The 55,942-nt window shown below is 72.8% G+C and carries 52 protein-coding genes (1 of these 52 cut by a window edge); 20 read left to right on the top strand and 32 right to left on the bottom strand.

The window, feature by feature from the left end:
- The 4 genes in view from KMS84_RS14295 to KMS84_RS14280 are tightly spaced (at most 27 nt apart) and all read right to left on the bottom strand, a layout consistent with a single transcriptional unit that may run on beyond the window.
- Positions 1 to 200 carry the start of a type I glutamate--ammonia ligase gene (locus tag KMS84_RS14295; protein WP_256916585.1) on the bottom strand. 1,294 nt of this gene lie to the left of the window's left edge, so only the first 200 of its 1,494 coding nucleotides appear in the window; the start codon lies at positions 198 to 200; the stop codon falls past the left edge of the window.
- A 27-nt stretch (positions 201 to 227) separates the two neighbouring features.
- Positions 228 to 1,616 (bottom strand): amidase, encoded by a 1,389-nt coding sequence (locus KMS84_RS14290; RefSeq protein WP_256916584.1) that lies wholly within the window; start codon positions 1,614 to 1,616, stop codon positions 228 to 230.
- A gap of 10 nt (positions 1,617 to 1,626) precedes the next feature.
- Complete coding sequence (locus KMS84_RS14285) at positions 1,627 to 3,591, bottom strand: hypothetical protein (RefSeq protein WP_256916583.1); 1,965 nt, start codon at positions 3,589 to 3,591, stop codon at positions 1,627 to 1,629.
- A complete protein-coding gene (locus KMS84_RS14280) occupies positions 3,588 to 3,917 on the bottom strand; it encodes a 4Fe-4S dicluster domain-containing protein (RefSeq protein ID WP_256916582.1) in 330 nt (109 codons plus the stop codon). Before KMS84_RS14280 ends, KMS84_RS14285 begins: the two co-directional genes overlap by 4 nt.
- Before the next feature lie 336 nt (positions 3,918 to 4,253).
- Here KMS84_RS14280 and KMS84_RS14275 point away from each other — a divergent pair, with 336 nt between their 5' ends.
- Positions 4,254 to 5,336, top strand: coding sequence for a methyltransferase (locus KMS84_RS14275; protein ID WP_256916581.1), 1,083 nt, complete (start codon positions 4,254 to 4,256; stop codon positions 5,334 to 5,336).
- Between the two features lie 82 nt (positions 5,337 to 5,418).
- Here KMS84_RS14275 and KMS84_RS14270 read toward each other — a convergent pair whose 3' ends face one another.
- The 8 genes from KMS84_RS14270 to KMS84_RS14235 form a co-directional block, all read right to left on the bottom strand.
- Positions 5,419 to 6,939 carry an FAD-dependent monooxygenase gene (locus KMS84_RS14270; RefSeq protein ID WP_498066950.1) on the bottom strand — a complete coding sequence of 507 codons (1,521 nt, stop codon included), beginning with the start codon at positions 6,937 to 6,939 and terminating at the stop codon, positions 5,419 to 5,421.
- 109 nt (positions 6,940 to 7,048) lie between these two features.
- On the bottom strand, positions 7,049 to 8,554 hold the full coding sequence (locus KMS84_RS14265; protein ID WP_256916579.1) for an FAD-dependent monooxygenase: 1,506 nt from the start codon (positions 8,552 to 8,554) through the stop codon (positions 7,049 to 7,051).
- A gap of 1 nt (position 8,555) precedes the next feature.
- Complete coding sequence (locus tag KMS84_RS14260) at positions 8,556 to 9,497, bottom strand: aromatase/cyclase (RefSeq protein ID WP_256916578.1); 942 nt, start codon at positions 9,495 to 9,497, stop codon at positions 8,556 to 8,558.
- Positions 9,498 to 9,567: 70 nt separating this feature from the next.
- Complete coding sequence (gene fabG / locus KMS84_RS14255; RefSeq protein ID WP_256916577.1) at positions 9,568 to 10,353, bottom strand: 3-oxoacyl-ACP reductase FabG; 786 nt, start codon at positions 10,351 to 10,353, stop codon at positions 9,568 to 9,570.
- Positions 10,354 to 10,366: 13 nt separating this feature from the next.
- On the bottom strand, positions 10,367 to 10,639 hold the full coding sequence (locus tag KMS84_RS14250; protein WP_256916576.1) for a phosphopantetheine-binding protein: 273 nt from the start codon (positions 10,637 to 10,639) through the stop codon (positions 10,367 to 10,369).
- A 115-nt stretch (positions 10,640 to 10,754) separates the two neighbouring features.
- On the bottom strand, positions 10,755 to 11,084 hold the full coding sequence (locus KMS84_RS14245; protein WP_256916575.1) for a TcmI family type II polyketide cyclase: 330 nt from the start codon (positions 11,082 to 11,084) through the stop codon (positions 10,755 to 10,757).
- A gap of 119 nt (positions 11,085 to 11,203) precedes the next feature.
- Entirely contained in the window at positions 11,204 to 11,899 is a 696-nt protein-coding gene (locus KMS84_RS14240) for an antibiotic biosynthesis monooxygenase family protein (protein WP_256916574.1), read from the bottom strand.
- Positions 11,900 to 11,949: 50 nt separating this feature from the next.
- Positions 11,950 to 13,437 (bottom strand): FAD-dependent monooxygenase, encoded by a 1,488-nt coding sequence (locus KMS84_RS14235; RefSeq protein WP_285893506.1) that lies wholly within the window; start codon positions 13,435 to 13,437, stop codon positions 11,950 to 11,952.
- Between the two features lie 165 nt (positions 13,438 to 13,602).
- Between KMS84_RS14235 and KMS84_RS14230 the strand changes: the two genes are divergently transcribed.
- Positions 13,603 to 14,058 (top strand): nuclear transport factor 2 family protein, encoded by a 456-nt coding sequence (locus KMS84_RS14230; RefSeq protein ID WP_256916572.1) that lies wholly within the window; start codon positions 13,603 to 13,605, stop codon positions 14,056 to 14,058.
- Positions 14,059 to 14,231: 173 nt separating this feature from the next.
- Here KMS84_RS14230 and KMS84_RS14225 read toward each other — a convergent pair whose 3' ends face one another.
- The 3 genes from KMS84_RS14225 to KMS84_RS14215 all read right to left on the bottom strand — a co-directional run bounded on the left by KMS84_RS14225 (position 14,232) and on the right by KMS84_RS14215 (position 18,303).
- Positions 14,232 to 15,197, bottom strand: coding sequence for a 4'-phosphopantetheinyl transferase family protein (locus tag KMS84_RS14225; RefSeq protein WP_256916571.1), 966 nt, complete (start codon positions 15,195 to 15,197; stop codon positions 14,232 to 14,234).
- Between the two features lie 101 nt (positions 15,198 to 15,298).
- Complete coding sequence (locus tag KMS84_RS14220; protein ID WP_256916570.1) at positions 15,299 to 17,113, bottom strand: acyl-CoA dehydrogenase family protein; 1,815 nt, start codon at positions 17,111 to 17,113, stop codon at positions 15,299 to 15,301.
- Between the two features lie 218 nt (positions 17,114 to 17,331).
- Positions 17,332 to 18,303: an aromatase/cyclase gene (locus KMS84_RS14215; RefSeq protein WP_256916569.1), complete on the bottom strand. Its 972-nt coding sequence runs from the start codon at positions 18,301 to 18,303 to the stop codon at positions 17,332 to 17,334.
- Between the two features lie 734 nt (positions 18,304 to 19,037).
- On the opposite strand from KMS84_RS14215, the gene KMS84_RS14210 reads away from it, so the two are divergent.
- Entirely contained in the window at positions 19,038 to 19,271 is a 234-nt protein-coding gene (locus KMS84_RS14210; protein ID WP_256916568.1) for a DUF6059 family protein, read from the top strand.
- A gap of 68 nt (positions 19,272 to 19,339) precedes the next feature.
- Here KMS84_RS14210 and KMS84_RS14205 read toward each other — a convergent pair whose 3' ends face one another.
- On the bottom strand, positions 19,340 to 20,161 hold the full coding sequence (locus tag KMS84_RS14205; protein WP_256916567.1) for an AfsR/SARP family transcriptional regulator: 822 nt from the start codon (positions 20,159 to 20,161) through the stop codon (positions 19,340 to 19,342).
- Positions 20,162 to 20,477: 316 nt separating this feature from the next.
- On the opposite strand from KMS84_RS14205, the gene KMS84_RS14200 reads away from it, so the two are divergent.
- The gene (locus KMS84_RS14200) at positions 20,478 to 20,750 is read left to right on the top strand and encodes a phosphopantetheine attachment domain protein (RefSeq protein ID WP_256916566.1); all 273 of its coding nucleotides are present in this window, start codon (positions 20,478 to 20,480) and stop codon (positions 20,748 to 20,750) included.
- Positions 20,751 to 20,934: 184 nt separating this feature from the next.
- Entirely contained in the window at positions 20,935 to 22,173 is a 1,239-nt protein-coding gene (locus tag KMS84_RS14195; protein WP_256916565.1) for an AfsR/SARP family transcriptional regulator, read from the top strand.
- Between the two features lie 21 nt (positions 22,174 to 22,194).
- Here the strand turns inward: KMS84_RS14195 and KMS84_RS14190 are convergent, their stop codons facing one another.
- Positions 22,195 to 23,022 (bottom strand): AfsR/SARP family transcriptional regulator, encoded by an 828-nt coding sequence (locus KMS84_RS14190; RefSeq protein ID WP_256916564.1) that lies wholly within the window; start codon positions 23,020 to 23,022, stop codon positions 22,195 to 22,197.
- Between the two features lie 265 nt (positions 23,023 to 23,287).
- Between KMS84_RS14190 and KMS84_RS14185 the strand changes: the two genes are divergently transcribed.
- The 4 genes from KMS84_RS14185 to KMS84_RS14170 all read left to right on the top strand — a co-directional run bounded on the left by KMS84_RS14185 (position 23,288) and on the right by KMS84_RS14170 (position 26,146).
- Entirely contained in the window at positions 23,288 to 23,629 is a 342-nt protein-coding gene (locus KMS84_RS14185) for a PadR family transcriptional regulator (protein ID WP_256916563.1), read from the top strand.
- On the top strand, positions 23,626 to 24,582 hold the full coding sequence (locus KMS84_RS14180; RefSeq protein ID WP_256916562.1) for a hypothetical protein: 957 nt from the start codon (positions 23,626 to 23,628) through the stop codon (positions 24,580 to 24,582). Before KMS84_RS14185 ends, KMS84_RS14180 begins: the two co-directional genes overlap by 4 nt.
- Positions 24,583 to 24,815: 233 nt before the next feature.
- On the top strand, positions 24,816 to 25,631 hold the full coding sequence (locus KMS84_RS14175) for a phosphatase PAP2 family protein (protein WP_438818933.1): 816 nt from the start codon (positions 24,816 to 24,818) through the stop codon (positions 25,629 to 25,631).
- A gap of 119 nt (positions 25,632 to 25,750) precedes the next feature.
- On the top strand, positions 25,751 to 26,146 hold the full coding sequence (locus KMS84_RS14170; protein ID WP_256916560.1) for a hypothetical protein: 396 nt from the start codon (positions 25,751 to 25,753) through the stop codon (positions 26,144 to 26,146).
- Positions 26,147 to 26,210: 64 nt separating this feature from the next.
- On the opposite strand, the gene KMS84_RS14165 is transcribed toward KMS84_RS14170, so the two are convergent.
- The gene (locus KMS84_RS14165) at positions 26,211 to 26,813 is read right to left on the bottom strand and encodes a TetR/AcrR family transcriptional regulator (protein ID WP_256916559.1); all 603 of its coding nucleotides are present in this window, start codon (positions 26,811 to 26,813) and stop codon (positions 26,211 to 26,213) included.
- An 84-nt stretch (positions 26,814 to 26,897) separates the two neighbouring features.
- Between KMS84_RS14165 and KMS84_RS14160 the strand changes: the two genes are divergently transcribed.
- Positions 26,898 to 27,743: an NAD(P)H-binding protein gene (locus tag KMS84_RS14160; RefSeq protein WP_256916558.1), complete on the top strand. Its 846-nt coding sequence runs from the start codon at positions 26,898 to 26,900 to the stop codon at positions 27,741 to 27,743.
- A gap of 127 nt (positions 27,744 to 27,870) precedes the next feature.
- Here KMS84_RS14160 and KMS84_RS14155 read toward each other — a convergent pair whose 3' ends face one another.
- Positions 27,871 to 28,755, bottom strand: coding sequence for a sigma-70 family RNA polymerase sigma factor (locus KMS84_RS14155; RefSeq protein WP_256916557.1), 885 nt, complete (start codon positions 28,753 to 28,755; stop codon positions 27,871 to 27,873).
- A gap of 70 nt (positions 28,756 to 28,825) precedes the next feature.
- On the opposite strand from KMS84_RS14155, the gene KMS84_RS14150 reads away from it, so the two are divergent.
- Both KMS84_RS14150 and KMS84_RS14145 read left to right on the top strand, forming a co-directional pair.
- Positions 28,826 to 29,302, top strand: coding sequence for a carboxymuconolactone decarboxylase family protein (locus tag KMS84_RS14150; RefSeq protein ID WP_256916556.1), 477 nt, complete (start codon positions 28,826 to 28,828; stop codon positions 29,300 to 29,302).
- 484 nt (positions 29,303 to 29,786) lie between these two features.
- A complete protein-coding gene (locus KMS84_RS14145) occupies positions 29,787 to 30,323 on the top strand; it encodes a DUF6193 family natural product biosynthesis protein (protein ID WP_256916555.1) in 537 nt (178 codons plus the stop codon).
- 142 nt (positions 30,324 to 30,465) lie between these two features.
- Here KMS84_RS14145 and KMS84_RS14140 read toward each other — a convergent pair whose 3' ends face one another.
- Both KMS84_RS14140 and KMS84_RS14135 read right to left on the bottom strand, forming a co-directional pair.
- Complete coding sequence (locus tag KMS84_RS14140; protein WP_256916554.1) at positions 30,466 to 33,150, bottom strand: FAD/NAD(P)-binding protein; 2,685 nt, start codon at positions 33,148 to 33,150, stop codon at positions 30,466 to 30,468.
- On the bottom strand, positions 33,150 to 33,296 hold the full coding sequence (locus KMS84_RS14135; protein WP_256916553.1) for a hypothetical protein: 147 nt from the start codon (positions 33,294 to 33,296) through the stop codon (positions 33,150 to 33,152). The genes KMS84_RS14140 and KMS84_RS14135 overlap by 1 nt, the downstream gene beginning before the upstream one ends.
- Positions 33,297 to 33,492: 196 nt before the next feature.
- Between KMS84_RS14135 and KMS84_RS14130 the strand changes: the two genes are divergently transcribed.
- Positions 33,493 to 34,260, top strand: coding sequence for an SDR family NAD(P)-dependent oxidoreductase (locus KMS84_RS14130; RefSeq protein WP_256916552.1), 768 nt, complete (start codon positions 33,493 to 33,495; stop codon positions 34,258 to 34,260).
- Between the two features lie 37 nt (positions 34,261 to 34,297).
- Positions 34,298 to 34,669, top strand: coding sequence for a MerR family transcriptional regulator (locus KMS84_RS14125; RefSeq protein ID WP_256916551.1), 372 nt, complete (start codon positions 34,298 to 34,300; stop codon positions 34,667 to 34,669).
- Positions 34,670 to 34,844: 175 nt separating this feature from the next.
- Here the strand turns inward: KMS84_RS14125 and KMS84_RS14120 are convergent, their stop codons facing one another.
- The 6 genes from KMS84_RS14120 to KMS84_RS14095 form a co-directional block, all read right to left on the bottom strand.
- Positions 34,845 to 35,204, bottom strand: a complete 360-nt coding sequence (locus KMS84_RS14120; RefSeq protein WP_256916550.1) for a hypothetical protein — start codon at positions 35,202 to 35,204, stop codon at positions 34,845 to 34,847.
- A gap of 233 nt (positions 35,205 to 35,437) precedes the next feature.
- Entirely contained in the window at positions 35,438 to 36,811 is a 1,374-nt protein-coding gene (locus tag KMS84_RS14115; RefSeq protein ID WP_256916600.1) for a Fic family protein, read from the bottom strand.
- A gap of 218 nt (positions 36,812 to 37,029) precedes the next feature.
- Positions 37,030 to 37,587, bottom strand: coding sequence for a telomere-protecting terminal protein Tpg (gene tpg / locus KMS84_RS14110; RefSeq protein ID WP_256916549.1), 558 nt, complete (start codon positions 37,585 to 37,587; stop codon positions 37,030 to 37,032).
- 3 nt (positions 37,588 to 37,590) lie between these two features.
- Positions 37,591 to 39,795, bottom strand: coding sequence for a telomere-associated protein Tap (gene tap, locus KMS84_RS14105; protein ID WP_256916548.1), 2,205 nt, complete (start codon positions 39,793 to 39,795; stop codon positions 37,591 to 37,593).
- Between the two features lie 65 nt (positions 39,796 to 39,860).
- Positions 39,861 to 42,251, bottom strand: a complete 2,391-nt coding sequence (locus KMS84_RS14100; protein WP_256916547.1) for a DEAD/DEAH box helicase — start codon at positions 42,249 to 42,251, stop codon at positions 39,861 to 39,863.
- A gap of 168 nt (positions 42,252 to 42,419) precedes the next feature.
- On the bottom strand, positions 42,420 to 43,208 hold the full coding sequence (locus KMS84_RS14095) for an alpha/beta fold hydrolase (protein ID WP_256916546.1): 789 nt from the start codon (positions 43,206 to 43,208) through the stop codon (positions 42,420 to 42,422).
- Positions 43,209 to 43,584: 376 nt separating this feature from the next.
- On the opposite strand from KMS84_RS14095, the gene KMS84_RS14090 reads away from it, so the two are divergent.
- Positions 43,585 to 44,223 (top strand): flavin reductase family protein, encoded by a 639-nt coding sequence (locus KMS84_RS14090; protein ID WP_256916545.1) that lies wholly within the window; start codon positions 43,585 to 43,587, stop codon positions 44,221 to 44,223.
- A gap of 193 nt (positions 44,224 to 44,416) precedes the next feature.
- Here the strand turns inward: KMS84_RS14090 and KMS84_RS14085 are convergent, their stop codons facing one another.
- The gene (locus KMS84_RS14085) at positions 44,417 to 45,415 is read right to left on the bottom strand and encodes an NADP-dependent oxidoreductase (RefSeq protein WP_256916544.1); all 999 of its coding nucleotides are present in this window, start codon (positions 45,413 to 45,415) and stop codon (positions 44,417 to 44,419) included.
- Positions 45,416 to 45,536: 121 nt separating this feature from the next.
- Between KMS84_RS14085 and KMS84_RS14080 the strand changes: the two genes are divergently transcribed.
- Complete coding sequence (locus KMS84_RS14080; protein WP_256916543.1) at positions 45,537 to 46,421, top strand: LysR family transcriptional regulator; 885 nt, start codon at positions 45,537 to 45,539, stop codon at positions 46,419 to 46,421.
- A 109-nt stretch (positions 46,422 to 46,530) separates the two neighbouring features.
- Here the strand turns inward: KMS84_RS14080 and KMS84_RS14075 are convergent, their stop codons facing one another.
- Positions 46,531 to 47,991: an MFS transporter gene (locus KMS84_RS14075; RefSeq protein ID WP_256916542.1), complete on the bottom strand. Its 1,461-nt coding sequence runs from the start codon at positions 47,989 to 47,991 to the stop codon at positions 46,531 to 46,533.
- Between the two features lie 174 nt (positions 47,992 to 48,165).
- Here KMS84_RS14075 and KMS84_RS14070 point away from each other — a divergent pair, with 174 nt between their 5' ends.
- Complete coding sequence (locus KMS84_RS14070) at positions 48,166 to 48,816, top strand: TetR/AcrR family transcriptional regulator (protein WP_256916599.1); 651 nt, start codon at positions 48,166 to 48,168, stop codon at positions 48,814 to 48,816.
- A gap of 369 nt (positions 48,817 to 49,185) precedes the next feature.
- Here KMS84_RS14070 and KMS84_RS14065 read toward each other — a convergent pair whose 3' ends face one another.
- Positions 49,186 to 49,620, bottom strand: a complete 435-nt coding sequence (locus tag KMS84_RS14065) for a hypothetical protein (protein WP_256916541.1) — start codon at positions 49,618 to 49,620, stop codon at positions 49,186 to 49,188.
- Between the two features lie 382 nt (positions 49,621 to 50,002).
- On the opposite strand from KMS84_RS14065, the gene KMS84_RS14060 reads away from it, so the two are divergent.
- On the top strand, positions 50,003 to 50,455 hold the full coding sequence (locus KMS84_RS14060) for a hypothetical protein (protein WP_256916540.1): 453 nt from the start codon (positions 50,003 to 50,005) through the stop codon (positions 50,453 to 50,455).
- 133 nt (positions 50,456 to 50,588) lie between these two features.
- On the opposite strand, the gene KMS84_RS14055 is transcribed toward KMS84_RS14060, so the two are convergent.
- Positions 50,589 to 52,901, bottom strand: coding sequence for an FdhF/YdeP family oxidoreductase (locus KMS84_RS14055; protein WP_256916539.1), 2,313 nt, complete (start codon positions 52,899 to 52,901; stop codon positions 50,589 to 50,591).
- Between the two features lie 36 nt (positions 52,902 to 52,937).
- Complete coding sequence (locus KMS84_RS14050) at positions 52,938 to 53,534, bottom strand: SRPBCC family protein (protein WP_438818934.1); 597 nt, start codon at positions 53,532 to 53,534, stop codon at positions 52,938 to 52,940.
- Positions 53,535 to 53,917: 383 nt separating this feature from the next.
- Between KMS84_RS14050 and KMS84_RS14045 the strand changes: the two genes are divergently transcribed.
- Both KMS84_RS14045 and KMS84_RS14040 read left to right on the top strand, forming a co-directional pair.
- Positions 53,918 to 54,511, top strand: a complete 594-nt coding sequence (locus KMS84_RS14045) for a TetR/AcrR family transcriptional regulator (protein WP_256916537.1) — start codon at positions 53,918 to 53,920, stop codon at positions 54,509 to 54,511.
- Positions 54,508 to 55,344, top strand: a complete 837-nt coding sequence (locus KMS84_RS14040; RefSeq protein WP_256916536.1) for an alpha/beta fold hydrolase — start codon at positions 54,508 to 54,510, stop codon at positions 55,342 to 55,344. Before KMS84_RS14045 ends, KMS84_RS14040 begins: the two co-directional genes overlap by 4 nt.
- Positions 55,345 to 55,942: the final 598 nt, after the last annotated feature.

Raw genomic sequence — 55,942 nt, 5'->3', positions numbered from 1 at the left:
CCGGCGGTGAGGGTCTTGGAGCGGGCCAGCCCGTGCGGGTCGCCGAAGACGAGGCGGACGAAGTCGAACTCGGCGAGGCCCGCCTCGATCCGTTCGGCGGCGGCGGTGCGGGCCTCGTCCCACAGCCCGTGATCGGCCACGAACGAGGGCCGCCCGACGCAGCCCTCCGCGGCGGGCGAGGACCATGACCTGACGTACATGGGGACGTCCTTTCCACAGGGCGTGAGTCAGCGGGCGACCGCGGGTTCCAGGGTCCGCGCGGCGGGCGGCGCGAGCATGCCGAGCTCCGCCTCCAGGCGTCCGGCGAGCGAGAGCACCAGGTCGTCCCCGCCGACGGGGCCGACCAGTTGCAGGCCCACCGGCAGCCCGGAGGCGGTGAGCCCGGCGGGCAGCGACAGGGCGGGCTGGCCGGTCATGTTGAAGGGGTACGAGGCGGGCGCCCAGGCCAGCCACCGCAGATCCCGCGGGTCGTCCGCCCAGGACGGCCCGATGGCGTCGGCGGCGAACGGCTCGACGGGCACGGTGGCCATGGCGAGGACGTCGTAGCGGTCCATGACGGTGCGCAGGGTGGCGCGCAGGTTCTGGCGGACCTCCTCGGCGCGGATCACGTCGGCCCCGCCCAGGGTGCGCCCGTAGCGGATCACCTCCAGGCGGCCGGGGTCGGCCCACCCGTCGTCCTCGGGCCGGGCCCCGGCCGCCTCGGAGGCGGCGATGAGGTCGACGAGCGCGGGGTACAGGCGGTCGCAGCGCACCTCGACGTCCTCGACCAGGTGGCCCTGGCCCACCAGGGCCAGGCGTGCCTGCCCGGCGACCCGGCGGACCTCGTCGGCGGTGCCGTCGTACTCGATCCAACCGATCCTGAGCATCCGGTCGGCGCGCGGCGCGTCGAGGGAGCCGAGACCGGAGTCGGGGTCGGCCGGGTGCGGGCCGGACATGATCCGCCCGAGCAGCGCGGCGTCGGCGACGGTGCGGGCGAGGGGGCCCTGGTGGGCGAGCCGGTCGGCGCTGTTGGGCACGTACGGGATGCGGCCCAGGGTCGGCTTGTAGCCGACGACGCCGCAGAACGCCGCCGGGATCCGGATCGATCCGGCGCCGTCGGTGCCGAGCGAGGCGTCGCACAGTCCGGCGGCCACCGCGGCGGCGGCGCCCCCGCTGGAGCCGCCCGCGGTCAGGCGCGGGTCGTAGGGGTTGCGGGTGGGCGGGGCGACGCGGCTGACGGTCGAGGCGCTCCAGCCGTACTCGGAGGTGGCGGTCTTGCCGACGACGACGGCTCCGGCGGCGCGCAGCCGCGCCACGGCGGGAGCGTCCTCGCGGGGCCGGGTGTTGGGCAGCAGCGAGCCCCGCACGGTCGGCAGGTCGCCGGTCTGGAGCAGGTCCTTCACGGAGACGGTGACGCCGAGCAGCGGCAGGGTCCGCCACGCGTCGGCGCCGAGTTCGCGGATCCGCGCGTCGGCGCGCTCCGCCGCCCGCAGCGCCTCCTCGCCCGCGACGGCGACGTACGCGTCGAGGGTGTCCCGCTCGCGGGCGGCGGCGAGGACGGCGCTCGTGTGCTCGACGGCGGACAGCTCGCCCCGCCGCAGGAGTTCCCTGGTGTGGCTGACGCCGCGGGCGGTCATCGCTTCCCCCTCAGGACGCTCGGCGGACCTGGCCGGCCAGGGCGTCCGAACGCGCGGGCCCCCGGCCCGTGACGCTCGCCCAGTGCCAGGCGGAGTCGAACGCGGTGACCTCCAGTTCGGACCCCGCGGCGACCAGTTCGGCGGCGAGCGAGGTGGCGCGGGCGACGAAGGCGGACACCTGGTGCGCGGCGAGCACGTCCTGCTCGCCGAAGGGGTCGCCGGCGCAGCGCAGCAGCCTGAGGTCCATGAAGCCGTCGAAGCGGCGTCCGTCGACCTCGACGGCCTGCGGGGAACGGACGGAGAACCGCACGTTGTTGTTGACGTGCCCGTGGTGGTGCTGGTCGGAGAAGAACGCGACGTCGGGGATGACGGGCGGCACGAAGTGGTCGCGGGCGGTCACCTCGGGGGCCTTCGGCAGGTTGCCGGCGACGAAGTGCCAGGAGTTGTACTGCATGCGCGAGGACATCGCCCAGGCGGCGTCGGCGAGCGCGGCCTCGGAGCCGCCGAAGTGCGCGGCGGCCCGCGGGCTCGGCACCACGCAGCAGAAGAAGTGGGTGATGTCCCAGTCGCAGATCTCCGCCCAGTTCTCGCCGCGCAGCGCGCGGACCAGGCCGGGCAGCGAGCGCATCCCGCGGCTCATCGCGAAGTCGGCGTCGAAGGCCGTGACGGTGGCGGCGACGCTCTCGTACACCAGGGACTCCAGGCCGGTGCCGAACGCGCCGTGCGGCCGGGCGAGCCAGCCGGGTGCCGCGGCCAGGTCCCGGCCGAGGTCGGCGAGTGTGCCGCCGGTCAGCGGCAGCCGCGCGCGCAGGTGCTCGGCGACGGCCGACTGGCGGGCCTCGGCGGCGGGGCCGGGCGGGCCGGCGACCCGCTCCACCTTGTGCATCAGCGCCCCGTGGATCTCGCGGTACAGCTGGGCGCTGCGGCCCACCGAGCGGCGGCGCTCGCGCAGCGCGAGGGCGAGCCGGTCGAGGTCCGCGACGCGGTGGGAGGCGGGGGCGGGCACCGGCTCGGCGCCGGGCACGGCGTTGTAGGCGCGGCGCACCCGTTCCAGCGTGTGGGCGACGTGATCGACGGTCAGCTGGGTGCCGTTGGCCTCCTCGACCCGGCCGAAGCCGGCCGAGCGGATGAGCAGCGTGAGGCAGACGACGAGCTGGACGTCGTGGTCGGACCACAGGTCGAGCGGCAGGCCGTGCAGGGCGGTGAGGGCGCAGTCGGGGTGGCCGGGCCACAGGGTCTTGCCGGTCAGCGTGTTGCGGCCGCGGAAGTTCGTGTACTGCGTGTCCTCCTGGTAGAGGACGAACGGGGCGGTGCGCAGGGCCGCCTCGCGGGCCTGGGCGACCAGTGCGTCGCGGCCCTCGGGGCCCTGTTCGGCGAGCCAGGCGCGGCAGTCGGCGGCGCGGGCGGCGCGCCGTTCGCGGGCGCGGGCGAGCTCCCGCCGGTAGAGGGCGAGGACCGGCTCGCTCCACGGCACGCGGCGGACGCCGCCGACCAGGTCGCGGGGGTCGAGGGGGCGGGCGTCGGGGGTGCGCACGACGATGCGGCCGCTGGTGCTGAGGCCGATCTCGCCCCGGAACGCGGGCGGTTCGCCGGGTTCGCCGCCGTCGGCGCCGGATCCGTCGCCACTGCTGTCCCTGTCACCGTGGCTGTCGCCGTCGTCGTCGCGCCAGTTCAGTCCGCACAGCGCGGTGAGGGCGGCCTGCTCGGCGCTGTTCAGGGCCCGCAGCTGGACGTCGCCGGGAACGTGCCCGTCGAGGGTGAGGAGCACCTCGAGCGCCGACCGCAGGTCCGCCGCCCCGGCCGCGCTCCGCCACACGCGCCGCAGCAGTCCGGGAAAGCCGGCGTCCGCCTCGGCGACGCGGTCCGGGGTGAGCGTGCTGCCGGCGGGCAGGCCGAGCCGGCTGGGACGGCGGCTGATCCGCTTCCTCGCCTGCACCGCGCGGCGGGACTCGGGGCGCCCTGCGGGATCCTTCATGCGGCACTCTCGGCGGTGAGTTCGACGTGGTTCCACATCGCGTCGTCGGTGGGGCTCCAGTCCTCGTCGACGTAGATGCAGTCGACCGGGCACTCCAGGACGCAGGAGGGACAGCCCGAGCACAGCTCGGGGACGATCACCACGTCCAGGCCGCGGTCGAAGATCGCGCCGAACTCCGCGGGACAACCGCGCAGACAGCTGTCGCAGGTGATGCACTCGGACGGTTCGATGCGCCGCGGCGGCTTCTTCCAGTTGTCGGCGCGCGAGCGCCGGGCGATGCGCTCGGCGCGCTCCGACAGCGCCGCAGACGAGGCAAGCTTCTTCACGGGAGTGGCCCCCTCCGGGACTCTTCTCGGCCACGGCCGAGACGGACGGTGCCCATCGTCATCGCGCCCTCTCGACTGCCCCCGGAGCGCGGGTGGGGACCGGCTGGAGCTGGCGCGCCCGGCGGTCCGCCGCCCGGAGCCGCCCCCGGCCCCGCACCGTGCGCGCGAGCCGCGCCCGCACCGGCGCGGCTCCAGCCGTCCGCGAGCGCGGCCCGTCCGCCCCACCGGACCCTCGGAATCCGGGGCGTGCCCGGCGGTCGCCGGCCGCGGGCGCGCCGACCTGCCCGCCGCGGGCGGACCACCGGGCCGCTCGCCGCCCACCACACGGAGGAACCCATGCCGCTGCCGCCCGCCCGTGTCGTCCGCGCCGTCGAAGCCGTGCGCACCGGTCTGCAGAGGCTGGTGCGCAAGCTGGCCCCCGCACCGTTCTCGCTGCTCGAAATGGTCCAGGGCGCCATGCTCAGCCAGGCCATCTACGCCGCCGCAGAGCTGCGCGTGGCGGAGGCGCTGCGCGACGGCCCGCTGCCCGTCGCGCGGCTCGCCGGGCGGGTCGGCGCCCACCCGGAGACCCTGCACCGGCTGCTGCGGCTGCTCGCCTCGAACGGGATCTTCGCCGAGCGCAAGGACGGCAGCTTCGCGCTGACGCCGATGGCGCGGGCGCTCCTCGAGGACGCCCCGATGTCGATGCGCGGCATCGCGGTGCTGATGGGCCACCCGGTCCACTGGGAGGACTGGTCGCACTTCGTCGACGCGGTGCGCTCCGGGGAGCCGAGCCTGCCCAAGCTGCGCGGGATGACGGCCTTCGAGTTCCTGGAGGCCAAGCCGGAGTACGGCGAGGTGTTCTTCAAGGGCATGGGCGCCATGTCCACCACCGAGACCGAGCCGGTCCTGGCCGCCTACGACTTCTCCCGGTTCGGCACGGTCGTGGACTTCTGCGCCGGGCGCGGCGAGCTGCTCGCGGGCATCCTCGCGAAGTCGCCGGGCGTGCGCGGGATCCTCGCCGACCCGCGGGTGGCCGACAACGGCGCGGCCGAGTACCTGGCCGAGCAGGGGGTCGCCGACCGCTGCGAGGTGGTCGCCGCCGACCTGTTCGGGCCGGTGCCCGAGGGCGGGGACGCCTACGTCCTCAAGCACATCGTCCACGACTGGCCCGAGGAGAAGGCGCTGGAGATCCTGCGCAACGTCCGCGCCGCGATGCGGCCGGGCGGGCGGCTGCTGCTGATGGAGATGGTCGTGCCGGAGAAGGCGAACGCCGCGCACGCCGCGAAGCTGGTCGACCTGTGGCTGATGCTGCTGGTGGGCGGCAAGGAGCGCACGGCCTCGCAGTACCGGGGGCTGCTGGCGGACGCGGGGTTCCGGCTGGAGCGGGTGGTGGAGACCGCGGGGGCGATCTCGGTCGTCGAGGCGAGCGTGCGGTAGCGGCCCGCACGGCGAAGAGGGGCGCCGCCCGGTGATCCGGGCGGCGCCCCTCTTCGTGTGCGTCCGTCGGCCGCCGGCCCGCTCAGCGCTCGGCGGGTGTGCCGAACCAGCGGGCGAGGGCCGCGTCGAGGCCGTCGGCGCCGCCGGCCGCGGTCCAGGCGACGTGGCCGTCGGGGCGGACCAGCACCGCCCCGGCGCCCGCGAGGACCGCGCCGCCGTCCGACGCGGAGGCGGTGGCCGTGACGACGTCGACGCGGTCCGCCCAGGCCGCCGCGGCCTCGCGCACCCGGGCGTCGTCGGCGAGGTCGAGGAGCAGGCCGCGGCCGGCGTGCAGCAGCCGGAAGGTGTCGGTCGTACCGCCGGGCCCGGTCAGCGCGATCCTGGCCAGGCGGCGGCCGAGCAGCGGGTGGGCCCCGTCCCCGTCCCCGTTCCCGTCGCCGTCTGCGCCGATGTCGTAGCGGATGTCGAGGTGGGAGACGACGCCCGCCAGGTGGCGGCGGACCACGTCGTGGCCGGTGAGTTCGGTGAGGATGCTGCGCAGCGGTTCGGCCTGGTCGCCGCCGAGGAAGACCATGCCCTGCGCGCGGGTGTTCATCAGCAGGCGGCGGCCCACCGGGTGGCGCTCGGCGTGGTAGGTGTCGAGGAGGGCGTCGCCGGCACGGCCGGTGACGACGGCGGCGAGCTTCCAGCCGAGGTTGGCGGCGTCCTGCACGCCGGTGCTCAGCCCCTGGCCGCCGGCGGGCAGGTGGATGTGGGCGGCGTCGCCGGCGAGCAGGACCCGGCCGCGCCGGTACTCGGCGGCCTGGCGGGTGGCGTCGCTGAAGAAGCTGACCCACTCGGCGCCGCCGCCGCTGATGTCCTCGCCGGTGATGTGCTCCCACGCCTTGGCGACCTCCTCGAAGGTGACCGTGTCGTCGGCGCTGCGGGCGGCGGCGCCGTGCGGGCACACGATGATGCGGTGCACGCCCTCCTTGAGGGGGGCGGCCATCACCATGCCGTTGGGCAGGGTCTCGCCGAGGTAGCGGGGCTTGAGGTCGACGCCGGTGATGTCGGCGAGGAACATGGCGCGGGTCGCCTCGGTGCCGGGGAAGCCGATCCCGGCGAGCTTGCGCACCGTGCTCTTGCCGCCGTCGCAGCCGACCAGGTAGCGGGCGCGCATGCGCCGCACGCCGTCCGGGGTGCCGACGGTGACCTCGGCGTGGTCGCCGTCCAGGAAGCCGTCGGCGAGGGCGAGGACCTCGTGGCCGTGGTGGACGACGGCGCCGAGGTCGGCGGCCCACCCGGCGAGGACCGCCTCGGTCTGGCTCTGCGGGATGCCCCGGGCGCCGAAGTGGGCGCCCTCCAGGGAGGTGAAGTCGAACTGGACGCCGCCGAAGTGGCCGACCGAGCTGACCTCCAGGGTCTCGCCCTGTCCGAAGCGGGGGAGGATGCCGCGCTGGTCGAACACCTCCATGGCGCGGGCGGTGAAGCCGAGACCGCGGGACTGGCCGGTGGGCTCGGCCAGCTTGTCCAGCACGATCACCTCGGCCCCGCCCAGGCGCAGTTCGCCCGCGAGCATCAGTCCGGTCGGCCCCGCGCCTACGACGATGACGTCGGCGTCCATCGTGGTGTCTGGCATGTCGTCGAATCCCTCTCACTCATCTGTGGTCCGTGCTCGGTGCGGGCGGGCGGCGACGTCGCCCGGGCGGGCGCGCGGGCCGGGGAGCGGCGTGTCAGGGGGACCCGAACCACCGTGCGACGGCCTCGGCGAGCCCGTCCCCGTCGGGTCCGCCCGCCCAGGCGACGTAGCCGTCGGGCCGCACCAGGACGGCGGACGTGCCGTCGAGCGGCGAGCCGGCCGCCGCCCGGGCGGCGACCGTGTCGACGCGGTCGGCGGGGACAGCGTCGACGCGCGGCGGCGGCCCGTCCAGTCCCAGGAGCAGCCCGCGCCCGGAGCGCAGCAGGTCGGCCGCGGTGCAGACGATGTCGCCGGTGCGCAGCCCGACGTGCGGCAGCCGGGCTCCGCGCAGCGGATGGTCGGGGCCGCCGACGTCGTAGCGGACGTCGAGACCGCTGATCATCGCGGCGAGGCGGGCGCGGACCTCTTCGCGCGCGACGAGTTCGGCGAGGACCGTGCGCAGCGGCTCGACCTCGGGGCCGCCCAGGAGCAGCAGGGCCTGGGCGCGGATGTTGGTGAGGACGGCCGCGCCCACCGCGGCGCGTTCGGCGTCGTAGGTGTCCAGGAGGGCGGCGGGGGCGGTGCCGTCGACGGTGGCGGCGAGCTTCCAGCCGAGGTTGTGGGCGTCCTGGAGGCCGAGGTTGAGGGCCTGGCCGCCGATGGGCATCTGCCGGTGGGCGGCGTCCCCGGCGAACAGCACGCGGCCGTGCCGGTAGCGGCTCAGGAGCCGGTTCTCGTCGTCGAAGTGGTTGACCCACAGCGGTGTGCCGCCGGTGATGTCCTCGCCGGTCACCCGCTTCCAGGCGGCGGCGACCTCGTCGTAGTGCGGGGCGCCGGCGCGTTCGCGGGCCGCGGCGCCGAACTCGTGGACCATCACCCGGGTGACGCCCGCGGGGTTGCGGGCGGCGACGGCGAGTCCGCCGGGGAGGCGCTCGAAGCGCCGGTTGGGGATGTCGATGCCCTCGACGTCGGCGCGCAGCAGTTCGCGGGCGGCCGGGACGCCGGGGAAGTCGGCCCCGGTCAGGGCGCGCACGGTGGAGTCCTGGCCGTCGCAGGCGACGAGGAAGTCGGCGCGCAGCGTGACGGGCGTGCCGTGGCGGTCGGCGGCGGCCGCCTCGACGTGCGTGCCGCGGTCGTGCACGGCGTGCAGGGTGTGCCCGCAGCGCAGGTCGGCGCCCAGACCGAGGGCCCACTCCTCCAGGACGGCCTCGGTCCTGGTCTGCGGGACCTTCCACTGGCCGGGGTAGGGGCCGGGCAGCGTCAGGTCCAGGGGGATGCCGCCGAAGTGGCCGCGCGGCTCGCACGGCGGGTCGCCGAGGTCGGCGAGCAGGCCGCGGGTGTCGAGCAGTTCCATGGTGCGGGCGTGCAGCGTGGAGGCGCGCGACTCCGTGGTGGGGCCGTGGCGGCGCTCGACGAGCGTCGCCCGGATGCCGCGCAGGGCCAGTTCGCCGGCGAGGAGCAGGCCGACGGGGCCCGCGCCGACGACGATCACCTGGGTGTCGACCGTCCGGGCGGACCCGGTGGGCGGCGCCGGGTCGTCCCGGCGCGGGGCGGCGGCCATGTCAGCTCTTCCGCTCCGCGTACTCCTTGGCGTGGCCGAGGGTGGCGAGGCTGTTGGTGCTCAGCGCGCTCTGCACGTAGGCGCGGGCGTCGGCGACGGTGGCCTCGGGGCCGAGGATCTTCGCGATGTTGTCGGTGTTGAGGGTGACGGTGTGCTGGGAGCTGGCCGTCGCGCCGTCGCCGCTCTCCTCGAAGATCCACAGGCCGGTGTGCAGGGTCATCAGCGCCGGCAGGGTCACCTGCTTGTAGGCGATGCGGTGGTGGCCGAGGACGACCCGGTAGGACTTGGTGGTGTGCGTCGAGCCGTCCTTGGCGCGGGTGTCCATCTCCAGTTCCTGGAGCCCGGGGGTGTCCTCGGAGAAGCGGACGCGGGCCACGTGGGGGAGCCGCTCGGTCCACCGTGCGGCCTCGTTGACGAAGGCGAAGGCGTCCTTGGCGGAGCCCTCGATCCGCACGGTGTCGGTGAAGGAGAAGGTCAGTTCCTGCGTCTCGGCGGCGTGCGCCCGCTCGACGTTCTCCTTCAGCGCGGCGAGTTCGCTGGTGCTGTTGCGGTCGACGGCCCGCTCGATCCACAGCAGGTCGTGCGGGTCGTCGTCGACGGCCCGGTAGTCGTGCAGCAGCCGCACGCGGGAGGCGCCCTGGTCCAGCGGCTCGACGATCCAGGTCCCGCCCATGGCGGCGACCGGCGGCGCCGGCACCTCCTGGCGGAAGCCGATGCGCAGGGCCTCGGGGTCGAGGACCCGGCGCGAGGTCCACGTCTTGGGCTCGCCGTTGGCGGTGGCCCAGATGCGGATGCGCTCCTCGTTCGCGCCGCTCTCCTCCCGGTCGACGTAGATCGTGGGCGGGAAGATCCGCGGCCAGTTGGTCACCTCCGCGAGGAGGCGGTAGACGGCGGTGGCGGGCGCGTTGATGGTGATCTCGTGCTCGACCTCACGAGTCGTCATGACGGCTTCTCCTCGGTGGTACCGGCGTGCGCGGGGCGGGGAGCAGAAGGCTCCGCCGGGGTGGGCGGGTCTAGAAGTTGCCGAGACCGCCGCAGACGTTGAGGGCCTGGGACGTGATGGACGCGGCGGTGTCGGAGGCCAGGTAGCCGACCAGGCCGGCGACCTCCTGGGGGGTGGAGTAGCGGCCGAGCGGGATCTTGGCCTGGAACTTCGTGAGGATCTCGTCCTCGCTGGTGTCGTAGGCCGCCGCGTAGCCCTGGCGCACCCGCTGCGCCATCGGCGTCTCGACGTAGCCGGGGCACACGGCGTTGACGGTGATGCCGGTCGGGGCCAGCTCGTTGCCGAGGGCCTTGGTGAAGCCGACGACGCCGTGCTTGGAGGCCGAGTAGGGGGCGCCCAGGACGACGCCCTGCTTGCCCGCGGTGGAGGCGATGTTGATGATCCGGCCGCGGTCCTTGCCGCGCATGCCGCCGGTGGTCAGCACCTCCCGGGTCACCCGGAAGACGCTGGTGAGGTTGGTCTCGATGACGTCGTCCCACAGCTCGTCGGTGAGGTCGGCGGTGGGGCCGCCGCCGGAGCGCCCGGCGTTGTTGACGAGGACGTCGACCGTGCCGAACGCGGCGACGGCGCTGCGCACGAACTCCTTGACGGAGTCGGCGTCGCGGACGTCGAGCCGGCAGCCGTCGACGTCGAGGCCCTCGTCGCGCAGCGCCTTGGCGGTGAGCTGCACGGTCTCGGCGTTGCGCGCGCCGATGAAGACCCGGTGGCCCTGTCGGGCGAGCAGGCGGGCGGCCTCCAGGCCGATTCCGCTGGTCGCCCCCGTGACGAGGGCGACCCTTCCGGTGGTGTCGGACATGGGTGTGCTCCCCTCAGGCGGCCTGGGCGGCGGCCAGCAGCTGGGCGTTGACGGCTTCGATCAGGTCGCGCGGGGCGAGCTCGTCGCTGAGGTCGTCGTCGTCCAGGACGATGCCGTACTCGCGCTCGATGCGGCCGCCGGTCTCCAGCAGGGCGATGGACTCGTAGCCGAGCACCTCGAACGCGGTGTCCAGGATGTCTCCGCCGAGGTCGATGTTCTCGTCGGCGCCCGCGGCCTCCAGAAGGATCCGCCTGAGGTCGTCGAGGGTGAACTGGATGCTGGCCATGGGTACTTCCTTCGGTCTCGGGGCGGCTGGCCCCAGCTGATCTGGTTCGTGGTCGCGGGCACGGTGGCCTGGTGTGCCGGCGGGGGCGGGCGGCCCGGCGCCGTGCGCGGCTCGCTCAGGCGGTCGCTTCCCAGCGGTAGAAGCGGTGGGCCATCGCGTCGGCCGGGGAGCGCCAGGTCGCGGGGTCGTAGGGCTCGATGAACGGCTTCAGGTCGTCGCTGACCTTCACGAAGCGCGGGTCGTCCTTGGCGCGCTGGATCAGCTCGCCGCCGTTGTCCTCGTCGAAGTCCTGCAAGTGGAAGTACAGGCCGTTGAAGGCGAACAGCTGGCGCCGCCGGGTGCCCATGCGGTGCGGCATCTCGGTGGCGTCGAACTCGGCGAACAGCTTGGCGACGTCGGCACTCGCACCGGGCGCCATGCGGGCCACGATCAGCGTGCTGTGCATAGGTTCTCGCTCCTTGGCAGGGGTCCGGTGGGTCGCGGCGGGGCGCGTGCGCGCCGCCGGCTCGGTCGCCGCGCGGCCGGGCGGAGGACCGGCCGCCCGCCCGGTGGGGGATGCGGCGGCTACGCGCCCGCGGCGCGGGTGTGCACCACGCGGTAGGTGTTGGAGTCGCCGGCCACGGTCAGCTCGGCGATGCGCTCGTCGTTGGCGCGACGGGGCTCCGGCTTGCGCTCGGCGGGCAGGGAGCGGAAGGCGTCGTAGCTCTCCTTGCTGTCCCACTGCGAGTACACGACGGCGAAGGCGCCCTCGACGAACATGGCGCGCAGCCCCCGGAAGACGCTGTGCGAGCGGTAGCCGGGAACGTTCACCAGCCAGTGCTGGCCCTCGCCCAGCAGCTTGACCAGGTCGGCCTGGTCGGCCTCGGCGACCCGCAGGACCTCGATGACGGTGTAGTCGTCGCGGTCCGGCGAGACCTCGATGCGGCCGGCGAGGTCGGGGTGGGTCTGGGTGAAGACGATCTCGTTCTGCAACAGCCGGATCGCCGTGGTGATCTCCCGGAAGACCGGCAGCGTGCGGTGCTTGAACTCCTCGCCGGAGTACCGCTTCTCCAGGTCCTCGCCGCTGCGCCACTGGATCAGGTTCGCGGTGCCGGGGCTGTCCTGCCCGGCGTGCACGGTGGAGGAGATCCAGCCCTCGTAGGTCGCCGCGTCGACGATCTTGCGCATCTCGGTGAGCAGCTGGTCCTGGTGCTCGGGGGTGTCGGTCGTGAACAGGTTGAGGACGGTCAGGTAGTTGTCCTCGGTGGAGATGATCGGCATGGTTCCTTCGCTTCCTCAAGGATGTGACGTGCGGTGGGCAGGGACCCCGGTCAGTCGGCCGGGCCGAACCAGCGGCGCAGCGCCCTGGTGAGCGGCAGGCCGCTCGCCCCGGCGCCGGCGCCGTCGTGCGGGCCGCCGACCCAGGCGATGTAGCCGTCGGGGCGGACCAGGAGGCCGCCCGGGGCCGCGTCGTCCCCGACGCCCTGGACGGTGACGATGTCGACGCGGTCGGACCAGCCCTGGGCCGCGGCGCGCAGCTCGGCGCTGTCGGCCAGGTCGAGCAGCAGACCGCGCCCGGACTCCAGGAGGGTGAGGACGCTTCGCTTCACGCCGTCGACGCTGACCTGGCGGTCCTCCAGGCGGCGGCCGAGCAGCGGGTGGGAGTCGCCGCCGACGTCGTGGCGGATGTCGAGCCCGGTGACCATGCCCACGAGGTGGCGCTGCACCTCCTCGTGCCGCACCAGCTCGCCGAACACCTGGCGCAGGGGGTCGACTTCGTCACCGCCGAGGTAGAGGGTGCGCTGGGCGAGGGTGTTGGCGAGGATCCGCGCGCCGACCGGGTGGCGCTCGGCGTGATAGGTGTCGAGCAGCCCCTCGGGGGCCCGGCCCTTGAGGTCGAGGGCGAGCTTCCAGCCGAGGTTGACGGCGTCCTGGATGCCGGCGCTCATGCCCTGGGCGCCGATCGGCAGATGGATGTGCGCGGCGTCGCCCGCGACGAACACGCGGCCCTTGCGGTACTCGGCGGCCTGGCGGCTGACGTCGGTGGTGGAGGACACCCACAGCGGCGTGGCGCCGCTGATGTCCTCGCCGGACAGGCGCTGGAAGGCCTCGGCGACCTCCTCGAAGGTGATCGGGCCGGGGCCGGTGCGCAGCGGCTGGGCGCGGTCGTAGTAGATGACGCGGGCGCGGTCCGGGCCGAGCGGCAGCACCATGACCATGCCGCCGGGCACCGGTTCCCCGCTGAAGCGCGGGCGCAGCTGCACGCCGGTGACGTCGGCGAAGCGCAGTTCGACGGTGGGCGCGGTGCCGGGGAAGTCGATGCCGGCGCTGGTGCGCACCACGCTGCGGGCGCCGTCGCAGCCGACGACGTAGCGGGCGCGCAGCGTCGCGGCGCCGTCCTCGGCGGCGATGCGGACGGCGACCCCGTCGTCGTCCTGCTCGACGGCGGTGACCTCGACGCCGCGGCGCACCTCGACACCGCGCTCGGCGACCCAGCCGGCGAGCATGCCCTCCGTCCGCGACTGGGGAATGCCGCGGGCGCCGTAGGAGCCGCCGGGAAGGACGCGGTAGTCGAGCGGCACACCGCCGAAATGACCGAAAGGAATGACGTCGACTTCGCCGATCCGGGAAATCAGACCGCGCTGGGCGAATTCCTCGATCGTGCGCGCGGAGAAGCCGAGGGCACGGGATTCCCGGATGGGCTCGGCAAGCCGGTCGACGACCAGGGCGGAGACTCCATTGAGACTCAACTCACCTGCGAGCATGAGTCCAGTAGGCCCTGCTCCGACTATGATCACGTCCGCGTCAAAGGTATTCATCCGCCCTCTCCCGACTGGTGTTTGACGAGTATTGCCGGGCCACGGGAAGACGGTAAAGAGAAGGTGATACAGGCTTCGCGCATTCCATTACAGAACTCTGTCGGCAATGTCAGATCTTCGGCAGGAACCTGGTCCCGCGAGCGCACCCGGCACCATGCTCGGGCGGTGACTTCCAACCAACTCGCCGCCTCGGCCACGGCAGCCGACGCCGCTCTGGTCGGGGAACTGCTGGGCCGCTATCTGATCGCGCTCGACGACGAGGAACTCGACGACGCCTGGGCCCGGAGCCTGTTCGCCGAGGACGCGGTCGTCACGTTCCCGATGAGCCGCCACACGGGGTGCGCCGGGCTCGCCGAGTGGCACCACGCCTCGCTCGCCGCCTTCGCCCGCACCCAGCACCTGGGCTCGCCGCCGGTGGTGACCGTCGACGGCGACCGGGCCGTGTTCCGCGCCAACGTGCTGACCACGCACGTCCACCATCCGGGCGGCGACCGGCCGCCGCTGTTCCGCGCGGGCACGCTCGCCTCCGGCAGGGCCCGCAGGACCCCGGCCGGATGGCGGATGGACGCGCTGTCCTTCGACGTGCTCTTCACCGAGGGGGAGCCACCACGCCGGCCCTGACCCTCGGGTCCCGGCGCGGCAGGGCGGGGCCCGCTCACGGCCGCCCGGGCACCGCCCCGCACGCCGGTGCCCGCGCGGGGCGGAACCGCACCCGCCGGCCTCGCTGCGGGCCCTCCGACGCCGGCGACCGTTCCCGCCTCTCGCCCCTGCCGCTTCCCGCTTCCCGCCTGGGCTCAGATGTCCACGGTCGGGGAGTCGTCGTCGCGGGGCGGGGTCATCGCCGTGAGCAGGCGTCGGTCCAGCATGGTGCCGACGGAGGTGTCCCCGGCCGGGTCCAGCCCGGCGTCCTGGCAGGCCGCGCTGACGAGGTAGCGGCCGAGGACGGGGTGCGTGGCGAACGCCCACTCGTCGCCGAGGGCCACGGCGCCGTCCGGGGTGCGCAGCCCGCCGAGGGCGAGGTCGAAGCCGAACTCGGTGAACGGCAGCCGCATGCCCTGACCGAGCGCCTTGGTGTAGGCCTCCTTCAGCGTCCACAGCCGCAGCAGGCACGCCCCCTGCCGGTCGGCGGGCAGCGCGTCGAGCTCCGCCGCCTCGGCCGGGGTGCACATCCGCCGCCGCAGCAGGTCCAGGTCGAAGTGCCGGTCGGCGCGCTCGGCGTCCAGGCCCATCCGGCCCATGCGGCTGATGCCCACGGCCATCAGCTCACCGGTGTGCGTCAGCCCCACCTCCACCTGGTCGAGTCCGCGCAGGTACGGGCGGCCGCCGAGCCGGTAGGCGATGTCGATGTCCTCGGGGCCGATGCCCAGCGCGGCCGCCGCGGTGTACTTGATGAGCAGCCGGGAGGCGGCGAACCGGCACCGGACCGCGGGGTCCTGGGTGCCGGCGTAACGGTTCCAGTCGCGGCCGAGCAGCGGCCTCAGCCGCGGCGTGGTGAGCACCGCCGGCATCCACTCGGTCCAGGTCGCGTACGCCACCGTGGCCCCGCGGTCCAGGAGGTTCTCCCGCACCCCCAGCCAGGAGCTGTCGGGGCGCGGGATGTGCACGGGCGGGGCGACGGCGCAGCCGCGCGCGGTGGTGACGACGCCGAGGGCGCTCATGCGCTCCAGGGTGGCGAGGACGCCGACGGTGTCGCGCGCGTCGATGTCGTCCGTGACGCGGCCGCCGCCGCTGCGCACGTCCGGGAACTCACTGTGGTGCATGGCGTTCGCCTCCTTCCGTGGGCCTGACCGCCGGGCGCCGTCCCGGTGCTGCCGGGCCGCCGTCCCCCGCGGAGCCGAATCGTTTCTGTCGAGGTGGGGGCTCATGCGAGCCGCATCCCGTACAGGTCGAAGCCGTGCCCGCGCCGGTACCGGTCCACGAGAGCCGCGGCGAGATCCTGCGCGACGCCGTCCGGCAGCTCGGGCACCTCCAGGCCCAGACGGCGGCCGAACCGGGTCAGCGCCAGCAGCGCCCAGTCGGGTTCGGCGAGCAGGTCGCCCTCGGGAGTGCCGCGGGCGGCGTTCTCGCAGACGGCGAGACAGGCGGCGGCGGCGAGCAGCAGGCAGTACCGGTCGACGAGGACGTACGCGGCCGGAGCGAGCGCCCCGGCGTGCGCCCGCCCCGACAGCGTGGCGCACCGTTCGGCGAGGCTGTGCACCTCGGCGGCGAAGGCGCGGGCCAGATCGGCGAGCGCCGCCCACCGCGGCCCGCGGGCGCGCTTGCCGTCGAGCCGGGCGGCGGCGCCGAGCAGCGCGGCGAGCAGCCCGTCGCAGCCGGCCTGCGGGTCGCGCGGCTCGGCGTCGAGCCGCCGGAAGTCGAGTGCGGCGCTCGGGCCGCCGGGGGTGAAGAGCGCGGCGGGGGCCTCGTGTCCGCTCTCCTCACGCCAGGCGGCGTGCGCCAGGGTGCGCAGGTGGGGGACGAGCACGGCCTGGGTGTCGGCGGTCCCGGCATGTCCGAGACCGGCCACCGGCAGGTCGCGCACGAGCTTCTGGAAGCCGCCGAACTCGGGGCCGCGGTCGTAGCCGCGGGCGCCCAGCACCGCGGCGAGCTCGTCGAGGTCCTCGTGGAGCAGCGCGGACACCGCGTACTTGACGGCGGCCGAGGGGACCAGGGCGTGCTCGGGGGCCAGGTCCAGCAGACGCATCCCGGCGACGGCGAGGCTGTCGCAGGCGAGCAGGTCGGCGAAGACCCCGGCGAGCACCCGGCCACGGCGTCCGCGCAGCACGAGACCGCGGCGGGACTCGCTCAGCGCCCGCACGGCGTAGCGCAGCGCGCTGTCCATCCCCCCGACCAGGGCGCCGCCGGACACCACGGCCCGGCTGACCTGGAAGGTGCGCAGCGCCAGGTAGATGCCCTCGCCGAGCTCCCCGACCAGGGCGTCGGCGGGCACGGGGCACTGTTCGAGGTCCAGGCCGGCGTAGTGGGCGCCGCGCATGCCGTGGGTGCGCGAGCGCGGCAGCCGGTGCACGGCGTGCGCGGGGAGCCGGTCGGTCTCCAGGAGGAACACGGAGTGGCTGTCCGGGCCGTCGCCGGGGGCGGTGCGCACGTAGGCGACGAAGGCGTCGGCGCGGTCGGCGTTGATGACGACCTCCTTGCGGCCGTCCACGACGAACCCGCCGCCCGGCGCGCGGCGCGCGCTGTACTCGCCGCGCAGGATCGCGTTGGCGTGCGCGAACTCCCGGTGCAGGATGGTGAGTCGCCCGCCGTCCAGCAGCCGCCGCGCGGTGGCCCGGCGCTGGCGACCGTCCCCGGCGGCCCACACCACGGACGCGGCGAACAGCGCGGTCGCCCCGGCGCCGAAGCCGAGGGCCACGTCCCGCCGGAACACCGGCCGCAGCACCTGCGCGAGCCCCTCGACGCCGACGAGGCGGCCGCCCAGCGCCGTCGGCACGAACTCGGCGGCCAGGCCGAAACGGTCGAGCAGTTCCTCGGTCGCGGCCGGCGCCTCGCGTCGCTCGTCGGCGTCGAGCAACGCCCGATGGCCGTGCGGGTTGTCGTCGGCGAAGGGATCGCCGAGCAGGTCCTCGATGTACTGGGCCCGCGCGGCGCCGTCACCGTTAACCCGGAGGGAACGGGGGGCGAGGGGACGCACCGCGCCCCCGGGCGCAGCAGCGTCCGCGATCAGGTTGTCATTCACGTGGGACCTCCAACGTCGGTCCGGCCGGCCAGTGCGGGCGGACCGTTCAGCGCGGTGAGCGCGCGAGCGGGGGCGACGACCGGACAGGCCGCGCGGCTCGGACTCGGACTCGGGCTCGGGCTCGGTCGCGGGCTCGCCGGGCGGGCCTGCGCGGCTCAGGCTCTCTGCGGGCAGACCGCGCGGCTCACGCTCCGCGCGCGAGCCGCGTGGCTCGAGGCTCAGCGGGCGAGTGCGCTCTCGGCGTGCTCCGCGGCCATCCGCAGCGCGGCCACGCTCTCCCGTGCGAGCCGTGCGCGCAGCGCCTCCCGCGCGACGCGCAGCGCCTCGGGCCCCTCGCCGTACCGCTCGCGGACACCGTCCTCGTCGAGCACGGCGTGATGCCGTGCGACGACGGTGACCCCTGCGCCCTCGACGTCGGGCTCGACCGACCACTCCCCGGTGTGCGCGGCGAGCAGCGCGGGCTGCTCGGTGTCGCGGATGTCCTTGTAGACGATGCGCCCGGCGTGCGGGAACCCGATCCGCACCGATTCGGTGGTGCGCGTCGTGCCGTCCGCGCCGGACAGTTCGACGGTCATCAGCTGCACCCCGGGGCCGCGCTCGGAGATGCCGATCCGTGTGGCGCCGGGCACGGCGTCGCCGCGGTCGCCGAAGCGGTGCAGGAACTCGTAGACCGGCTCGACGGGCGCGTCGATGCGCACCGACTCCTCGAAGGACAGGACGAGTGCGTCCAGGCGGCGCCAGCGCTCGGCGAGCTGCCGCAGGTTGGCGAGCGCGGCGCGCGTGTTCTCGGTGGTGGCCCGCTTGACCCAGTCGACGTCCGCGCGCGAGTTGTCGGCGACGGCGAAGTCGTTGCGCAGGGTGACCAGGGACTGTTCGGGGCCCCGGGGCTCGATGGTCCAGCTGCCGCCCATGGAGGTCACCGGACGCGGCAGCACCTCCTGACGGAAGTCGACGCGGTGCGCCACGGGGTCCAGGACCCGGCGCGTGGTCCAGGACCTGATCTCGCCGTTGGCGGTGACCCACATCCGCAGCCGCTCCGACTCCCCGTCGAACTCGAGCTGTTCGACGTGGACGGTGGGCGGCAGGAAGACCGGCCAGCGCAGAGCGTCCGCGATCAGGCCGTAGAGCACGCCGGCCGGGGCGTCCACCTCCGTGTGCTGGGCCATGCGGTGCACAGGCGCGAGGTACATCGGCCACACCCCTCTCGTCTCGGACGTCCGGAAGGCCCGCCGGCCACGGCCGCCGTGACCGGCCCGGCCCGTACAGGCTCGCCATGGACTGTGTCCTGATCGGGTGGAGAACGCCTCGGCGGCCGCTCGACCGCCGCTCGAATCCCCAGCACGCGCGCCGCGCCCGCCCCCGCACCACCCGGGCTCGACACCGACTCGACCCGCACCCGACCGTCACACTCGATCCTGCGCCACCCCCCACGACCACCCGAACACCGTCCGGGCAACGGGACGTGATCCGACGTCAGGGCGGGACGCGAAGGGGGAGAGGCGTAGACGGGGGAGTGCCCCACACCCCTCGGCGGACGCCGGTGCACCTCGGCCTGACGGCGGGTGCGGTGCCTCAGGGGCTCGGGGGCCCAGGGCCGCGGGGGTTTCGGGTGCACGGGTGCACGGAGGCGGGAGAGCACGGGGCTCGGGGGCCCGGCAGATGTGGCCCCCGGCAGACGTGACGCGCCGGCCCGCGGAATGCGCGCGCCGACGGGCGATCCCGGGCCGCGGGGTGACCCGAGCCGCGCGGTGGTCCTCGTCGCGGGGCGGTCCAGTCCCGGGGCGGTGCGAGTCGCGGGGCGACCGAGCGCTCCCCATGGATCCGCCGGAGCCCGTCCCGGGCTCGAGGGGATGTCAGGCGCTTCACGAGCGCGCGGGCCGACTCTGACGGCGCGAACGGCGGTCCGCTGCCCGAAGGAGTCGTGATGGCGTTTTCCGGTGCCCGGCGCATGCGACAGGCCGCCCGTGCCCTGGCGGCCTGCTTCTGGCAGTGTCTGGTGGCCGCCGGCGCCGCCCATGTGGCGGGCGAGGCGGCCCGGGCCGATGCCCTCGGGCCGCTCGACGCGCCCCCGCCCGGTCATCCCGAGCGTCTGCGCCCGGACGTGCCCCTGACCTCGCTGGAACGGACCCTGCTGAGGGAGCTGGACCTCGCGGACTGACGTGCCCGGCGGCGCCGCGGTGCTGCGGGGTCAGGCGGTGTTCAGGTCGTCAGGCGGCGTACTGGTCGTCAGGCGGCGTACAGGTCGAAGGTGGAGGTGCGCCGGGGACCGGACACCACGTCCAGCTGGGGGTCGACGGCGAGCATCGCCTGGTGCAGCCGCTGCAACTGCGGCGAGGGCTCCACGCCCAGTTCCTCGACCAGACGGCGGCGCAGCCGGTGGTAGACGTCCAGTGCGGCTGCCTGCCGTCCGGAGCGGTACAGCGCCACCATCGCCTGTGAGTGCAGCCCCTCGTGCTCGGGGTGGCGGGCGGTCAGGTCCATCAGCTCGGCGGTGACCTCGGTATGCCGGCCGAGCCGGAGATCGGCGTCGATACGCCGTTCCCGGGTGACGAGCCGGCTCTCCTCCAGCCGCATCGCCTCGATCTCCAGCACCGGGCCGACGCGCACGTCGACCAGGGCGGGCCCCTGCCACAGATCGAGGGCCTGGCGGTAGGTGCGCGCCGCCGTCTCGTCGTCGCCCTTCTCGAAGGCCTGCTGGCCCTCGGTGACGAGCCGCTCGTAGGCGTGGACGTCGACGGCGTCGGCCGGTATCTGGAGCAGGTAGCCGCCGTGCCGGGTGGCGAGCACGTCCTTGGCGGTGCCGGGGGCCTCGGGTCCCATGGCGGTGCCGAGGCGGCGCCGCAGCTGGAGGATGTAGGTCTGAAGGGTGGTGAGCGCGCTCTGGGGGAGGTCGGGCCCCCAGATCTCCTCCATGAGCGTGGGGACGGGCATGACCCGGCCCGGGTAGAGGGCGAGCAGGGCCAGGATCTGGCGCGGCTTCCCGGCCGTCGGGACGATCGACATCCCGTTGACGTCGGCACTCAGTGGACCAAGAACACAGATCTTCATGGTTTCCTCCCCGTACCTCGACGGCTGTAGTCGGTTTCCGATCCGGTGTGCGCATCGGTGCCCGAGGTTCGTCGATATTGCGCCACGCGGGGGTCGCTCGTGCTTTCCCGCGACACATGTGCGAGGCGCACCGTACCCTGCCGCGACCGGGCCCTCGGATCGTGTCGAGGAATCGTCTAGTGACCTTCTTGCGGAGCCCGTTCCACCGGCTTCCGCCGGAACCCGCTGACATTTCCCTGATACGCCCCTGACCGCTGGGAAAAAGGGATTCCACTGTCTTCTGCGGAACCGAACCCCGCTGTTAGCTTTTCGCGGCATGGAAACCACTGAGAGCACCTCGCGGGCCCGCGGGCAGCTCCCGCCCGCGGGCCCGGACCCGCTGACCCGGCAGCTGTTGCGCCTGATGGCGGCCTCGGACGACCGCCATGCGGGCCGTCGCACGACGGCCTCCGACGAGCAGCCGGCGTGCCAGGGCCTGGATTCGATCACCGTCATGGAACTGGTCAGCGCCTGGCACCGGCGCGGTGTCGAGGTCGGATTTCCCGAGCTGATGTCCCGTCCCGCCCGCGACGGCCGGCACCGCCCGTGACGGCACACGCCGCCTGGCCTGAACTCGACGGAACCCGTAAGTCCGCTGGAGCCGGGTTCGTCTTTTCCCCGCCGTTCGCGTAACGCGTCTATGGTCCCAGGGCCGGAGGAATTGTCCCCCTCCTTTTCCTTTCCCGGTCGGCCGGAAAAGGATCACCGGACGGAGCCCCACCATGGAATGCGACGTGCACTCCCCACCGGTCCTCTCACGGGTCGTTCCCCCCGTCGTTCAACCCGTCGCCTCACCGGTCGTTCCCCTCGCCCCGCAGGGCGCCCCACGGGTCGTCGGGCCCGTCGGGACGAGCCCGGTGGCGGCGGCCGGGCCCGACGCGGGGGAGGGGGCGCGGTTCCGCATCCTCGGCCCGGTCGAGTTCCACGACGAGCGCACGGGCCTGCGCGTCCGGCCTCTGGGGGCCAAGCAGCGAGCCGTTCTGGGCGTGCTCCTGGTGAAGGCGGGACAGGTCGTCTCCGCCCATCGGCTCATCGACGAGGTGTGGGGCGAACACCCGCCCGCGCACGCCGGGAACGCCCTGCAAGCCCATGTGGCCCGGCTGCGCCGGGTGCTGGCGGCGGCGGCCGTCGCCACCGGCGAGCCGCCCCGCGACTGGGTCACGACCCGTTCCCTCGGCTATGTCCTGCGGCTGGGCGGGGCCACCACCGACGCCGACCTCTTCCACCGTCTGGCGGCCGAGGGCCGGGCCGCGGCGGTCGACGATCCCGGACGCGCCGTCGACCTGCTGCGCCGCGCGCTGTCGTTGTGGCGCGGGCCGGCCCTGGAGGGCAGCGTGCGCGGGAGCATCTGCGCGACCGAGGCGGCCCTGCTGGAGGAGAGCCGGCTGACGGCGCTGGAGGCGCTGTACGACGCGTGCCTGCGGACCGGCCGGCATCACGGGATCACGGGCGAACTGGAGGAGCTGGTCGGCGAACACCCCGTGCGGGAGCGCTTCTACGACCTGCTGATGGTGGCCCTGTACCGCTGCGGCCGGCAGGCGGAGGCCCTCGGCGTCTACGACCGGGCGCGCAAGCACCTGGCCCTGGAACTGGGGGTCGAGCCCGGCCCCGTCCTGCGCGGCCGGATGGAGGCGGTCCTCCACCACGATCCGGCGCTCGTCCTTCCAGGCCCCGCCGACCCGTTCCCGGCGGCCGCCCGCCGCCCCCCTGCTGCCCCGGCCCTCTTGGCGGCCGTCCCCCGTCGACCGGCCGCCCCGGCCGTCTCCGCGCCCTTCCCGGCGCCGGACCACTGCCACGAGGCCGCGGTCCTGTCCCTCGTCGACGAGGTCGCCCGTCTGCGCCGCCACGTGGAGCGCCTCACCTCGGAGCAGGAGGCCCTGGTCCGCCGCGTCGACCGGCTGTCGGCCCTGGCGGCGACGTCGTGGTCCTCGACGGCGACGACGTCGTCGGCGACGTCGGTGCGGGCCGGATGACCCCGGCCGCTCCGTTCCGGGTCAGCCCACCCGGACCATCGGCTGCCCGAGGATCTCCGGGTCGCGCGCCGGGACGGTCTCCGGGGTGGCCATCAGGATCGAGCGCTGAAGCCGGCTGAGCGTCGCCGACGGCTCCAGGCCCAGCTCGCGCACGAGCGTGGTGCGCAGGCGTTGGTAGACGTTGAGCGCGTCGCCGCGCCGCCCGGACCGGTGCAGGGCGACCATGAACTGGCCGTGCAGGCTCTCGTGCATGCGGTGCCGGTTCACGAGGACGGTCAGCTCGGAGAGCAGCTCGCGGTGGCGGCCCCGGCGCAGGTCGGCCTCGATGCGCTGGTCGAGGGCGCACAGCCGGGCCTCGTCCAGGCGCTTGACCTCGAGACCGATCCGGCTGCCGGCGGTGACGTCGGCGAGCGCGGGGCCGGTCCACAGGGCCAGCGCCTCGCGCAGCCGCCGGGCCGCGCCGGAGAAGTCGTCGGCGTCCATGGCGCGGTAGCCCGCCCCGGCCTGCTTCTCGAACTCGCGGAAGTCGATCCGGCCGCCGCGGGTGTTCAGTCGGTAGCCGCCGGGGAGGGTGACGAGGATGTCCTTGGCGGTGACGCCCTCCTCGCCCGCCTGGGCCAGCGCCTCGCCGATGAGCTCACGCAGTTGCAGCACGTACGTCTGCAAGGTGGTGCGGGCGCTGCGCGGCGGCTCGTCGTCCCACAGTTCCTCGATCAGGGAGGAGACCTGGACCACGCGGTCCGCGTGCAGGGCGAGCAGGGCCAGCACCTGCCGCGGCTTGGGAGCCGTCGGCGTGACAGAGATGCCGTGCTCGCGTACCGACAGCGCGCCCAAAACCTCGATGTCCACTGTCTCCCCCTTCGTCCGGTGCCGGTTGCGTACGGATCCATGCCGTGAGGACCGCCGCTTGGAAGCTTGGACGGGGTTCCACGGCTCTTGCTTGAGCACGAGTAAAAAACAGCATAGTCGGTTTGTCAATGAGAAGTGCAGATGTCCCCACTCGCGCTCCACCGCCGGCGCGAGCGCTCTCCAAGCCTTTGTGGAGCGCCAGTTGGGCACCGGAGGGGGTAGGGGAATGGCAGATATATATCGGAGCTCGATATATGCTCTCTGCATGACGAGACGGAAGCCGCTCCTGACGGAACCGCAGTACTTCATCCTTGCTGCGCTCATGGATGGTCCGCTGCACGGTTACGGCATCATCAAGGCTGCCGAGCGGGCCACCGACGGGCGGCTCCGGATCGCCGTCGCCACGCTCTACGGCGCGCTGGAGCGGATGGAGCGGGCCGGGCTGGTGGCCGCCGGCCATGAGGAGATCGTGGACGGGCGGGCGCGGCGCTACTACCGGCTCACCGAGGACGGCACCGAGGCGCTTCGCCGGGAGGCGCTGCGGATGCAGCAGGCGGCGGCCGTCGTCATCGAACGCGCGCGGGATGCCGGAGCGGCCCCGGCATGAACCGTCTGCTGCTCGCCGCCTATCCCAGGTCCTACCGCTCCGGGCAGGGGAAGGAGTTGCTGGCCTGCCTGACCGAGGCCTATCCGGACCGCTCCTGGCCGCCGCCGCGGGAAGTCGCCGCCCTGGTGCGCGCCGGGGTGCGGGCCCGCGCCCTCGCCACCGTCGACGACACCACTCGGCCGTGGTGGCTGGACGGCATCCATCTGGCCGCCCTGGCCCTCGCCGCGCTGGCGCTGGTCCCGTACTTGCAGGACGTGTGGCACTGGGCACTGCACATCGACCCCAAAGAGCACGCCATCGCCTTCCACTTCTCCGGCTGGTACCCGTGGGCCGGAGGCCCCACCCGGGTACGGCTGCTGCCCTACGGGCTGCTCCCGCTGGGCTGCCTGGTCGCTCTGCTGCGTGGCAGGGCGTGGGTCGCGCTGCCGGCCGCGGCGGCCATGATCTGGGCCGGCGCCACGTCCCACGGCCGCACCCTCTTCGGAAGCGAGGGCAAGGCGGGCCTGAGCTACTACGGCCTGGGCGCTCCGATAACGGCCCGTGACCTGGTGCTCTCGGGGGCGCTGTGCGCCGCGTGCGCCGTGCTGGCGCTCTGCCGGCCCGGCCGTCTGCGACGCCGCTCGTACCGCTGGCTGGCCCCCCTCGTGCTCGCCATGTACGTGGCCGGAGGCCTGCACGTCATCTCCGTCAGTCCGGCTTTCCAGCGCGGCTTGTTCGTCCTCGAGGTCGCCGCTCTGCTCGGCGCGTGGGTGGCGACGGCGGCCACCGGCGACCACCGCTGGCTGATCCCCGTCGCGGCGGTCGCGAGCGTCCGGACGCAGGCGATCGTCGCCCAGCCGGACGCGTTCATGCAGTCCCTTCCGGACCTGGTCGTTCTCCTCCTCCTGATCGCACCCCTGCCCGCCCTGGCGATCACCGCCCAGCGCCGGCAGGAACAGGCACTCCCCGAATAGGCAGGGGCAGGAACGCCCCGAACAGGAGCGGGCCCCCGGTGGACCGTCCGAGCCGGGCGGCCCACGCCACGCCGTGCCGCAAGACGTGCGTGACCCAACCACCCTTCAACGGAAGAAACAGAGCGATGACCCAGCACGATTCTCCGCCCCTGCCCGCGAACCGCCCGGGGGCTTCGAAGCAGGCCCCCGAAGCCCCCGACGCCCCCGGCCCGTCGCGCAGGACACGGCCGTGGATGCCGGCCCTGCTGTACACCCTGGGGTTCCTGACGGTCTATGTGCTCGCCGTCTGCACCCCGTGGGGGCAACGGGCCGAGAACGCCCTGTTCGGGCTCGGTGAACAGGGCAGCGAAAAGGCATGGATCTACCCCCTGTCCGGAGCGGAGTACGGCTCGACGCCCCTGCCCCCGATGGAACTGAGCGCCAAGCCCACCGTGATGGTGGGACTGGCCCTCATCGTCGTCCTCACCCTGGTGCGGCGGTGCTGGTGGCCCGGCTGCGCGGCGCTCGCGGTCTTCGTTCTCACGACCGGAGGCAACGACGTGCTCAAGTCGACGCTGCCCCGACCCGACCTGGCGGGCGCGCCCGCCAATCTTCTCGACGGGGGCTTCCCCAGCGGGCACACCGCCATCCCCGCCGCGCTGACCCTCGCCGTCCTCCTCGTCGTCTCCCCTCGGATACGCCCCTACGTCGCCACGGCCGGTGTGCTGTGGCTCGCCTGCATCGCCGCCGCCAGTGCGACCATGGGCGGCCACCGGCCCAGTGAAGTGCTGGGGGCCACCCTGCTGGCCTGTGTCTGTCACGGCCTCGCCACCTGGCTGCTGCCGGCGAGCGCCGCGCCTGGCGCCACGCGGAGCCCCCGCGCGCTCACCGTCACGACCCTGACACTGGCCTTGGCCATCGCCCTGGTCTCCGGCGCACGCAGCGACACCCTCACGAGGTCGCTGGTCTCCGCGGCGACGGCCTTCATATGCACGGTGCTGGTCTGGTACGCCGCAGTCGGGCGGTCGTCCGCACAGACCGCCCGTCCCACAGCCCCCGCACGGGGCTGACGACGCGGCCGGCTCCGGCCGGGACCCTGCGCGTCCCGGCGGCCGATCCGGCGATCCGGCCGAAACGGCTGCCGGCCCGGATCACGCTCCGACTCCGGCGCGCCTCATAGGGTGGGGTGATGTTCGATCGTCTGGAGATCCGGGTGGTGCCGCCGGGACCGAGGTTCGCCGCCCAGTTGCGGTTCTGGGTCAACGGCGAGGACGTGATCGAAGGGGTGGTCCAGGAGGGCGGCCGTGGGCCGTTCGCGGCAGACGTGTTCCCTGCCGGCCGGCCCAGCCCCCTGCGGGCGACCGGCGAGGGGCGCCGTCTGGAACTGGGGGAACCGGAGTGCACCGGCGGCTGCTGCGGTTTCCTGTCCGTCGTGGTGCGACGGTTCGGGGACGTCGTGCGGTGGTCGGACTGGGAAGTGCCCCAACCCGGCTCTCCACCAACGGAGTTGCACTTCGACGCCGGCCGGTACGACGTCGAGGTGGCTCGCGCCGAGGCAGACCGGAGGTGGCAGGTCCACCGGTAGCCCGACGGCCCATGGCCACGCCTTGCGCGTCAGCGCCGTTCCCGCGGACTCCTCGCCCACCCGGTCACCGGTGCGCGTCGGGAGCCCGCAGGGAGTCGAGCCAGCGCAGGAGGCGGGTTCCTTCGCGGGTCATGACGTCCGGGTCGCGCAGGGCGTTGGCCATGAGGGACATGCCCTGGTAGGCGGAGACGAGGGTGAGGGCCAGGTCGTCCGGGTCCGACAGGCCCAGCTCGCGGAACTGGCGTCCGGACCAGTCCAGCAACTGCCGGACGACCGCCCCGGCCTCGGCGTCGAGGGTCCCGTCGGCGCGCTTGTCGAGCTCGACGGCCAGGGTGCCGGTCGGGCAGCCGTAGCGGGCGGCGACCTCGCGCCGGCCGACCCACGCCTCGATGAGCCCCTTGAGGCGGTCGCGGGGGTCGCTCAACTGCTCCAGCCGGCCCGTGAGTTCGTTCAAGTGCGCGCTGTGCTCGGACAGCGCGGCCCGGACCAGCTCGTCCTTGGTCTTGAAGTAGTAGTACACGTTGCCCAGGGGGACGTCGGCCTCGCGCGCGATGTCGCCGAGGGTGGTGCGCTCGACCCCCTGCTCGTGCAGGACCCGGGCCGCCGCCGCCGTCAGCCGCTGACGCTTCTGCGAGGCCCGCACCCGCCGATTCTCTGAGTTGGTCACCCAACTCACTATAGACAGCCGCCGATCGACGTGTGCTACGTTCCTCCCACTGAGTCAGCCAGCTAACTAACAAACGGGGTCACGATGATCGCAGTGACAGGTGCTACCGGCAACATCGGCAGGACGCTGGTGGAACTGCTGGCCGGGGCGGGCGAAGAGGTCGTGGCCGTGTCGCGGCGACCTCGGCCCGCCGGACCGACGGACGGCGTTCGCTGGGCGCAGGCCGACATGGGAACCGCCGCGGGCCTGCGGCCCGCCCTCGAAGGAGCCCGCGCCCTGTTCCTCCTGCTGGGCGGCGAACTCAACAGCCGAGGCGAGCACCCGGCGACCCTGCTCGACATGGCGACGCGCGCCGGGGTCGAGCGGATCGTGCTGGTCTCGTCGCAGGTCAGCGCGACCCGCCCCGACGCGCCCTCGCACGCCCGCCTGCGGGAGTTCGAGTCGGCCGTGCGCGCGTCCGGGCGCGACGTCACCATCCTGCGCCCCGGCGCCTTCGCCTCCAACGCCTTCGCCTGGGCCGAGACGGTCCGCGCCGAGCGCACGGTCTTCGCCCCCTTCGGGGACGTGGCACTGCCCGTCGTCGACCCGGCCGACATAGCCGCCGTCGCCGCGGCCGCCCTGCGCGAGGACGCTCACGCAGGCCGCGTGTACGAGCTGACCGGCCCCGAACCGATCACCCCGCGCCGGCAGGCCGAGGTCATCTCGCACGCCCTCGGCGAGGAGGTGACCTTCGTGGAACTGTCCCGTGAGGACGCCCTTGCCGCCATGACGCAGTTCATGCCGGAGCAGGTCGCCACCGGCACCCTCGACGTGCTCGGCGTCCCGCTCCCGGCAGAACAGAAGGTCAGCCCTGACGTGGAGACCGTCCTCCACCGTCCGGCCGGCTCCTTCGGCACGTGGGTGGCGCGCAACCTGCCGGCCTTCCGGTAGGCCCCGGGGCGGGCGCACACAAGGCCGTGCGCCCGCCCCGGCTCGGCCGCCCGCCGGCGACGACCGAACCGTCGGCCCGTCAGCCCGGCGGGTGGTCGGACGATCAGCCGGTCAGGCGACCTGACGGTCAGACGGTCAGGCCGAGCGTGTTCAGGCGGTCGGGATCGCTGAGGATGTCGAGTCCGTCGATGCGGCTGCCGCGAATGGTGAACGACATCACGGACAACGGCCGCCCCTCGGTGGACGAGACGACGCCGGGGGTGCCGTTGACCAGGACGTGGTGGGCCTCGGCCGCGAAGCGGGCGAAGGAGATCGCCTGGGACGCCACGTCGGCCGCGCCGCGCCGCACGATGCTCGGGGCGAACGTGCCGCCGTCGGAGCGCGCGACCACGTCCGGGGCGAGCACCGCCAGCAGCGCCTCGAAGTCCCCGCCGCGGGAGGCGGTCAGGAAGGCGTCCACGACGTCCCGCTTGCAGGCGGCGTCCGTGTCGGCCGCGGGGGCGGCGCCCTGCACCCGGCGGCGGGCGCGGCTGGCGAGCTGCCGGGTGGCGACGGTCGTCCGGCCGAGGACGGGGGCGATGGCGTCGAAGGGCACGTCGAACATGTCGTGCAGGACGAAGGCGAGTCGTTCGTCCGGTGAGAGCGCCTCCAGCACGATCATGAGCGCGATGCCCACCGAGTCCGCGATCAGGATCTCCTGCTCGGGGTCGACGCCGGACGCCGCGGTGACCACCGGGTCGGGAAGCCGGACCGAGCCGTCCTGCTCGGGCAGCGGATCCTCACGGCGCGACGCCCGCGAGCGCAGCATGTCCAGGCATATCCGGCCCACGACCGTGGTGAGCCAGGCCCCCAGGTTGCGCACGTCGCCCACGTCGGCGCGGTTCAGCTTGAACCACGCCTCCTGGACGGCGTCCTCCGCCTCGGCGAGCGACCCCAGCATCCGGTAGGCCACCGCCCGCAGCCCGGGGCGTTCCGCCTCGAATCGGTCGGCCAGAAATAATGTCCCGCTCACCTGTCACATCCCCGCGTTCGGATCCGTCGGTCCAGTGACAGACGCTAACGGATCACCAGGAGGGCATCAGATGAACGCCGAGAGCACCCCCGCCGCCCGGATGAAGAACCCCGCTCAGGTCCTGCCGGACGCCATGAAGGGCATCCAGGCCATCTACAAGGCCATGTACCAGGGCGGCGTCTCGCCGCAGATCCTCGAACTGGTCCACCTGCGGGCCAGTCAGATCAACGGGTGCAGCGCCTGCGTGTTCGCCGGCGTGACGGGCGCGAAGAAGCACGGTGAGAGCGACGAGCGCCTGCACGCGGTGGCCGCCTGGCGCGAGGCGCCCTTCTTCACCGACGAGGAACGCGCGGCCCTGGCGCTGACCGAGTCCGCCACCCGGATCGCCGACCGCTCCGGCAAGGCCGTCTCCGACGAGGTGTGGAACGAGGCCGCCGACCACTTCAACGAGGAGCAGCTCTCCGCGCTCATCCTGATGATCAGCCTGACCAACTTCTTCAACCGCATCAACACCACCATCGAGGAGCCCGCAGGCGCCTCCTGGTGACCGGGCGCGGCGGGCCGTCGGGCCGGGGCCACAGCCCCACCCGACGGCCCCCCACGGGCCACGACGGCCCGCGCAAGCGCCGTAGGAGGACGGGGACTCACTCCTCGCACGACTCACCGGCTCCCCCGGCCGGTCCGGCATCCCGCCGAGCCCGGAATACCCGCGACGGTCACCGGGCTTCCCCTCGTCGAGGTCCGGCGCGGGAAACAGCCGGCGGAAGCCATGAAGAGCTCGTTCACGACCGGCGCCGACTGGAGGCCGACGCATGACGTCCGGATCTGTCCCGCACCTGGCCGGTCTCTACCCCGAACTCGGTCGGGACGGCACTCTCCGGAGCGTCCTGCAAGAAGCCGTTCACCGGGCTGGATACCGGTTCGACGTGCTCCCCGAACGAGCCCCCGGGTGGGAGCGATCAGGGGCCCGGGCGGACAGCGCCGACCGGACGACGAGCACTCACCTGGGCATTCAGGAACGCTGCTTCGTCATGAGCTTCCGGGAACGCGGCGTCGAGATGGCCAAGGGCGCCACCACCAGCCTGGACGAGGCCGCCTTGGCCACCGGGGTATGGCAGTCCGGCGCCGCTGTGGGAGAGCTGCGATCCGCATGCCGGTTCGTCCGCCACGGGCCGCTCGCCGAGGCCCACGAGCGGGGTGCCGCCGTCGAGACCATGTGGATGATCTACCGCCGGACCGCGGCGCCGTACGTCGACCACGACCTCATCGAGGCCGCCTACGCCCAGCCGCGGCTGCGAGCCCTGTTCCCCTTCCACAGCCACAGGTCGCTGAACTTCAGCCGCTGCACCGGGTATCCCTACACCCACGACGTTCCCGTGGTCACTCCCGTGGACGGGGGATACCGGGTCACGGGGTGGAGGACCGGCTCACCCGGTGGACCAGTGGCCATGGGCGAGACGGACAACCCGCGTGACGCGGTCGCCCTGGTCGTCGCCCGCCTTCCCCCCGGATGCGGACCGGCAGTCCCCGGCACTGCCGACGACCTCGACAAGCCGGATTCCCCATGACGCCGTGAGGGACGGTCCGCGGGTGCCTGCGGCGGTGGAGCCGGGCAGGGCCGTCGTCTGCCTCCGTGACCGGCTCCGCGCCCGGTCCCTGCCGGCGAGGGCAGCCGCCCGCCTTCCCCGCGAACAGCTGCGACGGCCGCGACTACGTCGCTGCGACGCTGCGGAAGAGCCGCTCCGCGCTCCGCCCGCGCACCGTCTCCAGGCGCCGCCGGTCGAGCGGCGACGGGCGCCGGTCCAGCCGGGCGGCGAGCAGCCGTGCCGCCCGGTCGCATGCGTCGCCCGCGATGAGGGCGTGCAGCAGCGTCTCCTCGACCACCTCCTGCTGGGCCTTGCTGGCGCCCGTGTGCGCGAGGAGGGGCAGCAGCGGCCGCAGCCGCCGTACCGCCTGGAGCCAGTCCTCCCGGACCACGTCCGCCAGCGCGTCGCACAGCGGGGCGATGACGAGCGCGAACACCGGCTGGTGGTGGGCCAGCGCGTGGGCGCGCAGCCGGCCGAGCGCGTCGAGGTCCCCGGCCGCGGCGAAGGCCACCGCGGTGTGCAGGGCGGCGAAGCCCGTCGCCGGTGCGTCCAGCCAGTGCCGTGGAGCGGCGTCCAGCAGTTCGGCCACCGGCAGGCCGCCGCTCCAGCTGTCCGTCATGCGCGCCCGCCACAGCAGCGAGGCGGAGTCGACCAGCAGCCGGCCTCCGCCGACCCGGGAGGCGGTCAGCTCGCGCCGGTAGCGGCGCAGCAGCGCGGACCGGTCGTCGAGGGACAACTCGTGCAGGGCCACGTGCCAGGCCACGTGGGAGCGGTGGGCCGCCCCGTCCCCGTGCCGGCCGAGCCACTCGGCCAGCCAGGCCAGACCGGCCCGGTGCTCGCCGGTCTCGTAGTAGACGTGCGCGCGGGCGTGGACGGCGTGCCCGGCGCGGGGCTGTGCGGCGAGCGCCCGGACGGCCAGCGCCTCGGCCTCCTCCCAGCGCTCCTGTTCCTGCCGGACGAAGGCGAGCTGGCCGAGGTACCACCAGTCGTCGCCGTAGGTGCCCGACAGGCCCTCGACGAGCGCCCAGGCCTCCTCGGCGCCGGTCACCCCGTTGAAGGAGACGGTCGGCACGGCCGCGCTCACGGCGAGCGCGTCGCGGGGGTGGGCGGCGATGTGGCCCAGCAGGGCCGCCTTGCCGCGCTCCTCGGTGCCGGTCAGGCAGGCGTCCACGGCGGCGACGAAGCCGCGTTCGCGGTCGTCCGCCCGCACGGCCGCGGCGCGGAGGGCGGAGGTGAGCGCCCGGGGCGTCTCCTCGGCGCTGCCGCACGCGTGGTCGAGGAGCGCCAGCGCCGCGTGGGCGACGGCGAAGCCCGGGTCGACGCGGACGGCGTCGGTCAGCAGCGCCTCGGCGCCGAGACTGCCCGCCAGGATGTGCCCGAGGGCCCGGTCGTACAGCTCCGCCGCCTCCCGCGTAGTGCTCAGGCGCTGGCCGTAGCGGTCGGTCGGCGCGGGGGCGCCGTGGTCGGTGAGCGCGTCCAGGACGGTGGCGGCGACCTCGGCGGCCTGCGCGCGGATCTCCGGGACAGCGGTGGTCTCCAGCAGGTTCCCGCGTCGCGCCGCCCCGAGCGTCCACAGCCGCAGGGGCGGGGTGCCGGACGCGGGCGTCAGCCGTCCGTCGGCGGCGGTGTCGAGCCCCAGCCCGGCGGGGCCGGTGCGGACGAGGCCGCGCTCCAGCAGGAAGCGCACCAGGGGATCGGCCGTGCCGTGCGAACCGGTCCGGGTCCCGGTGCAGTCGACGACCGCGCCGACCCGCAGCCGGGTGCCGTCGCCGAGGGTCACCTCCACCGCGTCGTCCACGGGCACGGCACGCGCCACCTCGCCGGCGCCGATGCGCAGCCGGCCCGCGGCCAGCAGTGCGCGCAGCGCGGTCGCGGTGGCGGGGGCCATGCGGTGGCGGTGCACCTCCCAGGTCCGCAGGTCCTCGTGGAGGAAGCGGGCCCGGTCGGCCACGGGCAGTCGCTGCCAGAGCGCCGCCGTCAGCGGACGCAGTCCGTCCAGGGCGGGCCGCCAGTCGCCGCAGGCCCGCCGGGTGGCGGCGAGGTGCCCTCGGACGTCGCGGCGCAGCGCGTCGAGGCCGCGTGAACCGTCCAGGTCCGGCGGCTCGACGGGCGGGGCCGGGGTGGGCAGGTGTTCCTGGGGGAGGAGTCCATGACGGGACACGGCGTGCAGCACCCGGTCGGGGCGGGCCAGCGTGGCGGCCAGGTCGACCATGGTCAGCCCGGTGCCGACGAGGAGCACGTCCCCCTGCGCGGCGGGGCCGTCGAGTGCGCCCGGCGCCCACGGATCGGCCACGAACCGCCCGCAGCCCCGCAGTTCGGGCCCGGCCCAGTCGCGGGCCGTGGCGAGGCTGCCGAGCGCCAGGACGGCCGCGTCCACCCGCAGCTCTCCGCCGCCCGCGAGCCGCAGCGCGAGCCCGGCTCCCTGCTCGCGGACGGCGACGACGCTGTCGCGCACCCGGTGCAGACGCCCGCGCCCGCAGGCGTCGACGGCGCGTTCGACGACGTCGGTCAGGTACTGCCCGTACACCCTGCGCGGGACGAAGTCCCCGGGCGCGGTCAGCGGGTTGCGTTCCCTCAGCCAGCGCAGGAAGTGCCCGGCGTCGTCGGGGAAGGCGCTCATGCGGCCGGCGGGCACGTTGAGGAGGTGGCGCGGGTCGGACGTGCCGTAGGCGACGCCCGGCCCGGTTCCCCGCGCCGGGTCGATCAGCCACACCTCGACCGCGCGGCCGCGCCGGTCGGCCTGCCGCAGCAACTGGACCGCCGTCAGCGATCCCGCCGCGCCGGCCCCGACGACCGCGACGCGGCGCATCAGAGCCGCCTCCCCTCGACCACGGCAGCTGTCACGTGGACGGCGGTGGAGGCCCCGCCCGTCACGGCGTCGGCGGCGAGGGGCGCGCCCTCGGCCCGCTCCAGCTCGGGACGCCGCCGACGCGGGTCCCGGTCCAGGTTGCGCATACGCACTCCTCACGCCGAACGCCGAACGGAGGCTTGTGGCCTCCCCGCCTGGCGGCATCCTCGATCGCCCGGCTGGAACTCGGGTCGAGGTCCGCTCGTGAAGCCCTTGAGAGGTGCTCACCGCCCGCACGAGACGGCCGGCCGCTCCCGCCCGAGGGGCGCTGCTTGACCTTGCCGCTGGCGGCAGGGCTGCACGATGACCGGCATGAACAGCACCGCGCAGCATGCCGACAGGGTCATCGCCGTCACCGGAGCCGGCACCGGGATCGGCCGGGCCACTGCCCGCGCCTTCGCCTCCGAGGGCGCCCACGTCGTCGCGATCGGGCGACGAGTCCGGCGACTCGAAGAGACCGCTGCCGGGAATCCCAGGATCACACCACTGGCCGCCGACATCACGGCCGAGGGCGAGCCCCGGCGGATTCTAGAGGCTGTACTGGAGACACACGGTCGGCTCGACGTGCTCGTCAACAACGCCGGCGTCGTGCGCGGCGGCGCCCTGGGGGCGCTGACGCCCGAGGCGATCGAGACGCAGCTCGCCACCAATCTCGTCGCTCCCGTCCTGCTGGCTCAGGCCGCGCTGCCGCTCCTGGAGGCGTCACGCGGGGTGATCATCAATGTGAGTACGTCGGTGGGACAGCGGGCCTGGCCGGGCAACTCGGTCTATGCGGCGACGAAGACCGCGCTGGAACTGCTGACCCGCAGCTGGGCCGTCGAGTTGGCGCCCCGCGGGATCCGGGTGGCGGCGGTCGCGCCCGGCGCGATCGACACCCCCATCGGCGAGCACCAGGGGCTGACGCCCGAGCGGGCGGCCGCGGTGCGCGAGTGGCAGCTGGCGCACACCCCGCTGGGGCGGATCGGCCGCCCCGAGGAGGTGGCATGGGCGATCGCCCAGCTTGCCGCCTCGGGCGCCTCGTTCGTCACCGGGGCGGTACTCCCGGTCGACGGCGGAGCGGTCGTGGCGTGATCGCGGCGTGATAGGAGTGGTCCGGGAGGTGGGACGGGTGCGGATCGGTGAGCTGGCCAGGGCGACCGGGACGACCGCTCGTGCGCTGCGGCACTACGAGCAGGCCGGACTGATCTCTTCCGAACGGGCCTCCAACGGCTACCGCGTCTACGACGAGCGGGCCGTGGTGCGCGTGGGCAACATCCGCTGTCTGCTGGCCGCCGGCCTCACCCTGGACGACGTTCGGGTGTTCCTGCCGTGCCTGGACGGCGACGTGACTGCGGCACCGCCGTCGGACAGGGGGCTGCGGGTGGCACGGGAACGCCTGGCGGTCCTCAACCAGCGGATCGCCTCCCAGACCGAGGCCCGCGACCGGCTGGAAACCGCGTTGCGGCAGGCGGCCGGCGGCCAGGTCCGCCCGGTGGCCTGACCGCCACCTCTGCCGCCGCGACCTCTGCCACCGCCGCCCGCGCCCTCTGCCACCGCCGCCCACGAGGAGGGCCGCCCGCCGCGCCTCCCCTCCGCTCGCCTGCTCACGGGGAATGCGCGGCGCCCCGCCGCCGGACGTCCGGCGGCGGGGCGGTGAAGCGACTGGAAGGAGATCTTCAGTTGGCGCAGATGGCGTAGACGCTGATGCCGACGCTGCTGTAGGCGTTCTGCCTGCCGAGGGCGATCCAGCCGGTTCCGTCGGGGGTGGGGAAGCTGCCGACGAGGATCGCGTCGTTGCCCTGGGCCTCGGCTCCACCGCCGATGACGTGCTTGCCGGGCGGGCAGAAGACGGTACGGCGCTGGAAGTTGGGGACGGTGGCGTTGGGGAGCGTGACGATCTGGTAGCCGTCGACGACGCGGGTGTGCGCGGGCTTGGGGGCGGGTTTGTGGTCGGGAGCCGCCTGGGCGGCCCATCCGGCTCCGGCGGCGATGGTCAGTGCCAGGGCGCCGGCGGTGAGGGCCGTCTTCGCTCGCATGGGTCTCCTCCTGGTCGTGCGGAGCGCGGTGCCCCGTCACGGGACGTGATACTTCCGCGAACGGAGGGTGAGCAGCGGGCTGTTGGGGGCGAAACGCCCTGATCGTGGGAGGCGGGTGCGCGGAGCACGGAAAGGGCGTGGAGGCGCCGAGGCGGCCGGCTCACGCGCGGTCGCACCTGGGCCGTGTGGACGGGGACGGCGTGCGGGGTCTCAGCGCGGGGGGACGGTAGTCGTCACCGCTTGTGGTCCTCCGCCGCCACCCTGCGTCGGGTCTCTGCGAGGTGGCCGTCGACGTACCGCGTGAGGATCAGGGCGTCCTGCGGCTCGTCGGCTTGGAAGGTGACGCGCCGCAGCAGACTGACCTCGTCGAGCGCTACGCCCTCGCGGGCGAGGACGAAGACGAGGGTGAGGAAGGCGGACCGGGCGTTGCCGTCGTCGAAGGGATGGAAGAAGCACACGTCGAGATAGGCACGTGCGGCCCGGGCGGAGAGGGAAAGGGGCCGCTCGGTGGTTCGTGCGCTCTCGGCCAGGCAGGCGTCGAGGCGGGCTCGGGTGTCCGGGCCGATTCCGTAGCGTTCCCGTCCTCCCTTGGCGAAGGCCGGTCGGTCGCGCAACGACGGCGGCTGCGGTGTGCCCAGAACGTGCTGCTGCCAGCGCTGGAGCAGCTCGAAGTCAAGAAGGGAGCCGCGGGCCGCGTCGGCCCGCAACAGCTCCAGGGCGGTCAGCAGGCCTCGGGCGCGGGCGGGGTCCAAGGCGCCGTCGAAGGCCTGTATGTCCTGCGCCGCGCCGTCGCGCGACGGGGCCACCGGCTCGTCCCGGCCGCCTTCCGGAACCTTCGGCCATGGCACGGTGTCGCGCACCGCGAGCCAGCGCTCGAGGTGGTCCGGCGCCGGCCCGGCGGATCGTGCGCCGTCGTGCGGCCGCACCGACAGCGCGAGGTGCTCCGCGATGTCGTCGACCAGCACGATGTCGGGGCCCGTCCAGCTCGCGAACCGCCCGCCGATCGCCTCGTCGACCAGTTCCTGCGCGCGGTCGGGCGCGACGCCCCAGCGGCTGAGGAACCAGGTGAGTACCTGACGGCAGTGTCCGTGCCAACCGCTGCCGCAGCCGGTGCGGTCGGCTACGTGCAGGATCAGGTTGCGGGCGGCACGCTCCCACAGGATCCGCTGGTCCTCGATGCCGGCCAGGTCCAGCGGGTAGGCGTCGAACCACCCGGCGAGACTCTCCACCCACGCGCGCCATTCGCGCAGCGCCGCGACGACACGGGTGAGCGTCTCCTCAGGAGTGGTGATCGAGTCCCGGGGGCAGCACCAGTTCCCGACGGGTCCTCCGTCGAAGTCGCCTTCGTCGTGCGCCCAGCGCCAGCCCGCCGTCCAGCGGCCGTAGTGCTCGGCGAGGGCGTGCGACATGGCTTCGGCCCAGGGCTGTCCCTCGCTCCAGCTCCAGGCGCTCATCGCCGGGTCAGCGAGGGGGATGTCGGGGCGGCTGGGCACCGTCTGTGCGGGCCCGAGCGACCGCACCGCCCGCGGTGCTGACGCGCCGTCGAAGCGATGCCGGGCGGGATCGACGTCGTCCCAGGTCAGGAAGCGGGGGGCCAGCTCGACCATCACCGCGCAAGCCTGCCCATCCGACCGGCTGCGGTTCAAGCGGATTACCGCAGGGCTCATCGCCTGGCGAAGCGGTCCCGCTCCCGTGTGCCGAAGCGGGGCGGGTGGTCTGGCCGCTCGGGTCTCGTCAGGCACGCTGGTCGTCACCGACGAGGCACGCTGCTCGTCGTCAACGGCAGTCGGGCGGCCTCGCCGTCACCCGTTCCGAAGGGGAATCCTCAGTAGTCGAGGTCGAGGTAGTCGATGTCGTTGAGGGTGACGTCGCTGAGGCCCGGGGCGCGGGACCCGCCGTCCTGGAAGTACACGTCCTTGAAGCCCTCGGCGATGATCGCGCGCATCTCCCGGTCGCTCGACCCGGCCTCCCGCGCGTCGAAGAGCCGCTGCGCGTAGGGCGGAGGGAGGTGGACGGTGAGGCGCCGGAACCGTCCGTCGTCGGTGGTCCCGACGGGCGCGGTGTAGCCGAACCGGGCCCTGGTCTCGACGGTGATCCCGCGGGTGGTGGCGGCCTGCTTGCGTCGGCGCTTGCGCACCTGCGGCTGCCACCGCTGCCGCACGGCGGCGTCGATCCGGTCCGCGATCGCCTGCGGCGGATGCTTGCGTTCACCGGTGCGGTAACGCTCCACCGACCGCTGGCTGATCCCGAGCTCCGCCGCGACCGCCCGGGTCGTCTTGAGCTGCTTGACCAGGAAGTTGACACGGCCCTTGAGGGTCTTGGGCGGCTGGCGGGTGAAGTGCTCCCGGTCGGCGCGGTCGATGGCGTCGTCGATCTCGGCCACGGGTCACTCGCCTTCGTCGAGGACGGCGTCGCCGCCCTTGATGTGCCGGGCCGGGTTGTAGCCCTGCTCCATGAGGTCGACGGCCCACAGCATCGACTGGACGCCCTCGAGCTTGGCCAGCCCCGGCGTCGGGCCGAGACGGAACGCGCCGGGCTGCGGCTTGCCCGAGGCCGCGTACGGCAGGAAGTCCAGCGGGCTCGCGCCCGGCGAGGGGTAGACGACGCAGTCGGACAGGACCGCGAGCGGATACAGGCCGGTCATCTTCGCCATGTTGGTGAGCTTGCGGTGCATGTTCACCCGGGCCTTGCTGATGACGGCCGCGCGGATGTCGGGCCGCCAGGTCGGCCGCTGCAACGCCGGCCACCGCTCGCCCTGCTGGTAGCGCCGGCCCTGGGGGCGCTCGCGCAGCTTGCCGATCCCGCCCTTGACGGTCGCCTTGACGGCGGCGAGGACGGCGGCCAGGGCGGGGTCGACCTCCTTGTGCCGCTCCATCGCGGCGAGGAACTCCCGGTCGTCCAGGTCCTTGGTGACGCCGAGGTCGGCGAGCGTGTCGACGTACGCCGTCCGCAGCCGGTCGTGCCACGGGTCGAGATACGCGCCGGTCTCGCGGCGCAGATAGGCCTCCACCGGACGGACGTTGAAGCCCAGCTCCTGCGCGTAGGCGACGGTGTGGGTCTGGTACCAGGCGGGCCCCGTCGGCCGCTCACCGCTGGGCGTGAACGGCGACGGCAGCCGCGGGTCCACCTCCACGTGCGAGAGATCCACCAGCCACGAACCAGGGATCTTCGGATTGAAGGCCGGCCCGCGGAAGTGGTCGGGCGCGGACAGGCCGACGACCAGACGGGCCGCGGCGGCCAGGAACGCGGTGTTGAGGTCGAGACCGACCGCGTACGGCAGCGTGCACTCCTCGTCGCTGAGCAGGTCCACCGGCCGCACCCACTGGTAGGCCTCCTCGTCGAGGAACCCGCCCGTCCAGCCGCCGGCGACCACCACGGGGTGCTCGGGGGTGGCCTCCGGCGGCGCGGGATCCATCGGCTCCGTCCCCAGCGACCCGGGGTTGTGGCCCGCCACCCAGTTCCCGCTCGCCTCGTCGCGCACCGCGCGCGTGGGGGGACGCAGCGCCGTCATCAGTTCCAGACCGGAGACGGCGGTGGAGCCGCGCGGAGTGATGACGCGGGTGGCGTACACGGTCAGCGCGCGGGCGATCTCGGCGGGCTCGCGTTCGGCGACGCCGGGCCAGGCCCGCTCGTCGAGGGCGTCCCACGACAGGATCGCCAGCTGCACGCACTGCCGCTCGCGGCCCTGCACCTTGCGGTAGATCCTCGGCCAGGGGCCGAAACCGCGCTGGGTGAGCCGCCACTTGGCCTTGGCCACCTCTTTCACCACCGGGTGGTCCTCGGGCAGGCGCAGCGAGCGACGCTGCTCGTGGCCTTCCAGGCGCTCGGGCAGGCCGAGCTTCACGGCGGCCGACGCGGTGAGCACGATCAGCGGATCGGAGTCCTTGCCGTTGCGGTTCAGCCTCGGCGCGCCGAGACCCGACTCGCGCAGCGTCCACTCGACCAGCTCCACGACGGTCGTGGCGGGGCAGTCCAGGACGAGGCCGTCGACGCCGTACGCGCAGCCGTCACCGTCCAGGACGGCGAGCGGCCCGTGCGGGAACCGCGGATCGGCCACGGCCGCCTGCGCCGCCCGCTTCACGGCCGGGCGCCGCGCGGGGGAGGCGGGCGAGGCGACGGTGCGTTCGCGAGCCGGGGCGGGGGCCGAAGCGGGAGGAGCGGGGACGGCATCCGCCGCCTCCCCGCCGGACGTGCGCGCTCCCTCGGGCGCGGGCTGCCGGGAGGCCGCAGGGGGCACGGATGCCGCGGGCGTCGTCGCGGCGGCCTGGGGAGCCGGGGGAGCCGTGTGAACGGTGGGGGCCTGGGGGACCGGGGCGGACGGGGCCGGCGCGAGGGCTCCGGAGGCCGGGTACTTCGCCGCCCACCCGTTCAGCAGCCGCTGGTAGGCGTCCAGACGCGGCGACTTCGGTTCGCTGCGCCCGTTCTCCCAGTTCTTCACCGACTGGGTGGTCGTCTTCAGCGCGGTGGCGAGGCGGGCCTGGGTGATCCCGGCGGCTTCACGCAGCCGGGCACGCTCAGCCGGGGGCGGGAGATGCGGCTCCTCGTTCAACAGAGCGTCGACGGAGGCGAACAGTTCTTCCTCGGATGCCATTTCCCGCACCTTCACGTCAGGACCCGGTAGTGCTGTGCTGCTTAACCGTAAACTTATCCCACTCCTTAACCTTTCCGCGCCCAGTCCAGCCCCAGCGTGGCGAGCGCGGCGAGCCTGTCCGCGGTGAGTTTCGCGCGCCGGGTCCGGTGATTCGACAGGAACACTCCGAGCCTGACCTCCGTACCGTCGTCCAGCCGCTCCACATGCCCCCGGGGGATCTTCACGGTCCCCTCGCGCAACTTGTACTGCGTGAGAGCCGCCAGCCCCCGCTCGAAGGCGGTCATACGCGGGACGGACGACTTCGAAGACGCCTGCGCCGACGCGGCCATCGGCGTCACACCCGCCTGCCCGAGCCGTTCCCGCTGCCCCTCCGCCAGGGAAGCCCACACCTCGGGCCTACGCTGCCGGGCCAGCCACCGCCCGATGTCCATGCCGTGCACGGTGAGCCCCGGCAGAACCTCCGTCGCCCCCTCCTCCTCGCGCACGAGCTCACGCAGCGCGGCGTAATGCCGCTGCCAGTCCGCCGGCCACGCCGGATTCCAGTCCGGATCGACGTCCTCCAGCGCTGCCCGCCACTCGGGACGTCCGTCCAGAGCCCCGGGACGGCGCAGGTTGGACAACCACTGACCCACAGGCCGGTCCAGCACGGCGGCCGAACGAGGCGCGCACAGCGTCCAGTGCTGCTCGTAATACGCCTTGGCAGCCTGAAGGTTCGCCTGGAACCGCTCATCGGCCGGCGACCACAGCATGCCGAGCTCCTCCAGCCGCGCCACACGCCGGCTGCCCAACTGACCGGCCCCGTGGGCCCGCCGCTGCTCCGCGACCCACTGCCCCAGCGGGTACGCGCCCTCCTTGTGCCCGTACGGCACCTGGGCGTGCTGCTCGCGCTCGACGAACGTCTTCAACGCCGCCCAGCCGCGCGCCCAGTCCTGGCGCTCGGTGTCGATGACGTTGAACGACACCCAGTCCGCGATCATGACCGGGTCACGAGGAGCGGCGAACCGCAACAGCAGACGCGAATCGACCTCCCCCTCCCCGGGCGGCGGACCGATGAACAAGGACGGCTGCGCCACGCCCCTCTGCGGCTCCTGCGGGATCGCCAGCAGCTCGACGGCCTCCTCGTCGTGAGCCCGCAGCCCCTCCAGCACCTTCACCAGCGGCCGGTACGACCCCGAGGTGAACATGTCCTCCGGCCGCTCGCCCGGCTGGAGGAACACCGGCACGATCAACGAAGCGAGCTTCCCCTGCCCCGGCGTCTGCCGCAGCGCCCGGCCGATGGCCTGGACGATGTCATGCGGGGCGCCCTTCGGATCCAGCAGCGCGATGCTGTCGACGGCCCTGATGTCGATGCCCTCCCCGAGCACACGGCAGTTGGACAGCACGGCACGCTGCCCAGTGGACCCGAACGAGCCGAGGACCTTCCGCCGGTGCCCGGGCGCGTGCTCACCGCACAGCCAGTCCGCCCAGATCCGCTCCGGATACTCGCGGGGCCGGTCCGCGTACAGGGCCGCCGAGACGCGCTCCAGCCCCTCGGCGTAGGCCTGCGCCTCCATCGTCCGATGATGGAACGTGATGCAGGTCTGAAGATCATGCTGCGCCATGGTGTGCAGCAGCGCGGCCTGCAACGCCCCCAGTCGCTGCCCGCGGACCTCCTCCGTATGCCGGGCCTCGCTCATCAGCCGCTCCGGAGTGACCACCGGATCCTGAAGCTCGACGACAATGATCTGATACCGGGCCAGCAGACCGCGCGACACCGCGGACGCCAGCGACAGCTTGTACAGGACGGGCCCGAAGACCTTCTCGTCGTCCATGGAAGCCGCCATCTCCCGCGGCAGCGGATCACGAACCCCCTCGGGAACCTCCCGCTCCAGACGCTCCTGCCAGATCCGCGGCGTGGCCGTCAGATACAACCGGCGATCGGCCGGGACAACGCTCTGATCATGAACGTCCGCCCACGCCTTGCCCATCGACCCACTCGTCCGATGCGCCTCGTCGACCACCGCGAGATCCACGGGATCCAGCCGCTGACCGTAGGCCCCCTCGAAGGCCTCCGCGAGCACACCCAGCGACGCATAGGTCGCGTACATGGTGACCGGCCCGGAACCGTGCCACAGCGCCAGCTGGATCGGATTCGTCGTGGCCCGCACCTTCAGGTTCCACAACTCCGGATCGTCCTGGAGCGAACACACGGCGACCGCCGGCCCCCGATGCCCCGTCTCGTGCCACGCCTTCACCGTCTGCGCCAGCAGATCCAGCGTCGGCACCAGCACGAGCACGCGACCATGAGGCACCAACCGCTTGGCGGCTGCCGCAGCGATGACGGTCTTCCCCGTCCCGCACGCAGCGTGCACCTGCCCCCGCAGACCGGCGGAAGGGATACCACCCGGCGGCACGTCGAGCCCCCGCACGACGGCGGCAACGGCCTCGACCTGGTGGTCCCGCAGCTTCACGGCCATGCTCCGCGTACTCCTTGCCCACTGCTACCGACCAACCGCATCTCCAGCGGCTGACCTGCTGCTTTCCGGAGGTCACCACTGTACCCACCGGCTGCTCGCCGCTCGGAGTGGAGGAATGCGCCCCGAGGCGTTCACCACTGCCGGACCACTGTGCTGGACCACCGTCGGTCACGGGCGGGAAGCGAAGGCGACTGCCTCGGCAATGGCCGCGGCCAGCGGCTCGGGGGCCTCCACCGGGAGGAAGAACACCGAGCCCGGGATCGTCACCAGCCGGGCGTTCGGGCAGGCTTCCAGGGTGCTGCGCTCGCCGTCGGTGAGCCCGCCGTCGCCTTTCTCGGTGTGGATGGTCCAGGTCGGCACGCCGGCCCGGCACAGCCGGACGGCCCGCTGCTCGTCCTGGCGCAGCCACCGTGTGTACTCCAGCAGGATCCGCCGCACGACCGCCGGGTCGTTCCTGCCGAAGTCGGCGCGCAGCTCTGCCTGACGCTCCGTGGACATCCGCATCTGCTTGAGCATCACCCCGGTCGCCTTGCCCAGCAGCCTCACCGGGATGCCGCCGAGTACGCGGCCCAGCGCCACGAGCCCACGGAAGAACGCCGGTTCGTCGGGAGAGCTGAGGCTGACGCCCGACAGCACGACCGGCCCGGTGAACGCGCCGGAGGTGACCATCTCCACCGCGACGGACGCGCCCATGCTGAACCCGGCCACGACGTCCGCCCGAATCCCGGCCGCCAGCACGGCCGACGCCCGCGCGTAGGACGCCATGCTGCACTCCTTCAGAGGCGCCGCCCCCGCGTGTCCCGGCATGGTCGCGGCCACCAGCCGCAGCCGTCCGAGCGCGGGTTGCGCCATCACCTCCGCGAACGACTCTGCGCCGCACATGCCCCCAGGAAGCAGCAGCACCGTGTTCGTGGCGTCCGCCGGTCCGGATTCGAGCAACTGCCAGTCCGTGCTCACCCCCCATCGCCTCCTGCCTTGCGTGGCGCGCGGCCCCGACGCGTGTGGGTCCGTTGGCCGGCGCGTTGCGGCTGAGCACCAATGGGCCGGGACGGCGGCCGCGGGGGGACACTCCTTCTTCCACGCTAAGAGCCTTGATCGAGCCGCGCGACCGGCGGGCGACGGGGGGTGGCCCGGCTCGCCCGGTGCTGCCGGCGGACCGGGAGCGCGTCCCCGTGATCGACGGCGGGCCTGTCATCGGGCGACTGCTCTGCCGGCCGAGAACTTGATGTCGTGATGCCGCCAGTGTCGGCGTCGCGCTCGCGAGAGAGTCGACGACGGTTCGTGCTCCTGATGGCGGACCTGTCCGTCCGACACTCCGCGAAAGGCACAGCACATGCATGTCGTCCCCGGGCTCAAGGTCCTGTACTTCGGAACGCCCGTGGTGCTGATCAGCTCACTCAACGAGGACGGCACGGCGAACCTCGCGCCGATGTCCTCAGCGTGGTGGCTGGACCAGTCCTGCATGCTCGGTCTCGGCAACAACGCCCAGACCACCGCGAACCTGCTGCGGGAGGGCGAATGCGTGCTCAATCTGCCCTCGTCGGCGATGGTCGATGCCGTCGACCGGATCGCGCTCACCACCGGAAAGTCAGCCGTGCCCGACCACAAGGAGAAGCAGGGCTACCGATACGAGCCGGACAAGTTCTCGACCGCGCAGCTGACGGAGCAGGCATCGGACCTGGTCCGGGCCCCCAGGGTCGCGGAATGCCCGGTCCAGCTGGAATGCAGGCTCGTCGCGGCCCATCCCTTCGGCGGTCCCGACGGGCATGCCACCGCCTTCGAGGTCGAGGTCCTTCGCGCCCATGTAGAGGAAGACCTGGTCATCCCGGGGACGCACCACGTGGACCCGCTCGGCTGGGACCCGCTGATCATGAAGTTCTGCGAGTTCTTCGGCGGGGGACGCAACGTGCACCCGTCGAGGCTCGCCGAGGGGTGGAACATGCCGCACCAGCTCCGGTCTGCGACCGCCTGAACAGGCATCCGGCGCCCTCGCCCGGGCGTTCGTCCGCATCAGGTCCTGCTCCTGCCGCCGTCGCTGGACGACCGACCGCCCGAGGACCACCTGCCCCGGTCCGTCGCCGACCTGGTCGACGAGGTGCTCGACCTCGGGCCGGTCCTGTCGCCGCCGACACCGGCGTCCATCCCGAGCAGGCCCTGGTCGCCGGTCAAGAGACCACCGTCAGCACGATCTTGCCCTGGATGTGGCCCCGCGCGGCTCGCGTGTGCGCGCTGCCCGCCTCGGACAGCGGGTAGGTGCTGTCCACCCCGACCCGGAGCCTGCCCTCGCCGAGCAGGCGTCCGATCTCGGCGAGCTGGGGGCCGTTGGAACGCACCTGAATGTTCGAGACGGTGATGCCAAGACGCGCGGTCTCTTCCGGGTCGTACTGGGCGAAGAAGACAGGAAGCATGGTGCCGCCGCGCTTGAGCACGGTCAGCAGACGCGAACTGTCCGGGCCACCGACGGCGTCGATCACCAGATCGACGCCGCTGACCACGTCCGCGGCCCGTGTCGTGGTGTAGTCGATGAACTCATCGGCGCAGAGCTTGCGCAGGAACTGCTCGTGCCGGCTCGAGGCAACCGCGACGACGTGCGCCCCCTTCCATTTCGCCAACTGCACCGCGAAGTGACCCACTCCACCAGCGGCCCCGTTGACCAACACGGTCATCCCCGGCGTGATCGGCACCGGCCGGTGCACCTGGCCGGTGAAGGGAGACGGCACGTCATGGCCGAGATCGACCAGGTACTGCCAGGCCGTCAGCAGGGCCATCGGGGCCCCGGCCGCCTCGACGTGGTCGATACCGGCCGGCTTGTGAGCCAGGTCGGAAGCCGGCGCGGCCACGTACTCGGCGTACGTCTGACCGGCGAATCCCGGGAACCGCAGCATGCCGAAGACCTCGTCGCCGACGGCGAACCCGGACACGTCCGGAGCGACCGCCTCGACCACGCCCGACATGTCCGTTCCGGGGATGAGGGGGAACTCCAGCACCGGCCTCATCTCGGCCGGCATGACCTTCAACCCCTCACGCAGGTACCAGTCCGGCGGGTTGACGCCCACCGCGTGCACCCGCACGAGCACCTCGCCCGGACCGATCCCGGGAACCGGCACCTCGTCGTACCGCAGAACGTCCGGACCGCCCGCCACGTGGAACTGGATCGCCTTCATCGCGCCTGTCGCCTTCTCTGGGAAACGTTGCTCCTTCAGTCAAGGCCCCGGCCGGCATGGCCGTCCAAGACCCCTTCGGCAACCGGTCATTCCGAAACGGCATGACGCGTACCCTGCAACGGTGAACGATCTCGGACAGGACCTGGAACTGCGGCTCGTGCGCTACTTCACCGTGGTGGCGGCGCACCAGCATTTCGGCCGGGCCGCCGCCGACCTGCACGTGGCCCAGCCGGCGCTGAGCCGTCAGATCCAGCGGCTCGAGAAATACCTCGGCACACGACTGCTGGACCGCACCCCCCAGGGCGCCCGGCTCACTCCGGCGGGCCGGACGTTCCTCCCGCAGGCCCAAGCCCTGCTGCGGGCCGCCCGCCAGGCCGAACTGGCCGTCCGTGAACAAGCCCGGACCGAACGGATCACCATCGGCTACGTCGAAGACCTGGTGATCACCGACGCCGTACGCGAACTGCGCCACCGTCACCCGGACGCCGAGATCGCCACCCGGCACCTGAGCTGCCGCGACGTCGGCGCACTGTCCGACAAGCGCGTCGACGCCCTGATCGCGCGAACCCCGTTGCCGCTCGCCGCCGACCACGTGTCCACGACCCCCTTGTACGAGGAGCCCCGGATGCTCGTGGTCCCCCGCGGCCACCCTTGGGCCGACCGTGTGTCGGTGACCGCGGAAGAACTGGCCGACCAAGAGGCGGCCCCGTGCGCGTTCGAGACCGCGGACTGGACGTCCTACCGGATCCTCGGGGCCGGCGTGCCGCCGATGGAGAGCTACGAGGACAAGCTCGAACTCGTCGCGAGCGGCGGGGCGATCGCCGTCCTACCGGTCAGCGATCGGCGCAGCTCACTGCGTCCCGACCTCGTCACCGTCCCGATCGAGGGTGCTCCCCCCAGCCAGGTCGTCCTGGTCGGCCGCAAGGGCGACCCGAATCCCATGATCAGGAACCTCGGTCTGGCCGCCAAGGCCGTCCTGGCCCGGAGGGGGGCCGACACCGGGTGAAGCCCCGGAGCCGGCCCACCAGGAACGCGATTGAACGTGTCTGCACGCATCCTCACACCCCTGTCTCGTGCCGCCGCACGCTCGCTCGACCGGCCCCGGCCGCGATGGTTCAGGCCGGCTCTTCGACGGAGTGGGAGTCGGTGAGCGTGAGCGCACCGCCTGCCGCGATCAGACCGACGATCACCGCGAGTACGGCGTACGTGATCCGCTCGCCTCGGAAGAAGGACTGCACGAGGTCGCTGCTCCATGCGCCCGCGGGCAGTCGGGTGGTGACCAGTGCGGCGATCAGGGTGCCGACGACAGCGGTGCCGACGCTGGTCCCGATCTCCTGGGCGGTGTCGTTGAGGGCGGCGCCGATCGACGTGCGGTTGGCCGGCATCGCGTCCACCAGGGCGATGGCACAGATCGTCATGACGGTGCGCAGCCCGATCGTCATCACGACCATGGAGACGGCGATGGCGGCGTACCCGTGGTCGACGCCCCAGGCGAGGCCGGCCAGGGCAGTGGCCAGACAGGCGGCGCCGACCAGGCAGGCGACCCGGTGCCCGAACCGCTTGCCGAGCCATTCCGACAGCGGCGTCGCGACGATCATGGTCACGATGATCGGCAGGTTCGCGAGGCCTGCGCGCACGGGGCTCCATCCGTAGGCGTACTGGAAGTGGAGGATCAGCCCGAACATCACGCCGGCCATCGCGATGGCCGTGCCGGTCTGGGCGATGGCCGCGCCGCGGACGGTGCCGCTGGAGAAGATCTTCAGGTCCAGCATGGGCGCGGCGCTGCGGCGCTCGTGCCACACGAACGCGACGCCCGCCGCCACGGCGCCGAGGATCGACGTGACGGTGGCAGGGGAGAGCCAGCCGTGCTCGATGCCGCTGGTCAGGGAGTAGCAGGCCAGGCCGATGGCCAGGAGGCTGAGGACGGCGCCCGGCAGGTCCAGTGGGTCCCTGGTCAGGTCCTCGGGCCGGTCGGCGGCCACGCCGAGGCGCACGCCGATGGCCGCGACCAGCGCGATCGGCGCGTTGACGACAAGCAGCCACTCCCAGCGCACATGGGCGAGGGCCGTGCCGCCCAGCAGCGGGCCGAGGACGAAGCCGGACATGCCGACGACGATCATCAGGGTCATCGCGCGCATGCGCAGCGCCTGGTCGTCGAAGAGCCGGAAGACGAGGGAGTTGGTGATGGGCGCCATGGCGGCGGCGGCGATGCCGAGCCCCGCACGCAGCGCGATGAGCTGCCCTGCGGAGTCGACGGCGACGACGCAGAGGCTGAGCAGCCCGAACACGGCGAGGCCGACGAGCAGCACCCGCCGTCGCCCGAGCCTGTCGGCGAGCGACCCTGCCGTGAGGAGGAGGCCGCCGAAGGTCAGCGAGTAGGCGCCGGTGACCCATTGCAGAGCGGTCGTGCCGCTGTCGAGGTCGCGGCCGATGGTGGGGAGGGCGATCGAGAGCAGCGTGTTGTCGACCATCTCGACGAAGAAGGCCAGGCAGAGCGCGGCCAGGGGGACCCAGGCCGCGCGCAGCGACGGATAGGTGCGGCGTGAAGGTGGAGCGAAATCGGTGACGGCGGTCATGGCCGGCCCCCTCCCTGAACGTCGCAACGAACGACGTTCGATATTGGAACGTGGTTCGATACTAGAACCATGTTCGATACGAGGGCAAGCTGTGATTGGATGGATGCCATGACAGGCCCGCGAACGCTCCCCTCCAAAGGCTCTCCCCGTGGGCGCAAGCGTGCTTCGCACTCGCTGGAGGCTGTCCTCGGCGCAGCCGTGGCCCTGCTCGACGAGGCGGGCGCACCGGCACTGACCTTCCGCGCGCTCGCCACCCGTCTCGGCACCGGCGTCGGCACCATCTACTGGTACGTCTCCAGCAAGGACGAACTGCTCGACCGCGCCACCGACCACGCGATCGGGGAGGCCCTGGCCCTCGTCGAGGGGCATCCGCAGAGCGACGACCCGATCGCCGACCTCCGTGCCATGGCCATCACGCTGTTCGACGCGATCGTCGACCGGCCCTGGCTGACGGCGTACTTCATGCGCAACACCGACGTGCAGGGCAACTCGCTGCGGCTGTACGAGAAGCTCGGCCAGCAGACCCTCCGCCTCGACCTCACGCCGCGGCAGCGTTTCCACGCGGTGTCGGCGATCACGGGCGTGGTCATCGGCACGGCCGCCGACCTGGGCGCGGAGATCCCTCAGGAAGTGCTCGACGGCCACATGGACCGCGACGCGTACCTCGACCGCTTCGTCGAGCAGTGGCGGTCGCTCGACAGCGTCGAATTTCCGTTCGTGCAGCAGATCGCCGACGAATTCGCGGGGCACGACGACAGGGACCAGTTCGTCGCCGCACTGGAGCTGACTTTGTCAGGCCTCCGCCTTCAGGCCGGAACCACGTGACCACCACGTGACCCGAAACCTCGCCATCACCGCGAGGCGGTGAGATGACTCCCCACGCTCAGAGAGGAGGAGCGGGTGGGGCGGGGCATCGGCGATCCACTCGCTGACCGCCGGCACGGAGGTCGCCCCCCGCCAGAACGGCGCACGCGGTCAGTGCGAGCACGATAGCCAGAGCGTGCGCACGCCGCCTGGGTCTCGGTCCGGGAAGCGACGGGTGCGTCGGCGGGCACGGTCTTCCACTTCGATCACGGGCATGGAGAACTCCATGATCTTGGAAGCCGTGCCTGTCACGTTCCGGTGGCACTGACGAGCTGACAGATCGTCACGAACCAGGCGTCACGCGACTACGCCGAAGCCTTGAGCAGCGTCCTACTTCAGGGTGGCGCACACCTTCGTGGAGCTGCCCTTGAACTGGGTGCAGATCACCGTGTTCTTGGGGAACTTGGGCCCGGTGTGGCTGTCGTTCTTCCCCCAGGCGACCTGGGCGTCGTAGCTTCCGTCGAACACGCGGAACAGTGTTGCCTTCCTCCAGGACTTGCCCACCTTGTAGGTGCCGCCGGGCTTCTTGTAGAGCCAACGGGCGTACAGCGTCGACTTCTTCTTGAGATCCGACTTGTGAGCCGCGACGGCGTTCAGGCCGCGTGCCGAGGACCCGCTGTTGTACCAGTACTCCCCGCTGATGCCGTACGCACCCTTGACGTTGCGGATCGTCTTGTCTGCCGCAGCCGCAGGCGAGGCACTGACGGCCACCGCCAGTGTCGCCATGGTGCCCAGCGCCAGGATCTTCCCCGTGGTCTTTCGCACTCTTCCGTACCTGTCCGGCCACCCCTACGCCCTTGCGAGGCGGCCCCTCGTTTTTGATCTTGGGCGTCAGCACACCTTATCCATCAGCCCCGCGACGTCTTACGCGTTCACAGGGTCCCCCATCAATGTCCGCGGGGTTGACGGTTGTGTGGTCGGTGGTCCCGTCAGACAGCGGTCGCCGCCCACGCAACCGGCGGCCGCGCGTCCGGCGCCGACGGGCGATCCGCTCTTCGGCGCCCCCGTTGGCCGCGACGGTCAGCCGATCCGGCACGGCTGTTCGGGACGCCCGGCCAAGGAACTGTGGACAGACCGCCAACGACACCCGCGAGGCCATCCGGCAGTCTCTCTCCCACCCGATCGTTTCGGCTGCGAGGAGCTCCTGATGGCCAAGATGAAAAACCGGATCGCCACTCTGCTGGCGGCGACCGCCATGACGGTCGCCGCCTCGGTCACGCTCGGGACGACCGACGCAGCGGCAGCCAGCTGGACCTTCAAAAAGAGCAGCGTCGCCTCCGACGGAAGCTTCACCATCACCGCCTACAACGACGGGACCTATGCGGGCGTCATGGTGTGGAACGCCGATCCGGGGTGCTGCGGTATTCCCGGGGACGCCTTCCAGGTGTACGACAAATTGGCCGACGGGTGGGGAATGGAAGCAAGCATGATCATTCCGATCTCGGCGGACCGCGTCGCCACCACACGCGGGCACGGGGCCGGCTACACCAGCCCGTGGAACACCGGCAACCTGGCAGAAGGCACCGAGGTCGCCATCCAGCTCTGCGCGGTCAAGGGCGAAGCCTTCTCGTGCAGCGCCGCCTACACCGGCCACGCATAGCCGCGCCGGTGGGCCCCGGCACCGAACCTGCGGCACCGGGGCCCCTCCCGGCTACCCGGCCCGCGCATCTCCACCCGGGCGCGCGCTCGCCAAGGCGCGACGTCGCCGGTCCCGGTCCCGGCCTCGGCCCCGGTCAGACGGGTGCCTCCTGGGACCGGTCGCCCGTGGGCTCCAGGCGGACGACGATGCCCTTGGACGTGGGCTGGTTGCTCATGTCGGCGACGCTGTCGAGCGGCACCAGGACGTTCGTCTCCGGGTAGTAGGCGGCAGCCGACCCCTTGGCCGCCGGGTAGGACACGACCTCGAAATTCTCGGCCCGGCGCTCAATGCCGTCCCCCCAGACGCTCACCAGGTCCACCCGGTCGCCCTGGGCGAGGCCGAGCACGGACAGGTCGGCCGGGTTGACCAGGACGACGTGGCGGCTGCCGTGGATGCCCCGGTAGCGGTCGTTGTTGGTGTAAGGGACGGTGTTCCACTGGTCGTGCGAGCGCAGGGTCTGCAGCAGCAGGTGTCCCTCGGGGGCCAGGGGGACCACCGGCTCGTTGCAGGTGAAGCGGGCCTTGCCGGTCTCGGTCCGGAACACGCCCTCGTTGACCGGGTTGGGCAGCTGGAACCCACCCGGGCGGGTCACCCGGGCGTTGAAGTCGTGGAAGCCCGGCACGATCCGGGAGATGCTGTCGCGGATGGCGTTGTAGTCGCCCTCGAACTTCGCCCAGGGGATGTCCCCCGTGCCGTCGACGCTGAGCCGGGCGAGCCGGCACAGGATGGCGACCTCACTGAGCAGCATGCGCGAGGCCGGTTCGATCCGTCCCCGGGAGGTGTGCACCTCGCTCATGGAGTTCTCGACGGTGACGAACTGCTCGCCGTCGGCCTGGACGTCACGCTCGGTGCGCCCCAACGTCGGCAGGATCAGGGCGGTGTCACCGCAGACGGTGTGCGAGCGGTTGAGCTTGGTGGAGATGTGGGCGGTCAGCCGGCACGTGCGCATCGCCTTCTCGGTGACCTCGCTGTCGGGCGCTGCCCGCACGAAGTTCCCGGCCAGGGCGAGGAAGACCTTGACACGGCCCTCCAGCATCGCCTTGATCGAGTTCACCGAGTCCAGGCCGTGCGGGCGCGGCGGGTCAAAGCCGAACTCCTCTCCCAGGGCGTCCAGGAAGCTGTCCGGCATCTGCTCCCAGATGCCCATGGTGCGGTCGCCCTGGACGTTGCTGTGGCCGCGCACCGGGCAGACGCCCGTGCCCGCACGTCCCAGGTTGCCGCGCAGCATCAGGAAGTTGACGATCTCCCGGATGGTGGGCACGCCGTGCTTGTGCTGGGTGATGCCCATCGCCCAGCACACGACGACCCGTTCGCTGGCCAGGACCTCGTCGCGGACCTTCTCGATCTCCTCGCGGGTCAGTCCCGTCGCCGCGCGCACGTCGTCCCAGTCGACGGTGCGGGCGTGCCGGGCGAACTCCTCGAAGCCGGAGGTGTGGGCGTCGATGAAGTCGTGGTCCAGGACGGTGCCGGGGCGCGCGTCCTCCGCCTCCAGCAGCAGCCGGTTCAGTGCCTGGAACAGGGCGAGGTCCCCGCCGGGCTTGATGTGCAGGAAACGGTCGGCGATCTGGGTGCCCCGCCCCACGACCCCGCGCGGCTTCTGCGGGTTCTTGAAGCGCCGCAGCCCCGCCTCCGGCAGCGGGTTGACCGCCACGATGCGGCCGCCGTTGCGCTTGGCCTCCTCCAGGGCGGAGAGCTGGCGCGGGTGGTTGCTGCCGGGGTTCTGCCCCACCAGGAAGATCAGTTCCGCGTGGTGGAGGTCGTCCAGGCTCACGGTGCCCTTGCCGACGCCGAGGGTCTCGTTCAGGGCGAAGCCGCTGGACTCGTGGCACATGTTGCTGCAGTCGGGCAGGTTGTTGGTGCCCAGGGCGCGGGCGAAGAGCTGGAAGACGAAGGCGGCTTCGTTGCTGGCCCGGCCGGAGGTGTAGAAGACCGCCTCGTCGGGCGAGTCCAGCCCTTTGAGTTCCTGCGCGAGGACGCCCAGGGCGTCGTTCCAGCCGATGGGCTCGTAGTGGTCCGATCCGGGCCGTTTGATCATCGGCTCGGTGAGCCGGCCCTGCTGGTTGAGCCACATGTCGGAACGGGCGGCCAGGTCTGACACGCTGTGCTCGCGGAAGAAGCCGGCGGTGATCCGGCGCGTGGTGGCCTCGTCGTTGATGTGCTTGGCGCCGTTCTCGCAGTACTCGTTGCGGTGACGCCGGCCCGGGGCAGGGTCCGCCCACGCGCAGCCGGGGCAGTCGATCCCGCCCACCTGGTTCATGGTGAGCAGGTCGACCCCGGTCTTGCGCGGGGAGGTCTGCTCCAGGGAGTACTCCAGCGCGTGCACGACGGCGGGCACCCCGGCCGCCCACTTCTTCGGCGGTGTCACGGAGAGGGAGGTCTCCGGCTCCTCACCGGGCGGGTTCTGCATCGCTTGGCCTTTCTCTTGCCGTGTCGGGCGGGCGGGTCAGCCGACGGGCCACTGGGCGACACGGCTCCTGGGCGGTTCCGGGGTGTCGTGCTGGACACGGCCGTTACGGATGGTGCCGCGCCAGGCGCCACCCTCCTGGCCGAGCCCTTCGATGAAATCCTTGAAGCTGACAAGTTCTCCGCGGACCAACCGGGCGGCCAACTCCGTGACCCTGCGGGAACGGGCGAGGACCTTCACGGCGCCGTGCGGCCGCAGGAGCATCCGGACGGTGATCGCCGTACCCCCGGACTCCGTCGGCCGGAACTCGACCTCGCCCTCATGGGTGGGATGCTGCTCCAAGCCCCGCCAGGCCAGGTAGGCGTCGGGGTCCTGTTCCACGATCTCGACCGCGAAACGGTGGCGCACCGGGCCGTAGCCGATGGTCCACGCGGTGACCGTGGGCCTGACCTGCTCGACGTCGCGCACCACGGCCGAGAAACGCGGAAACGTCTTGAACTGCGTCCACTGGTTGTAGGCCGTACGGACCGGCACCGCGACCTCGACCGTCTCCTCGACGTGCCGCTCGCGCAGCGGACGGCGGCGTGTGGCGCCGTCGCCGCCGCCGGTACGCCCGTCGTCCTCTTCGTGCGCCATCATGGTCCTTCTTCCGATGAGAAAGCCGATCATCCGCACGCCCGGCCTCCCCTGGTGGGTCATGGCCCCACTTCCGGTTCCCCGATCCCGGGCTTCGAGTCACCCGACCGCACCCGCGGCCCCCTGTGCACAGGCCCGAAGGCACTTCCGCCGGGCTGCTCCCGGCCTCCGGCGGCCACCTCCAGCTTCACCCCTGCCCCCGGCCACCCGCCACTCACCGCGCCCCGGCGAAGCGAGCTTCGAAGTGCCGAAGCCGGGCGGCCGACTTCTTCGGTGTCGCGCGCCACCCCCAGGAGCAGTACCGGTGTGAGTGATGGCTCCCGGTTGCATTACCTAGGGCCCCTAGGTTAAAACTAGGGCTTCTAGGATGACAGGGAGGGTGCATGGTGCGAGCAGGGCTGACGGCGGAGCGAGTGACGATCGCGGGTGCCGAACTGGCGGACGAGGTCGGGCTCGACCGGGTGACCATGTCGCAGTTGGCGCGACGCCTCGGCGTGAAGGACGCGAGCCTCTACACGCACGTCCGCAACCTGGAGGATCTGCGCGGACGGATTGCGCTGCTGGCGGCGGACGAGAAGACCATTCGTATTGCGGAGGCGACCTCCGGACTGGCAGGCAAGGACGCCCTGGTCGCGTTCGCCGACGCATGGCGGGAGTACGCCCACAAGCACCCGGGTCGCTACATGGCGACGCAGACCCCGATTCAGATCGACCCCGCGCTGGCCGCAAAGGCGGCCGGACCGCGACGCGCAGTCGAGCTTACCTACGGCATGCTGCGCGGTTACGGACTGACCGAGCCCGACCTGACAGATGCGGTCCGGTTGCTGCGCAGCACCTTCCACGGCTTCGTCGCCCTGGAGGCCGCGGGCGGCTTCGCGCACGACCGTTCGCTGCAGCAGTCCTGGGTCCGCGCCCTCGACGCCCTCCATACCCTCCTGGAGCACTGGCCCCCCTCCCGAGAAGGAGACCCCGCATGACCACCCCGACCATCGGCAGCCTGCGCGTGAGCGGTGCGACCCTGCACTACGAGATGCGCGGCCAGGGCCCGCTCCTGCTCCTCATCCCCGGAGGGGCGGGCGACGCGGCCTCCTACGATGCCGTCACCGACGCCCTGACCACCGAATACACCGTCGCCACCTACGACCCGCGAGGCATGTCCCGCAGTACCCTGGACGACCCTGAAGCGGAGCAGAGCGTGGCCGAACACGCCGACGACGCCTTGCGCATACTGGCGCTGCTGTCACCAGATGAGCCCGCCCGGGTGTTCGGCTCCAGCTCGGGCGCGATCGCCGCCCTGCACCTACTCACCACCCACCCCGAACGCGTCCAGCGCGTCGTGGCGCACGAGCCGCCGGTCGTGGAAGTCCTGCCGGACGCACTCGAACACCGCATGCTCATCGCGCGCGTGCAGGACACGCTTCACACAGAGGGGCTCATGCCGGCGATGACCGTGTTCGCTGCGGGTCTCAAGAAGGACGGCGAGACCATGGAGCCGAAGGCCGAGCTCACACTTCCACCCCAGGCAGCGGCGCGGGCCGAGCGGACGATGGCCAACCTGCCCTACTTCGTCGGGCGCATCGTGCCCAGCTTCATGTCCTACGCCCCCGACACCCACAAGCTGGAGGCGCTGTCTGACCGGCTCGTGCTCGCCTGCGGCCAGGACTCACGCGGCGAGCTGCCCTACCGTGCGGCCGCCTTCCTGGCCGAGCGGCTCAGCAAGGAACTCCAGCACTTTCCCGGCGGTCACACCGGCCTCACCACGCACCCCACCGAGTTCGGGAAGCTCCTCCTGAATGCATTCCGATCCTGAACCCGTATCGGACGCAAAGCGGTGGTCGGCAGTGATCACGCTGGTCATGACGACGCCGACACCGGGCAATACCGCTGGGGCTGGCAGGCAGACGGCAGAGCACACAATGGGGGCTGTCGGAGGGGGGTGGAGAAAGGGGCCGGCGAGTTGTGATGCTTGTGGAGCTGGAGATGCCCGGCGGTGCTTGCAAGTCAGGTGGGTTGGCAGGTGAGGCGTGATGTGGCTTGCACCTGTCTCATCCCAGGACACCCGCCTTTCGCAGCCGAGTGCTTCCGTTGTCGTCGCTGTACACCTGGGCGCACTCAGCCCGCGGCGGTACGCCCGACCGCGCCAGGGAGGCATGCCAGCCTGACCCCAAAAACTACACAACGACTCACCATGATGCATCGCTCTGCGATCCTTGCTCAGCTCCGGGCGACGCACCGGAACGCCATCCCGGAATCGAAGGCCCGCTAGGGAGGATGAGCGTGTCTCAGATACCCCACCCCGAGAAACCCTCAACTTCGTTACCCAGCAGACGTGTTGCAAAGCGGCAGTCGAGGGCAGTCGATGGAGAGACCGGAGGGAGAGTCATGACGGAACACTCTGGCCCGCGTAC

This window comes from Streptomyces hilarionis (assembly GCF_024539675.1).
Taxonomy (GTDB): domain Bacteria; phylum Actinomycetota; class Actinomycetes; order Streptomycetales; family Streptomycetaceae; genus Streptomyces; species Streptomyces hilarionis.
This window is presented reverse-complemented; position numbering and strand designations above follow the sequence as displayed.

Bases quoted from the DNA above. Each gene is read 5' to 3' on its own strand.
- KMS84_RS14270 (WP_498066950.1), bottom strand. From the start codon at position 6,939: ATGGACGCCGACGTCATCGTCGTAGGCGCGGGGCCGACCGGACTGATG.
- KMS84_RS14090 (WP_256916545.1), top strand. From the start codon at position 43,585: ATGCATGTCGTCCCCGGGCTCAAGGTCCTGTACTTCGGAACGCCCGTG.
- KMS84_RS14055 (WP_256916539.1), bottom strand. From the start codon at position 52,901: ATGCAGAACCCGCCCGGTGAGGAGCCGGAGACCTCCCTCTCCGTGACA.
- KMS84_RS14215 (WP_256916569.1), bottom strand. From the start codon at position 18,303: ATGTACCTCGCGCCTGTGCACCGCATGGCCCAGCACACGGAGGTGGAC.
- KMS84_RS14150 (WP_256916556.1), top strand. From the start codon at position 28,826: ATGAACGCCGAGAGCACCCCCGCCGCCCGGATGAAGAACCCCGCTCAG.
- KMS84_RS14275 (WP_256916581.1), top strand. From the start codon at position 4,254: ATGCCGCTGCCGCCCGCCCGTGTCGTCCGCGCCGTCGAAGCCGTGCGC.
- KMS84_RS14250 (WP_256916576.1), bottom strand. From the start codon at position 10,639: ATGGCCAGCATCCAGTTCACCCTCGACGACCTCAGGCGGATCCTTCTG.
- fabG (WP_256916577.1), bottom strand. From the start codon at position 10,353: ATGTCCGACACCACCGGAAGGGTCGCCCTCGTCACGGGGGCGACCAGC.
- KMS84_RS14140 (WP_256916554.1), bottom strand. From the start codon at position 33,150: ATGCGCCGCGTCGCGGTCGTCGGGGCCGGCGCGGCGGGATCGCTGACG.
- tap (WP_256916548.1), bottom strand. From the start codon at position 39,795: ATGGCATCCGAGGAAGAACTGTTCGCCTCCGTCGACGCTCTGTTGAAC.
- KMS84_RS14100 (WP_256916547.1), bottom strand. From the start codon at position 42,251: ATGGCCGTGAAGCTGCGGGACCACCAGGTCGAGGCCGTTGCCGCCGTC.
- KMS84_RS14205 (WP_256916567.1), bottom strand. From the start codon at position 20,161: ATGAAGATCTGTGTTCTTGGTCCACTGAGTGCCGACGTCAACGGGATG.
- KMS84_RS14290 (WP_256916584.1), bottom strand. From the start codon at position 1,616: ATGACCGCCCGCGGCGTCAGCCACACCAGGGAACTCCTGCGGCGGGGC.
- KMS84_RS14060 (WP_256916540.1), top strand. From the start codon at position 50,003: ATGGCCAAGATGAAAAACCGGATCGCCACTCTGCTGGCGGCGACCGCC.
- KMS84_RS14175 (WP_438818933.1), top strand. From the start codon at position 24,816: ATGCCGGCCCTGCTGTACACCCTGGGGTTCCTGACGGTCTATGTGCTC.
- KMS84_RS14170 (WP_256916560.1), top strand. From the start codon at position 25,751: ATGTTCGATCGTCTGGAGATCCGGGTGGTGCCGCCGGGACCGAGGTTC.
- KMS84_RS14285 (WP_256916583.1), bottom strand. From the start codon at position 3,591: ATGAAGGATCCCGCAGGGCGCCCCGAGTCCCGCCGCGCGGTGCAGGCG.
- KMS84_RS14200 (WP_256916566.1), top strand. From the start codon at position 20,478: ATGGAAACCACTGAGAGCACCTCGCGGGCCCGCGGGCAGCTCCCGCCC.
- KMS84_RS14180 (WP_256916562.1), top strand. From the start codon at position 23,626: ATGAACCGTCTGCTGCTCGCCGCCTATCCCAGGTCCTACCGCTCCGGG.
- KMS84_RS14265 (WP_256916579.1), bottom strand. From the start codon at position 8,554: ATGGCCGCCGCCCCGCGCCGGGACGACCCGGCGCCGCCCACCGGGTCC.
- KMS84_RS14050 (WP_438818934.1), bottom strand. From the start codon at position 53,534: ATGGCGCACGAAGAGGACGACGGGCGTACCGGCGGCGGCGACGGCGCC.
- KMS84_RS14115 (WP_256916600.1), bottom strand. From the start codon at position 36,811: ATGGTCGAGCTGGCCCCCCGCTTCCTGACCTGGGACGACGTCGATCCC.
- KMS84_RS14045 (WP_256916537.1), top strand. From the start codon at position 53,918: ATGGTGCGAGCAGGGCTGACGGCGGAGCGAGTGACGATCGCGGGTGCC.
- KMS84_RS14135 (WP_256916553.1), bottom strand. From the start codon at position 33,296: ATGCGCAACCTGGACCGGGACCCGCGTCGGCGGCGTCCCGAGCTGGAG.
- KMS84_RS14240 (WP_256916574.1), bottom strand. From the start codon at position 11,899: ATGCCGATCATCTCCACCGAGGACAACTACCTGACCGTCCTCAACCTG.
- KMS84_RS14120 (WP_256916550.1), bottom strand. From the start codon at position 35,204: ATGCGAGCGAAGACGGCCCTCACCGCCGGCGCCCTGGCACTGACCATC.
- KMS84_RS14040 (WP_256916536.1), top strand. From the start codon at position 54,508: ATGACCACCCCGACCATCGGCAGCCTGCGCGTGAGCGGTGCGACCCTG.
- KMS84_RS14130 (WP_256916552.1), top strand. From the start codon at position 33,493: ATGACCGGCATGAACAGCACCGCGCAGCATGCCGACAGGGTCATCGCC.
- KMS84_RS14210 (WP_256916568.1), top strand. From the start codon at position 19,038: ATGGCGTTTTCCGGTGCCCGGCGCATGCGACAGGCCGCCCGTGCCCTG.
- KMS84_RS14145 (WP_256916555.1), top strand. From the start codon at position 29,787: ATGAGCTTCCGGGAACGCGGCGTCGAGATGGCCAAGGGCGCCACCACC.
- KMS84_RS14260 (WP_256916578.1), bottom strand. From the start codon at position 9,497: ATGACGACTCGTGAGGTCGAGCACGAGATCACCATCAACGCGCCCGCC.
- KMS84_RS14225 (WP_256916571.1), bottom strand. From the start codon at position 15,197: ATGCACCACAGTGAGTTCCCGGACGTGCGCAGCGGCGGCGGCCGCGTC.
- KMS84_RS14235 (WP_285893506.1), bottom strand. From the start codon at position 13,437: ATGAATACCTTTGACGCGGACGTGATCATAGTCGGAGCAGGGCCTACT.
- KMS84_RS14185 (WP_256916563.1), top strand. From the start codon at position 23,288: ATGACGAGACGGAAGCCGCTCCTGACGGAACCGCAGTACTTCATCCTT.
- KMS84_RS14245 (WP_256916575.1), bottom strand. From the start codon at position 11,084: ATGCACAGCACGCTGATCGTGGCCCGCATGGCGCCCGGTGCGAGTGCC.
- KMS84_RS14160 (WP_256916558.1), top strand. From the start codon at position 26,898: ATGATCGCAGTGACAGGTGCTACCGGCAACATCGGCAGGACGCTGGTG.
- KMS84_RS14075 (WP_256916542.1), bottom strand. From the start codon at position 47,991: ATGACCGCCGTCACCGATTTCGCTCCACCTTCACGCCGCACCTATCCG.
- KMS84_RS14085 (WP_256916544.1), bottom strand. From the start codon at position 45,415: ATGAAGGCGATCCAGTTCCACGTGGCGGGCGGTCCGGACGTTCTGCGG.